52 protein-coding genes (1 of these 52 running past the window's edge) are annotated in these 57,671 nt (G+C 51.5%); 19 read left to right on the top strand and 33 right to left on the bottom strand.

Annotation, left to right across the window (positions count from 1 at the left end; all coding sequences use genetic code 11):
- The 3 genes from B157_RS0117865 to B157_RS38320 all read right to left on the bottom strand — a co-directional run.
- Window positions 1–1,362 carry the 5' portion of a DASH family cryptochrome gene (locus B157_RS0117865; protein WP_020604681.1) on the bottom strand. Its footprint begins 105 nt before the window's first position, so 1,362 of the gene's 1,467 nt are visible here — the first part of the coding sequence; it begins with the start codon at window positions 1,360–1,362; the stop codon falls past the left edge of the window.
- Complete coding sequence (locus B157_RS40105; protein ID WP_020604680.1) at window positions 1,359–1,487, bottom strand: hypothetical protein; 129 nt, start codon at window positions 1,485–1,487, stop codon at window positions 1,359–1,361. The genes B157_RS0117865 and B157_RS40105 overlap by 4 nt, the downstream gene beginning before the upstream one ends.
- A gap of 332 nt (window positions 1,488–1,819) precedes the next feature.
- A complete protein-coding gene (locus B157_RS38320) occupies window positions 1,820–1,987 on the bottom strand; it encodes a lmo0937 family membrane protein (RefSeq protein WP_020604679.1) in 168 nt (55 codons plus the stop codon).
- Between the two features lie 222 nt (window positions 1,988–2,209).
- Here B157_RS38320 and B157_RS39795 point away from each other — a divergent pair, with 222 nt between their 5' ends.
- Window positions 2,210–2,389: a hypothetical protein gene (locus B157_RS39795; protein ID WP_020604678.1), complete on the top strand. Its 180-nt coding sequence runs from the start codon at window positions 2,210–2,212 to the stop codon at window positions 2,387–2,389.
- Between the two features lie 312 nt (window positions 2,390–2,701).
- On the opposite strand, the gene dnaJ is transcribed toward B157_RS39795, so the two are convergent.
- Both dnaJ and B157_RS0117835 read right to left on the bottom strand, forming a co-directional pair.
- Window positions 2,702–3,865, bottom strand: coding sequence for a molecular chaperone DnaJ (gene dnaJ, locus B157_RS0117840; protein WP_026308781.1), 1,164 nt, complete (start codon window positions 3,863–3,865; stop codon window positions 2,702–2,704).
- Window positions 3,866–3,956: 91 nt separating this feature from the next.
- Window positions 3,957–4,556, bottom strand: a complete 600-nt coding sequence (locus B157_RS0117835) for a nucleotide exchange factor GrpE (protein ID WP_020604675.1) — start codon at window positions 4,554–4,556, stop codon at window positions 3,957–3,959.
- A 213-nt stretch (window positions 4,557–4,769) separates the two neighbouring features.
- On the opposite strand from B157_RS0117835, the gene queG reads away from it, so the two are divergent.
- From queG to B157_RS0117820, 3 genes are all read left to right on the top strand, one after another.
- A complete protein-coding gene (queG, locus tag B157_RS0117830; protein WP_020604674.1) occupies window positions 4,770–5,705 on the top strand; it encodes a tRNA epoxyqueuosine(34) reductase QueG in 936 nt (311 codons plus the stop codon).
- Window positions 5,706–5,725: 20 nt separating this feature from the next.
- Entirely contained in the window at window positions 5,726–6,400 is a 675-nt protein-coding gene (locus tag B157_RS0117825) for a response regulator (protein ID WP_020604673.1), read from the top strand.
- A gap of 105 nt (window positions 6,401–6,505) precedes the next feature.
- Entirely contained in the window at window positions 6,506–7,870 is a 1,365-nt protein-coding gene (locus tag B157_RS0117820; protein ID WP_020604672.1) for a sensor histidine kinase, read from the top strand.
- A 140-nt stretch (window positions 7,871–8,010) separates the two neighbouring features.
- On the opposite strand, the gene B157_RS35600 is transcribed toward B157_RS0117820, so the two are convergent.
- The 3 genes from B157_RS35600 to B157_RS0117805 all read right to left on the bottom strand — a co-directional run bounded on the left by B157_RS35600 (window position 8,011) and on the right by B157_RS0117805 (window position 11,953).
- Window positions 8,011–8,259 carry a hypothetical protein gene (locus B157_RS35600; RefSeq protein WP_157618485.1) on the bottom strand — a complete coding sequence of 83 codons (249 nt, stop codon included), beginning with the start codon at window positions 8,257–8,259 and terminating at the stop codon, window positions 8,011–8,013.
- 410 nt (window positions 8,260–8,669) lie between these two features.
- Window positions 8,670–9,068 carry a hypothetical protein gene (locus tag B157_RS0117810; RefSeq protein WP_020604670.1) on the bottom strand — a complete coding sequence of 133 codons (399 nt, stop codon included), beginning with the start codon at window positions 9,066–9,068 and terminating at the stop codon, window positions 8,670–8,672.
- Between the two features lie 185 nt (window positions 9,069–9,253).
- Window positions 9,254–11,953, bottom strand: coding sequence for an ATP-binding protein (locus tag B157_RS0117805; protein ID WP_157618484.1), 2,700 nt, complete (start codon window positions 11,951–11,953; stop codon window positions 9,254–9,256).
- Window positions 11,954–12,679: 726 nt separating this feature from the next.
- Here B157_RS0117805 and B157_RS0117800 point away from each other — a divergent pair.
- The 4 genes from B157_RS0117800 to B157_RS0117785 all read left to right on the top strand — a co-directional run bounded on the left by B157_RS0117800 (window position 12,680) and on the right by B157_RS0117785 (window position 18,811).
- Window positions 12,680–12,985, top strand: a complete 306-nt coding sequence (locus B157_RS0117800) for a hypothetical protein (RefSeq protein WP_020604668.1) — start codon at window positions 12,680–12,682, stop codon at window positions 12,983–12,985.
- An 82-nt stretch (window positions 12,986–13,067) separates the two neighbouring features.
- On the top strand, window positions 13,068–14,156 hold the full coding sequence (locus B157_RS0117795) for an efflux RND transporter periplasmic adaptor subunit (protein WP_026308780.1): 1,089 nt from the start codon (window positions 13,068–13,070) through the stop codon (window positions 14,154–14,156).
- Between the two features lie 25 nt (window positions 14,157–14,181).
- Entirely contained in the window at window positions 14,182–17,385 is a 3,204-nt protein-coding gene (locus B157_RS0117790; RefSeq protein WP_020604666.1) for an efflux RND transporter permease subunit, read from the top strand.
- Window positions 17,378–18,811: a TolC family protein gene (locus B157_RS0117785; protein WP_026308779.1), complete on the top strand. Its 1,434-nt coding sequence runs from the start codon at window positions 17,378–17,380 to the stop codon at window positions 18,809–18,811. Before B157_RS0117790 ends, B157_RS0117785 begins: the two co-directional genes overlap by 8 nt.
- Before the next feature lie 67 nt (window positions 18,812–18,878).
- Here the strand turns inward: B157_RS0117785 and kynU are convergent, their stop codons facing one another.
- From kynU to aroB, 14 genes are all read right to left on the bottom strand, one after another.
- Window positions 18,879–20,177 carry a kynureninase gene (gene kynU, locus B157_RS0117780; RefSeq protein WP_041952172.1) on the bottom strand — a complete coding sequence of 433 codons (1,299 nt, stop codon included), beginning with the start codon at window positions 20,175–20,177 and terminating at the stop codon, window positions 18,879–18,881.
- Between the two features lie 285 nt (window positions 20,178–20,462).
- A complete protein-coding gene (locus B157_RS0117775; RefSeq protein WP_020604663.1) occupies window positions 20,463–20,828 on the bottom strand; it encodes a heavy-metal-associated domain-containing protein in 366 nt (121 codons plus the stop codon).
- A 69-nt stretch (window positions 20,829–20,897) separates the two neighbouring features.
- On the bottom strand, window positions 20,898–22,424 hold the full coding sequence (locus tag B157_RS35595) for a hypothetical protein (protein ID WP_020604662.1): 1,527 nt from the start codon (window positions 22,422–22,424) through the stop codon (window positions 20,898–20,900).
- A gap of 19 nt (window positions 22,425–22,443) precedes the next feature.
- Window positions 22,444–23,487, bottom strand: coding sequence for a sialidase family protein (locus tag B157_RS0117765; protein WP_020604661.1), 1,044 nt, complete (start codon window positions 23,485–23,487; stop codon window positions 22,444–22,446).
- A 57-nt stretch (window positions 23,488–23,544) separates the two neighbouring features.
- On the bottom strand, window positions 23,545–23,892 hold the full coding sequence (locus tag B157_RS0117760; RefSeq protein ID WP_020604660.1) for a four-helix bundle copper-binding protein: 348 nt from the start codon (window positions 23,890–23,892) through the stop codon (window positions 23,545–23,547).
- A 93-nt stretch (window positions 23,893–23,985) separates the two neighbouring features.
- Window positions 23,986–25,131 (bottom strand): glycosyltransferase family 61 protein, encoded by a 1,146-nt coding sequence (locus B157_RS0117755; RefSeq protein WP_020604659.1) that lies wholly within the window; start codon window positions 25,129–25,131, stop codon window positions 23,986–23,988.
- An 80-nt stretch (window positions 25,132–25,211) separates the two neighbouring features.
- Window positions 25,212–25,778, bottom strand: coding sequence for an AraC family transcriptional regulator (locus tag B157_RS0117750; RefSeq protein WP_020604658.1), 567 nt, complete (start codon window positions 25,776–25,778; stop codon window positions 25,212–25,214).
- A complete protein-coding gene (locus B157_RS0117745) occupies window positions 25,778–28,045 on the bottom strand; it encodes a TonB-dependent receptor (RefSeq protein ID WP_020604657.1) in 2,268 nt (755 codons plus the stop codon). The genes B157_RS0117750 and B157_RS0117745 overlap by 1 nt, the downstream gene beginning before the upstream one ends.
- Before the next feature lie 76 nt (window positions 28,046–28,121).
- Window positions 28,122–28,571 carry a hypothetical protein gene (locus tag B157_RS0117740; protein ID WP_020604656.1) on the bottom strand — a complete coding sequence of 150 codons (450 nt, stop codon included), beginning with the start codon at window positions 28,569–28,571 and terminating at the stop codon, window positions 28,122–28,124.
- A gap of 112 nt (window positions 28,572–28,683) precedes the next feature.
- The gene (locus tag B157_RS0117735) at window positions 28,684–29,208 is read right to left on the bottom strand and encodes a DUF4494 domain-containing protein (protein WP_020604655.1); all 525 of its coding nucleotides are present in this window, start codon (window positions 29,206–29,208) and stop codon (window positions 28,684–28,686) included.
- A 148-nt stretch (window positions 29,209–29,356) separates the two neighbouring features.
- Entirely contained in the window at window positions 29,357–30,283 is a 927-nt protein-coding gene (locus B157_RS0117730) for an SDR family oxidoreductase (RefSeq protein ID WP_169521755.1), read from the bottom strand.
- Window positions 30,284–30,378: 95 nt separating this feature from the next.
- On the bottom strand, window positions 30,379–31,218 hold the full coding sequence (locus tag B157_RS0117725) for a crotonase/enoyl-CoA hydratase family protein (RefSeq protein WP_020604653.1): 840 nt from the start codon (window positions 31,216–31,218) through the stop codon (window positions 30,379–30,381).
- Between the two features lie 259 nt (window positions 31,219–31,477).
- Entirely contained in the window at window positions 31,478–32,011 is a 534-nt protein-coding gene (locus B157_RS0117720; protein WP_026308777.1) for a DUF4136 domain-containing protein, read from the bottom strand.
- A gap of 126 nt (window positions 32,012–32,137) precedes the next feature.
- Window positions 32,138–33,190 (bottom strand): 3-dehydroquinate synthase, encoded by a 1,053-nt coding sequence (gene aroB, locus B157_RS0117715; protein WP_020604651.1) that lies wholly within the window; start codon window positions 33,188–33,190, stop codon window positions 32,138–32,140.
- Window positions 33,191–33,279: 89 nt separating this feature from the next.
- On the opposite strand from aroB, the gene B157_RS0117710 reads away from it, so the two are divergent.
- A complete protein-coding gene (locus B157_RS0117710; RefSeq protein WP_020604650.1) occupies window positions 33,280–34,521 on the top strand; it encodes an MFS transporter in 1,242 nt (413 codons plus the stop codon).
- A gap of 12 nt (window positions 34,522–34,533) precedes the next feature.
- On the opposite strand, the gene truA is transcribed toward B157_RS0117710, so the two are convergent.
- The 3 genes from truA to B157_RS0117695 all read right to left on the bottom strand — a co-directional run bounded on the left by truA (window position 34,534) and on the right by B157_RS0117695 (window position 37,178).
- Window positions 34,534–35,277, bottom strand: a complete 744-nt coding sequence (gene truA / locus B157_RS0117705; RefSeq protein ID WP_020604649.1) for a tRNA pseudouridine(38-40) synthase TruA — start codon at window positions 35,275–35,277, stop codon at window positions 34,534–34,536.
- Between the two features lie 83 nt (window positions 35,278–35,360).
- The gene (locus B157_RS0117700; protein WP_020604648.1) at window positions 35,361–35,864 is read right to left on the bottom strand and encodes a DUF2165 family protein; all 504 of its coding nucleotides are present in this window, start codon (window positions 35,862–35,864) and stop codon (window positions 35,361–35,363) included.
- Between the two features lie 75 nt (window positions 35,865–35,939).
- The gene (locus tag B157_RS0117695; RefSeq protein WP_026308776.1) at window positions 35,940–37,178 is read right to left on the bottom strand and encodes a helix-turn-helix domain-containing protein; all 1,239 of its coding nucleotides are present in this window, start codon (window positions 37,176–37,178) and stop codon (window positions 35,940–35,942) included.
- Between the two features lie 133 nt (window positions 37,179–37,311).
- Here B157_RS0117695 and B157_RS0117690 point away from each other — a divergent pair, with 133 nt between their 5' ends.
- Entirely contained in the window at window positions 37,312–38,730 is a 1,419-nt protein-coding gene (locus B157_RS0117690; RefSeq protein ID WP_020604646.1) for an aldehyde dehydrogenase family protein, read from the top strand.
- Between the two features lie 63 nt (window positions 38,731–38,793).
- On the top strand, window positions 38,794–39,465 hold the full coding sequence (locus tag B157_RS0117685) for an outer membrane beta-barrel protein (protein WP_020604645.1): 672 nt from the start codon (window positions 38,794–38,796) through the stop codon (window positions 39,463–39,465).
- A gap of 7 nt (window positions 39,466–39,472) precedes the next feature.
- On the opposite strand, the gene B157_RS0117680 is transcribed toward B157_RS0117685, so the two are convergent.
- Window positions 39,473–41,293 (bottom strand): cytochrome c peroxidase, encoded by a 1,821-nt coding sequence (locus B157_RS0117680; protein WP_020604644.1) that lies wholly within the window; start codon window positions 41,291–41,293, stop codon window positions 39,473–39,475.
- A gap of 127 nt (window positions 41,294–41,420) precedes the next feature.
- Entirely contained in the window at window positions 41,421–42,899 is a 1,479-nt protein-coding gene (locus B157_RS0117675) for a PhoX family protein (protein WP_041952171.1), read from the bottom strand.
- 350 nt (window positions 42,900–43,249) lie between these two features.
- Here B157_RS0117675 and B157_RS0117670 point away from each other — a divergent pair, with 350 nt between their 5' ends.
- Both B157_RS0117670 and B157_RS0117665 read left to right on the top strand, forming a co-directional pair.
- Entirely contained in the window at window positions 43,250–46,504 is a 3,255-nt protein-coding gene (locus B157_RS0117670; protein WP_020604642.1) for a SusC/RagA family TonB-linked outer membrane protein, read from the top strand.
- A 13-nt stretch (window positions 46,505–46,517) separates the two neighbouring features.
- Entirely contained in the window at window positions 46,518–47,975 is a 1,458-nt protein-coding gene (locus tag B157_RS0117665) for a SusD/RagB family nutrient-binding outer membrane lipoprotein (protein WP_020604641.1), read from the top strand.
- A gap of 92 nt (window positions 47,976–48,067) precedes the next feature.
- On the opposite strand, the gene B157_RS0117660 is transcribed toward B157_RS0117665, so the two are convergent.
- From B157_RS0117660 to B157_RS0117635, 6 genes are all read right to left on the bottom strand, one after another.
- The gene (locus B157_RS0117660) at window positions 48,068–48,328 is read right to left on the bottom strand and encodes a hypothetical protein (RefSeq protein ID WP_020604640.1); all 261 of its coding nucleotides are present in this window, start codon (window positions 48,326–48,328) and stop codon (window positions 48,068–48,070) included.
- Window positions 48,329–48,351: 23 nt separating this feature from the next.
- Window positions 48,352–48,681: a hypothetical protein gene (locus B157_RS0117655; protein ID WP_020604639.1), complete on the bottom strand. Its 330-nt coding sequence runs from the start codon at window positions 48,679–48,681 to the stop codon at window positions 48,352–48,354.
- A 23-nt stretch (window positions 48,682–48,704) separates the two neighbouring features.
- Complete coding sequence (locus B157_RS0117650) at window positions 48,705–49,256, bottom strand: RNA polymerase sigma factor (protein WP_020604638.1); 552 nt, start codon at window positions 49,254–49,256, stop codon at window positions 48,705–48,707.
- Window positions 49,257–49,265: 9 nt separating this feature from the next.
- The gene (locus B157_RS35590; protein WP_020604637.1) at window positions 49,266–49,784 is read right to left on the bottom strand and encodes a DUF6169 family protein; all 519 of its coding nucleotides are present in this window, start codon (window positions 49,782–49,784) and stop codon (window positions 49,266–49,268) included.
- Window positions 49,768–49,953: a hypothetical protein gene (locus B157_RS0117640; RefSeq protein ID WP_020604636.1), complete on the bottom strand. Its 186-nt coding sequence runs from the start codon at window positions 49,951–49,953 to the stop codon at window positions 49,768–49,770. Before B157_RS0117640 ends, B157_RS35590 begins: the two co-directional genes overlap by 17 nt.
- 74 nt (window positions 49,954–50,027) lie before the next feature.
- Complete coding sequence (locus B157_RS0117635; protein ID WP_020604635.1) at window positions 50,028–50,291, bottom strand: hypothetical protein; 264 nt, start codon at window positions 50,289–50,291, stop codon at window positions 50,028–50,030.
- A gap of 129 nt (window positions 50,292–50,420) precedes the next feature.
- Between B157_RS0117635 and B157_RS0117630 the strand changes: the two genes are divergently transcribed.
- The 6 genes from B157_RS0117630 to B157_RS0117605 all read left to right on the top strand — a co-directional run bounded on the left by B157_RS0117630 (window position 50,421) and on the right by B157_RS0117605 (window position 57,296).
- Window positions 50,421–51,518 carry a carboxylate-amine ligase gene (locus B157_RS0117630; RefSeq protein WP_020604634.1) on the top strand — a complete coding sequence of 366 codons (1,098 nt, stop codon included), beginning with the start codon at window positions 50,421–50,423 and terminating at the stop codon, window positions 51,516–51,518.
- 51 nt (window positions 51,519–51,569) lie between these two features.
- Window positions 51,570–52,421 (top strand): type 1 glutamine amidotransferase, encoded by an 852-nt coding sequence (locus tag B157_RS0117625; protein ID WP_020604633.1) that lies wholly within the window; start codon window positions 51,570–51,572, stop codon window positions 52,419–52,421.
- Between the two features lie 4 nt (window positions 52,422–52,425).
- The gene (locus tag B157_RS0117620; protein ID WP_020604632.1) at window positions 52,426–53,640 is read left to right on the top strand and encodes a hypothetical protein; all 1,215 of its coding nucleotides are present in this window, start codon (window positions 52,426–52,428) and stop codon (window positions 53,638–53,640) included.
- An 86-nt stretch (window positions 53,641–53,726) separates the two neighbouring features.
- Window positions 53,727–54,515 (top strand): glucose 1-dehydrogenase, encoded by a 789-nt coding sequence (locus B157_RS0117615; protein WP_020604631.1) that lies wholly within the window; start codon window positions 53,727–53,729, stop codon window positions 54,513–54,515.
- 22 nt (window positions 54,516–54,537) lie between these two features.
- Entirely contained in the window at window positions 54,538–56,730 is a 2,193-nt protein-coding gene (locus B157_RS0117610; RefSeq protein WP_020604630.1) for an alpha-galactosidase, read from the top strand.
- Window positions 56,731–56,948: 218 nt separating this feature from the next.
- Entirely contained in the window at window positions 56,949–57,296 is a 348-nt protein-coding gene (locus B157_RS0117605) for a nuclear transport factor 2 family protein (RefSeq protein ID WP_020604629.1), read from the top strand.
- Window positions 57,297–57,671: the final 375 nt, after the last annotated feature.

The raw sequence follows: 57,671 nt of genomic DNA, 5'->3' as shown, positions 1-57,671 counted from the left end.
GGCACTGTTGAGTGATAGCAGATGAAGCTTATCGGCGGGTACGTGCCGGAGTTCTGGACACCAGTGTTTAACGTACTCTCCCTGTGGGTCATACCGGGTGGCCTGGGTGTAACTATTAAAATAACGGTCCCCATGCGCATCCGCCCCGACCCCGGCTACCATGTTCCAATTACCCCAGTTACTGGCTGGATCGTAATCGATCAGCTGACTTTCCATATAAGCCGCTCCCCAGGGCCACCACACGCTAAGGTCGGGCTTTTCACCCCGGTGGAGCAATAGACTGGCCACATTCTGACGGCCCCGGTTGGACATAAAGCCCGTGGCGTTTAACTCCCGCATGTTGGCATCTACGAATGGAATGCCGGTCTGACCAGCGGCCCACTTAGCGAACAGATCATCGTCTTTCTTCCAGCCAGTCGTTGGGGCATGCCGCGGGCCGCTGGCCAGAAAAATCCGGTGACCCTGCCGGGCGGCCTGAAACCGAAAATAATCCCGCCAGATCAGTTCAAAGATCAGCCAGTAAGTCGATACGTTTTTCTTACGCTCCTGTTCGTAGCGCCTGACTTCCCAATACACCCGGCGAGGGGATAGACAACCGTTGGCTAACCAGGCCGAAAATTTACTTGAGTAGTCTTCGCCCAATAGCTGATTACGGGTGTATTTATAGGTACGAAGCAGGTCACGTTGCCAGAAATACGTTTCTACCCGTTGCAGAGCTTCGGTTTCTCCACCCAAAAAGTGAATGGCGGCCCGGTCGTCAGGGATGGGTGCCTCCAGGCCCAGAGTTTCCAGGGTAGGTAGCTCCCCGGGCGCAATATCGGGCAGGACGGGTAAGGTGGGCACGGGCACTTCTTGCCGCACCTGGGCCTGTTTTTCACAGCCCTTCCGAAAGTCCCGGTACGCATCCGGCACCACCGATAGCTCGAACGGTAAATCGTCCGGGTGGTACAGGGAGAGCATCCAAAAGAGCTTCAGCTGCCCGCCAACCGGGTGCAGTGCCTGCTTAATTTCCTCTTCCAATCGGGTCTCTTCGGTGGTAGCTTCCTGCCCGGCGTAGACGGCACTGGCCTGATACTGACGAACCAGTTCAGCCAACACCTGCCGGGGGTCGCCAGCACGAATCAGCAGGTCGGATCCCTTCTGTTGCAGGCTACGGCGCAGATCGGCTAAACTTTCGAGCAGAAAGCGCATCCGGTGCCCCCCCGCTTTGGGGAAGTTACGACCGGGCACGGTTTCTATCGAAGTGGGATCAAGGATATAGACGGGCAGTACGACTTCAGCGTCCTGGCAAGATTGATACAACGCGGGATTATCGTGCAGCCGCAGGTCATTACGAAACCAGTGGATAATCGTTTTTTTCATACGGATACCAGCGCTTCAAAGCTGGTAAAGGCAATTGTTCTTAAGCTGTTATCACATTTGAGGATAGGTTCGCCGGTGCGCGTATTATCGAGCCGTAAACCGATTTTGCTGGCAGAGCGTTCCATAACCGAGCATTGAGTAATCCCCAAAAATCAAGGATAACCTTTTGAAAACCAACAGGAAGTACCTTGTTGGTCAACGCTCGCTTTTTTGACGCTGTATTAAGAATTCAGGTTGACACCTGTCAAAATAGCCGTTCACGAAATTCCCTCAATAAGCGAACAGCTATTTTTAACAACCGGCATGTACTACCCACCCTATACGAGCCTGAAAACGTTCACAAAATCGTTCTTTTCGTTAGTTGCCGTTGCAAACAGGCGCGTTGTTTAACGGCTGGCTCTGTTCAGATCTGAACAGAGCCAGCCGTTCTGCCATACGTAAGGACCGACGAAATCGCTCAAATACTTCGGCCCTGGATCAACCGAAAAATAATGGCAATGACCGCAATCACTAATAGTATGTGAATCAGTCCGCTACCCGCAATACCAGCGCCTAAAACACCTAAAAATCCCAGAAGCCAAATAATAATCAGCACAACAGCGATTATATACAGAAGATTGCCCATACGAATTGAGTTTAAAGGGTGAAAACAAGCGTATTTTCCAATAGAACTCGGATACGGGAAAAGTGTTATGAAAGTTAATCTACTGGTACCTGTTCCAAGCCCATACGTGGCAGACCCGGTACCATTCCCTCCTATTAGTTGAACATAGTTCTCTACCGCCTGTTGGTTTGTAGCCGACTAAACGCTGTTAGTCGGTTTACACAACAAAACCAATAAAAGCACATGACCAGTCAAACGAACAACACCAGCATTAACCCCACTTCATCGGTTGGATCATCCACCCTGATGACGGCGATCTTCACCAATCGTGACGCGGCCGAGACCACTTATGATGCCTTGTTGGCTCATGGATTTTCGAAAGACGATGTAACCATTGTCATGACGGATGAAACGCGTAAGTAGCATTTTGATTCCCGTACTTCCGATGATTCGGCTTTGACGGACAAAACCCTTGAGGGAGCCGGTAAAGGATCTGCTATTGGGGGTACGGTGGGCGCCGTAGCGGCTGCTATTGCCACAGGGTTTCCAGTTGAGTGGGGTCCAATCGGCGAAAGCAAATTAGAGGCATATCCCATTTACGATATCGACCACACAATTTATTCAAAAATCACCCGGTGTGTTCACTGGTAAATAACTGATCCTGACCTGCCAGATAACGATGAAGCCCCACCAGTGCTGGCGGGGCTTCTCAACTATATATTGGTGTAACAGGAATCAACCATGAAAGAAATCTTTCATCTTGTCGAAAAAGCCTTTCTCATTTTTATTGGGTTTCGGCTGAAAATTCGGCGAATGGCGTAACTGCTCCAGAATCGATTTCTCCTCCAGCGACAGTACTTTGGGTGTCCAGACGTTGACGTGTACAATCTCGTCGCCCCGGCCGTACCCATTCAACTCTTTGATACCTTTCCCTTTCAGGCGCAGCATTTTACCGCTCTGTGTGCCGGGTTCCAGCGTGATGCGGGCTTTTCCGTCAATGGTAGGCACTTCTACACTGGTACCGATAGCTGCATCGACAAAGCTGACGTATAAGTCAAAAACAACATTGTTACCATCCCGTTTCAGGTCGATATCTTCCTCTTCCTCAATCACGATGAGCAAATCGCCCGCTACACCACCGCGGGGGGGAACGTTGCCCTTGCTGCCTACCGATAGCTGAATACCTTCGGCCACGCCTGCCGGAATTTTGATGGGAATAACGTCCTCCTGTAATACACGGCCTTCGCCAAAACAGGCATCGCAACGGTCGGTCACGATCTTACCTTCGCCATTACAGGTGGGGCACGTGCTGGTCGATACCATCTGACCCAGCATGGTGTTCACCACTTTACGCGTTTGGCCGGTGCCCTGACAGGTAGAACAGGTTTGTACGGCGGTACCGTTCTTTGCCCCGTTTCCCCCGCAGGTGTTACAGGTTACGTGCCGTTTTACCTTTATTTTCTTTTCTACCCCGTTGGCAACTTCCTGCAGGTTCAGTTTTAGCTTGATGCGGAGGTCGGAGCCACGCCGAACGCGCTGCCTTCCGCCACCACCGCCCTGCGCTCCCCGGAAGAAACTGCCAAAGGGCGAATCATCCCCGAATACATCACCAAACTGGCTGAAAATATCCTCCATCGTAGGCCCACCGGCACCATAGCCGCCAGCCGCACCACCCATGCCCGCATGACCGAACTGGTCGTACCGGGCTTTTTTGTTGGGGTCGTTCAGTACATCGTAAGCCTCGGCGGCTTCCTTGAATTTTTCTTCGGCAGAGGGGTCGTCCGGATTTTTATCGGGGTGATATTTGATGGCCATCTTCCGATAAGCCTTCTTCAGGTCCTCCGCAGTGACGTTTTTATCCACGCCCAGGATTTCATAATAATCGCGCTTCGTTGCCATATTTTTGAATGAGTGAATGAGCGAATGAGCGAATGAGTGAATAAAACCTGCCGGATGGTATTCACTCATTCGCTCATTCACTCATTCGCCATTAGCTTCCTACTATTACTTTTGCGAATCGAATGACTTTATCATTCAGGTAATATCCTTTTTCAATTTCTTCGATGACTTTTCCTTTCAGGTCATCACTCGGAGCCGGGAATTGCGTAACAGACTCGTGCAGATCGGCATTGAACGGTTCGCCCTTTGATACCATCGGCTTTAAGCCTTTGCCTTCCAGCGTCTTGAACAGTTTGTTGTATATTAGTTCAACTCCCTCTTTTACGGCATCCACCTCTTCGGTTGTTTGAATAGACTGCATAGCGCGTTCAAAATCATCGACCACCGGAATGAGTGCCTTTAGTACTCCCTCATTCGCATTGCTGATAAGGTCGAGTTTTTCCTTAGCGGTGCGCCGGCGATAGTTTTCGAAATCAGCGTATAAACGGAGATATTTATCCTTCAGTTCGGCCAGTTCACCGCTCGTTTTATCGGCCGGTGCGGTTTCGGCAGTAGCGTCGTCGGTTGGTGTTGCGTCGTCGGTTTCTTCCGGTACGCCACCATTGACGTTTATCGCTTCTTCAGTTGTCAGGTTGTCAGGTTGTTCTGTATTCATAGACGTTTGTTCGTCCAGCATGTCGTTATTTTCCATCACTGAGTTTCTATTTCGCTTCCAGAAATTCATAGGCAAAGATGGGCAAAACACCGGCCAAAATCACATATACTGACAAGTTGGCACAATATCTAAATCGATCACCCGGCAGAATTCCTGTGATTTTATGGATTTTCAGGATTTATAAAGGAAGGCAAGTTGTTTTACGGTTCAAGTCCTTTCTCTTCTTAACGCTTCCGTATACAGATCATCATGTACGCACCCGCCCGCCACTATACGCAACGCATCAAAGCCAAAGCCACTGAACTGGGCTTCGACTTTTGTGGCGTGGCCAAAGCTGATTTTCTGGAAGAGGAGGCTCCTTTACTGGAAACCTGGCTTAAGCAGGGCAGGCATGGACAGATGCACTACATGGCGAACCATTTCGATAAGCGGCTCGACCCACGACTGCTGGTCGATGATGCAAAATCAGTTGTTACGGTCTTGCTCAACTATTATCCGGAGCAAACGCTACCCGAAGGGGAGGAAGACTATAAACTCTCCAAATACACATACGGCACTGATTACCACTTTGTTATCAAGGACAAACTAAAGGCGTTGCTGGATTTCATCCGCGAGGAGATAGGCGAAGTGGGCGGGCGGGCTTTTGTCGACTCGGCACCGGTAATGGATAAAGCCTGGGCCAAACGGGCCGGGTTAGGCTGGGTGGGCAAGCACACCAACCTGATTAACCGCGACATCGGCTCTTTCTTCTTTATCGGCGAACTGATCCTTGACCTGGAACTGGAACCTGACGGTCCCATCACCGACTATTGCGGCACCTGCACCCGCTGCATCGACGCCTGTCCTACAGATGCCATCACAGATCCGTATGTAGTGGATGGCAGCAAATGTATCTCCTACTTTACCATTGAACTGAAAGAAGCCATACCGGAATCCGTTCGGGGAACGTTTGAAAACTGGATTTTCGGGTGCGACATTTGTCAGGATGTTTGCCCCTGGAATCGGTTTGCCCGCCCCCATAAAACGCCCGCATTTACCCCTCACCCCGATTTAGCCGGTATGAAGAAATCCGATTGGGAGGAAATAACGGCGGATGTTTTCCAGACCCTCTTCCGGCGGTCGGCGGTAAAACGCACCAAACTGGCAGGCTTAAAACGTAACGTTGCTTTCAGTAAGCCAACGTAAGTGATGAACCATTCTCTTTTATGAAAATCCTTTTAGTTGAAGACGAAGAACGACTAGCCTCTTTTATCCGAAAAGGGATGTCGGCAGAAGGCTACGAAGTGGAAATAGCCTACGACGGGCGTACGGGCCTATCCCTGTTTCGCCGGGACATTTACGATATAATACTCCTGGATGTCAACCTGCCGCAGATGAACGGCTTTGAACTGTGTAGGATAATCCGGTCAGAAAATGAAGCGGTTCCCGTGCTGATGCTCACCGCCCTGGATAGTATGGCCGACAAGTCGGACGGGTTCAACGCCGGAGCCGACGATTACCTGGCCAAACCCTTTGAGTTTCAGGAGTTGCTGTTACGGCTTAGAGCGCTGACGCGCCGGAACAGTGGCAGCGGCCAAAAATCAATTCTCCGGCTGGCCGATCTGGAATTAAACCTCGATGCCAAAACCGTGGCCCGGGCGGGCAAACGTATTGATCTGACCACCCGCGAATACGCCCTGATGGAGTACCTGATGCTGAACAAAGGAAAAATCATTTCGCGGGTAGACATCAGCGAGCGGGTCTGGAGCCTGAATTTCGATAGCAGTACGAATGTGATCGATGTGTATATCAGTTACCTGCGCAAAAAAATTGACAAAGGGTTTTCGCCTAAATTGCTGCACACCATTGTTGGCATGGGGTACGTTCTCCGTGAGGATTAAGTGCGTGGTCATTTATTGTCATTAGATAGTCAACCAATAGCAGCCAACGGATGACAACGAATAACAATCGATGACCACTAAATGACAATCTACTGACCCGTTTTTATGCTCATCCGCAATCGCCTGACCATTATTTTTACGTTGCTGGCTACGGCCATCCAGATTACGCTATCCCTGCTGGTGTGGTACTTTTATTCGGTATACCGGCAGGAGGAATTCTACAGCAGGCTGGAAGGAAAAGCCCGGGTAACGGGCCGGGTACTGATTTCCCGGCGGCACCTGCACGACGACTTTTTCAAGAACATGGTCCGTACCGATTTACTCACCATTGTGGAGGAACAAATCAGTATTTATGACGACCGGCATAACCTGGTATTCACCAACCGAACCTTGAAAGAATCGGACTATTACAAAGAAAAAATTCCGTTGCTCGATACGGCCTCGCTGTTTGAATTTAAAAGCGGCCATCTTGAATCCATCGTAATCCCCTACCGGGACCGGGGGCAGCTGTTTTACATTTTTGCCTCTGGTTATGACCGAATCGGCCTGGCCAAATTAGCGACGCTGCAACAAATTCTGCTGCTGGCCAATCTATTGGGTTTTACGTTGATTGTGCTAGCCGGATGGTATTTTTCCGGGCGGGTGCTGAAACCCATTTCTCAAATCGTGGACGAGGTGGAGCAAATCACCGCCACGCACCTGCACAAGCGGGTGAATGAAGGAAACCGGAGAGACGAAATCGCCCAGCTCGCCATGACCTTCAATCAGATGCTTTTCCGGCTGGAAGATTCGTTTGTTTCCCAGCGCAGCTTTGTTTCGCACGCGTCGCATGAACTGCGCACCCCCCTCACCAACACCCTCGGCACGCTGGAAACGTCCCTGCGGTACGATAAAAACCCTGGCGACTGGCGAGACAGTATGGAAGTGGCCGTCGAAGAACTCAAAAAAGTGATTGGGCTGACCAACGGGTTGCTGGGGCTGGCTAAAGTTACCGATGGCACCGTTTCCCTGACCGCCGTTCAGGTTGATGATTGCCTCCTTACGGCCATTGGGCAGGTGCAAACGAAGTATCCGGGCCGTCATCTGCCGCTTCAGTTTATGACGGATGAAGACGAATCGCTGACCGTGAAAGGCAGCGCAACCCTGCTGACTACGGCTTTCCTGAACGTGCTGGATAACGCCTGCAAGTATTCCAGCGAACCAGTAGCCGTTCAACTAAAAGCCAGCGAAGGCCAAATTACCGTGGTGGTGACCGACAAGGGGCGTGGCATCGCCGAAATCGACACAACACACATACTTAGTCCGCTTTACCGGGGTAAAAATGTAGAGGGAGTCCCCGGTTACGGCATTGGTTTGGCCATAACGCAAAAAATCGTCGACCTGCACCTGGGTACCCTCCAGATCACCTCCAGTATAAACCAGGGCACCTCTGTTAGCATTAGTTTGCCGGGGAATGGGTATATCACCTAAGCTCAGTCTGGTTGATAATGGGCTATAAGGGATACGATTCAGCGATCATTTTATGACTCGTCATGACAGGGAATTCGCTTAAATGCCTGGCCTGAGTCAAATGTAAGGGGCTGGTTCGGAGTAAACATCATTTTGCCATTTTACTCCTGAACGGGGCCATATCCTTCTACAAGGCCGTTTTTTGTGGCCAGAAACACCACTTCCCGCACGGACTCCTGCCCTTCTGACTGGAACGTATAGTCGGCTATCAGCGTGTCGCCCCGCATCGTATCGGTGTTTTGGTCTTTATCCGCCAGTGGATATTGTAACGTGCCGCTTACGTTAGTGCCCTGACGGGTCAGGCTTAATTGAATCGTATTACCGGCCGTCATCAAAGCGTAGTACTGCATCTGACTGGTGCCCATTGGTTCAACCGAACTGGAACCTGAAGCAGTTTATGTTGTCGCGTTCGACTCGCCGGTTGAAGGTTTCTTCGTGTTGCAACCGCTTAGCGTTATAACTACGAGAAATGTTAGCAGGGTGGGTTTCATGCTTGGTATTGGCTGGCGCAAAGTGTTAGCCCCAACTTACGCCAACAGTTGGTTGTGTTGTCATCCCATACCCCAGGTTATCCATTTTCATGGCTCGGGGTTATAGCACCAATCCTGTCTGTTTCGGAGGAGCAAAAAATAGAGTGCTGACAGGCTGTGCCAACACTCCACCAAACACATAATGGCTGTTTGGGTTGTTTCAGCAAGAGTGAACCAGCCCAAATGCCACTTGACTCATCCTGCATTACTGTCACAGCTTACCACCTTAACTACTTAAAGACGGCCGGTGGTATAACAAGCGACCCGTCTCCACAATACCCCTTGGTACCGGGAGTATTCCAGGCTAAGGTAACAGGTTTTGTCACATCAGTCACTTTAATGGTCCAGAGTTCCCGTGGTTGGTTCTTACCAATCGCCCCGAGTGGCTTACAGGTTTGGCAGGTACCATTGGTGATGGCTAAGTTCTGTGGCGCGAAAGTGGAACCACCTGTCTTTCCTTCCCAATTTACCTGTAAGTTCAATATGCCGTTCGTGCTGCGTTGTGTAACCACATTGTTTGTAGCTTTTTTCGCCGGGTTCTTGTCGCACCACAGGATTCCGTGATTTTGTGCAGCTAGGTAATGTCCAATGAACAAGGTCATTGAAAGTGTTAGAAGTACTTTTTTCATACTAATAAATGATTTTGGTTCATTATATGCTTACTCACGTTAGGGACTTTTCAGCTTCCTCCCCTCTTAGCCAGATGTCTTGATAGACTGTCTCCTGTTAAGATGGGGGCAAAATTATTCCTCCCAGAGTGACAAAATCCGTCAATTTTCAGAACATAATCCGTCAAAACAATACTTAACCTATATTATTTTGTATTTTTTGACTGCAAGTTTGGTGTAGTGTATAAAAAATCACCGGGCGACTTCCCGAACCGGTTTTTGAAACTGCGGGAGAAGGAGCGGACATCCTTGTACCCCACCTGGGAAGCCAGCATATTGATAGACACATCAGTGCCATTTTCCAGTAGCGACCGCGCATGATTGAGCCGAATCTCCTGGAGATACTGCACCGGGCTGAGGCCCGTGAGCCGCTTCAACTGCCGAAGCAATGTGGATTCGCTCATGGCAAACGTTTCGCTCAGGGCAGGAACGGTTAATAGATCGCTGGCCAGATTAACCCGGACATACCGTTCAAAAGCTTCGAGCCATTCCTGGTCGGTTTCAGAAAGGAGCGGGCGGGCGTCACCCTCTTTATTATCTACCAGAACTTCCTGCCTCCGTACCGACTGGTTTTTTAGCAGATTGGCGATGCGTACCAGCAGTTCGTCCTCATCGAACGGCTTGGTCAGGTAATCGTCCACGCCGATGCGCAGGGCGTGGAGACGGTCGGCCGGTTCGGCACGGGCCGTGAGCATGATGACAGGTGTGTGTCGGGTCGCATCGCCGGATTTTAGGGTTTCGAGCAGTTGATACCCATCCATCACGGGCATCATCAGGTCGCTCAAAATCAAATCGAACGGTGTATGGGCAGAGGCTGTTTTTTGCAGGGCTACTGCGCCGTTTTCGGCGGTAATGACCTGGTAGTTGTCGGATAAGATTAAACAGATGTATTCCCGTAAACCAGCGTTGTCTTCCACCACCAGAATCGTCGGCCTGGGGTTAGAGGTGGCTTCGGCGGAAGCGTTTCCGGACATGGGCTGCCCAACCGGCATGGCTATATCGTACAGTTCAACTACTTCCGGGATATGCAGTGGAGTAAGGGGAGTGTTCTCTTTTTCGGTCAACGTAATCGGCCACGAAACATAAAAAACGCTGCCCTCTCCCGGCTTGCTTTCTACGCGGATGTCCCCGTTCATTAACTGCGTGTATTCATAGCAAATAGCCAGGCCAATCCCCGTTCCTCCGGCCGAGGACCGTCCATTCTGGCTGGCTTGAAAAAACCGGTCGAACACATGCGGCAGGTCATCGGGATGGATACCAGGGCCGGTATCGGCCACCTGGAAAGAGAGCCTGTTGCCGTGCCTCTTTACTGTTACCTCTATTTTTCCGATGGCGGGCGTAAATTTAAACGCGTTAGAGAGCAGGTTGTAGAGAACCTGCCGACATTTTTCCCGATCCAGATCAGCCATCAGTTCGGGAGCGAGTTGCACATCACTCGAGTAGTGAATTTGTTTCCATTGAGCCAACGACTGGAATTGATCGAGGTGCAGCCTAAAAAATGACTCCAACGCCGTCGGTTCTTTATTCAGCGGCATCTTACCTACCTCAAGCTTTCGCAGGTCGAGGATATCTTTTACCGTCAACTCCAGCTGCCGGGCACTACGGCTAACCGTTTTAAGCAACAACGTCTGTTTTTCGGAAAACTGGTTCCCTTTCAGCAACGTGTTCACAGGCCCCACAATCAGAGTAAGCGGGGTGCGCAGTTCGTGGCTTACGTTGGCGAAGAAACGGGATTTGGCCGCATCAAGATTTTCCAGTTGGGTAGCCTGATTTTGAATAAGGATGTTTTGTGCGACCAGTTTTTGTCTGGCCTTCCGCTGTCTTCGAAAGCCAGCGTATAAGCCAACCGCAAGAGCCAAAATCAGGAGTCCAATAATGACAGAAAAGCCAAGCTGATTATTTTTCAGGCGCAGGGCCAGTTCCTGCTCTTCTATCAGTTTCTGTTTGTATTTATTCTGATAGCGGGCGTCTATCTCGATAACCTTGTCGCTGACACCTTTTTCCAGTAAAGCCAGTTCCACCGAATACCCTTTCTCTACGTTCACCAGAGCCGAATCGAGCAACCCCAGTTGCTCATAAATTTTGCCGCGAAGGCGATACGTATAGCCGATGGTTTTTTCTTTTTCGTTACCGTCGGCAATGGCCTGATTGGCCGCTACAATGGTAGAATCACTATACGCCAGAGCTTGCCGGAAGTTTTTACGTTGGTAATAGATCTGGGAAATTGCGTAGAACATGCTACTACAGCCTACATAATCGCCTAACTGCCGATAGAGCCCGACGCCTGCTATGCAATGCTGCATCCGCTCATTCAGGGCAGATGCTGGCAGCAGCCTATTCAACAGCATATGGCTAATGGCCTCTTCCAGAAGAAGGTGGTATGTTGGGGCTGTACGCAGGGCTTCCCGGGCGAAAAACAGTGCGGTCTTTTTATCGCCGTATATACGCTCCCAGGAAGACCGGCGGATGGCAAAATAGGGATATTGCGCATCCAGCTTATAGCGATCGATATCGGCTTTAGCCAGTTCCAGCTGTTCCCGGCTACTTTCTTTGCGGCCTACCTTTTCGTACAACAGCGCCATTACCAGGCAGGCTCTCGCATGTATATTCCAAAGGTGTTTTCCCTGACTCCGTTGTTTCACCAGCAGCAGCTTTTGCATGGCAAGGCTACTGCGCTGATCCTGTTCAAAAGCTTCGGCTTCGGCCAGTTGCACCCGAATACCGAAAGGCGTACCGGACTGACCACGGGCTTTCAGAACACCCAGCAAGTTGCCGGTAATGACAATGGCACTGTCATTTTTAAAGGAAACCAGGCAGGACCCGGCACGCGCCAATTCCTGCTCCATAGCACCAGACACTGGCTCAGGCTGAGCTTTCAGGTTAGGTAAATGCCAAAAAAATAAAACCCCGAACACAACGAATGGTGCTATGTTCAGGTTTATGATTGCTGCTTTAATAAACACTATAGTCACTTACGAAGGGTAGAATAACTTTCTTACGCCAACACCAGCTCACACCAGTTCAGACGAAAATTACCTGCTTCCTTTCTCTTACGCACTTTCAGATTCGGGTTGGTAGTACCTGTCTGACTGTTCCAAAAATAAGCCTGGTATCGTATAAAGCTATGATTATTCTTACTTTTTCTCAATTAGCGTTAAAGTTCCGTTTAATACAGATGCCTTTGGAGTTCATCCAGGTAGTAATGATACTGACTAATTCCGCCCGAAACAATTGTTTTTCAGGATGTCTGACCATTATCAGACCTGAAGAAAGCAGGCTAAAATCATCCGTAATTAGTAGGCAGGCAGCTGGTTACGCAAAAACTACCGGTGTGCCGGCTGGCTGCCATTCTAATCCATCCTGCTTTACTTGTTGTCGGGTAACAAAGCCTATTTTCCACGGAAATTAATTTACTCTAAAGGGTATTTTATAGGATTTTTCCAGCTACAAATTCAGGGTACAGCGAAGCAGGAAGAGGGCATCTTAAACTTTTCTAATATATTCTAATTTCCTTCTCACGTCGTTTTAATGTCACGGTGCTTGCTTTGTATCGATAAACAAAGATACACGCTATGCAACGCCGGAATTTTCCCGTTCGGAAGTCCGACTCGATCCTACTCTACGGCTTCGGGCTGGCACTGGTTCTTTCCCTCCTGTTCAATGGCTTTCTGCTCTATGAGCAACGGGATAAGCCTGGTGTTTACGAATACGAATCAGGCAATTCGGTCAACCCCGTAGATATTCTGGTCTGGCAGGAGCAACTCTCCGACTGTAAGCGAGCCAACGAGCAGAAAGACAGCCTGATTAACCGCCTGGCGAAGCTTCCCAACGCACCTCCCGACAAAAAAATTGCTATTCAGGGCATCACGTCAAAATAATAGCACACATAGTCTCACCACTCAGTACCCTTTTATCAATCGATACAACCCGATGCTTACCACTAAAAAAAACAAGATAACGATGAAGAAAATCCTCACGCTCATGGTTGTGAGCTTTTGTATTTTATTGAGTTTTACCAGTTGCTCAAAAGAAGAAGAACAAAAAGAAGAAGAAAACAAGTACCTGGTTACCAGCCCACTGAGAAAAGACACGACGGTTACCCGTGATTATGTGTGCCAGATTCATGCCTATCAGCACATCGAAGTACGGGCATTGGAAAAGGGCTACCTCCAGAAGATTTTTGTGGATGAAGGTAAATACATTCACAAAGGACAGCTTATGTTCCAGATTCTGCCAATTCAATACCAGGCCGAACTCCAGAAGGCAGAAGCCGAAGCCAATTTCGTTAACGTTGAGTACCGAAACACCAAAGCACTCGCCGACAGCAACATCGTATCCAAAAATGAACTTGCCCTGGCCAAAGCCAAATTAGACAAGGCTAATGCGGAAGTATCGGTTGCCAAAATTCACCTGGGCTTTACCGAAGTTCGCGCTCCCTTCGATGGTATCATGGATCACTTCATGGTACGGCTCGGTAGTCTCATTAATGAGGGTGACCTGCTGACAACCATGTCTGACAATAGTAAGATGTGGGTGTATTTTAACGTGCCGGAAGCCGAATACCTGAATTTCAAGGATAAAACGAAGTCCGAAAACCTGACAAACGTGAAACTTATGATGGCCAACCAGGAAATGTTCAAGTATCCGGGTGTTGTGCAAACCATTGAGGCCGACTTCAACAACGAAACGGGTAATATTGCTTTCCGGGCTACCTTCCCCAACCCAAACGGTCTGTTACGGCACGGCGAAACGGGTAATATTCAAATGACTGTACCGCTTAAAAATGCGCTGCTTATTCCACAGAAATGTACGTTTGAAGTGCTGGAAAAGAAGTACGTTTTTGTGCTTGATAAAGACAATAAGGTCGTATCAAGGGAAATCACCTTAGCTTCGGAAATACCGCACATTTTTGTGGTTAAATCCGGTCTGAATGCAAATGATAAGATCCTGCTGGAGGGCTTACGTCAGGTTAAGGAAAACGAAAAGATAAAGTACACCTTCGTGAAGCCTGCCAAGGTCCTCTCCAACTTAAATCTGTACGCCGAATAATCAGATAGTCTAAACAGCAAAAGACATGTTCACAAAATTCATTCACAGACCGGTATTTGCTATTGTGATATCAATCATGATAGTTTTTGTGGGTATGCTGGCGATCAAGCAATTACCTATTTCTCAGTTCCCAGATATTGCTCCGACTACCGTCAATATATTCATCGCGTATCCTGGCTCCAGTGCCGACGTACTGGTTAAATCTACGCTGATTACGCTGGAACAGGCTATCAATGGTGTGCAGGACATGCGTTACATCGCTACCGATGCCACCAGTGCGGGGGAGGCTACCCTGCGGATTATTTTTGAGCCGGGCACCGACCCCAACGTCGCGGTAATCAGGGTGAAAACCAGGGTGGACCAGGTTATGCCGCTTTTACCCCTGCTGGTACAGCGCGAAGGGGTTATCATTACGCCCATTCAGCCCAGTATGCTGATGTACGTCAACCTCTACGCCAAGGGAAAGAACATGGACGAAAAGTTCCTGTTCAACTACGCTACCGTGAAGATGATTCCGGAAATAAACCGGACCAAAGGGGTAGCCCGGACGCAGATATTAGGTAGCCGCCGGTACGCCATGCGTGTGTGGCTCAACCCTGACCGGATGCGGGCGTATAAAATCTCGGTAGAGGACGTGATGGATGCCATTGGCGAGCAAAGCGTGGTGGGACGACCGGGACGGATTGGTCAGAGTTCCGGCATAAAAGCCCAGTCGCTGGAATACGTGCTGACCTATAAAGGCCGGTACAACACACCCGAAGAGTACGAAAATATCATTATACGAGCCAATCCAAATGGCGAAAGTATCCACCTGAAGGATATAGGCCGGGCCGAGTTAGGCAGTGAATTCTTCGATATTTACTCCAACCTCGATGGTCACCCGTCGGCGGCTATCGTGTTGAAGCAGAACTACGGCACGAATGCCAGTGACGTAATCGAAGCCGTAAAAGCGAAACTTGAGGTGATGAAAGAATCCTTTCCGCCGGGAATGGACTATAAAATTAGCTATGACGTATCTAAATTTCTGGACGCGTCTATTGAGCAGGTAGTTGACACCCTACGGGATGCGTTCATATTGGTTGCCTTAGTCGTATTTATATTTCTTGGTGACTGGCGATCCACGCTGATTCCGATTCTGGCCGTTCCGGTATCGTTGATCGGCGCGTTTTTTGTGATTCAGTTCTTTGGTATTTCCATCAACTTAGTGACGCTCTTCGCGCTTGTGCTGGCCATCGGTATCGTGGTCGATGATGCCATTGTGGTGGTGGAAGCGGTACACGCCAAGATGGAGGAGCATCCAAATATAACGCCGTTTAAGGCCGTTCAACAAGTGCTTGGCGAGATTAGCGGAGCTATTATTGCCATTACATTGGTGATGGTATCGGTGTTCCTGCCCATTTCGTTTATGTCAGGTCCGGTGGGTACCTTCTACCGGCAGTTCTCCATTACGATGGCCAGTGCCATTGTGATTTCGGCCCTCATCGCCCTGACGCTTACTCCGGTTTTGTGCGCTATGCTGCTGAAAAACCATAATGGTCACGAGAAGAAGAAAAACCTGCTGACCAAAGCACTCGATAAATTTAACAGTGGATTTGAAAAAGTCACCGGCAAATACGTCGGTCTGTTGCGCTTAATTGTCAGCCGACGGGTAGTTACGTTTGCCATCTTACTGGCCTTCTGCGTGGGCATATTCTACGAGAGCCAGATTCTGCCATCGGGTTTTATTCCGAACGAGGACCAGAGCACGATTTACGGTATTATCCAGACCCCGCCCGGTTCCACGCTGGAACAAACCAACCAGGTAGCGCAGCGGCTTCAGAAAATCTGCGAAAAAGTGGAAGGCGTAGAAGGCGTATCATCGCTGGCTGGTTACGAGATCATGACCGAAGGTCGGGGTTCCAACGCCGGTACCTGTCTGATCAACCTGAAGCCTTGGTCGGAGCGCACACAAAATGTGAAGGAGATAATGGCCGAACTGGAGGAGAAATCGAGAGGACTTGGAGCCATTGTCGAATTCTTCGAGCCGCCGGCCATTCCCGGATTCGGTACGTCGGGCGGTTTCTCGATGCGCTTATTAGACAAAACCCTCGAAACGGATTACCAGGGTTTCGATAAAATCAATAAGCAATTTATGGACGACCTGCGGAAGCGGAAAGAACTGGCAGGTATGTTCACCTTCTTTGCCGCTACCTATCCGCAGTACGAACTGGAGGTTGATAACAAACTGGCCATGCAGAAAGGGGTAACCATCGGAAAAGCGATGGAAAACCTCGATATTATGATTGGCAGTACCTACGAACAGGGCTTTATTAAGTTCAATCAGTTCTTCAAAGTGTACGTGCAGTCCGACCCTTCTTTCCGCCAGTTACCCTCCGATATTTTAAAGCTTTTTGTCAAAAATGACCAGGGTGAAATGGTACCTTACTCGGCCTTTATGACGCTTAAAAAGGGGCAGGGGCCGAATGAAATTACCCGGTTCAACCTGTATAACTCGGCCGCCATTCAGGGGCAACCGGCCAAGGGTTACACCACTGCCGATGCGATACAGGCCGTTCGGGAAGTAGCCGCCAAGACATTACCAAGAGGATACGACATTGCGTTTGAAGGGCTATCCTACGACGAGTCCATCCGCGGTAATGAGTCGCTGTATGTGTTCCTGATCGTGTTGGCCTTCGTGTACTTTGTGTTGGCTGCCCAGTACGAAAGCTTTATCATTCCGCTAGCCGTCGTGTTCTCGCTGCCGGTTGGGGTATTTGGTTCGTTCCTGTTGCTCAAACTGATGGGGCTGGAAAACAACATCTACGCCCAGATCGGACTCATCATGCTCATTGGTCTGCTGGGTAAAAACGCCGTACTGATTGTCGAGTTTGCCGTTCAGAAACGCCAGCAGGGCGCAACCATTCTAAACGCAGCCATCGAAGGGGCGCAGGTTCGTTTCCGACCTATCCTGATGACTTCATTCGCCTTTGTGGCGGGTCTGATTCCGCTGATTCGTGCTACGGGTGCTGGTGCTATTGGCAACCGGACCATTGGTGCCTCGGCCATGGGGGGTATGTTGTTCGGAACCATTTTTGGGGTCATTATAATACCCGGCCTGTACTATATATTTGCCAGTTTGGCCGATGGTCGAAAGATGATTAAAGACGAAGAGGATGGTTCATTAACCGAAAATCTGGTTCATTCACTTGACACTTTCCCACAACCTGAAGAAGTTGAAGACAATGCGTAAGAATAGAAAAATAAATTGGGTAGGGATAATACTTATTACCCTATTCTTTAGCGGCTGTACTGTGCCACGCATAGCGTTACGATCAGTAAACAAATCGGTGCCGGCGAGTTATTATGGCTCGCAGGACTCGACTAACACGGGCCGACTATCCCTGCGGGATTATTTTACCGACCCATACCTGTATGCCCTGGTTGATACGGCCCTGAACAATAACCAGGAGTTAAACATCACGACGCAGGAAATCCAGATTGCCAGCAACGAGGTGTTCGCCCGGGCCGGGGCCTACCGGCCTTCGGTCAGTCTGGGTGGCGGGGCCGGCGTTGAAAAAGTATCCCGGTACACCAGCAAGGGAGCGGCCGATGCCGTTACGGACATAAAACCCGGCATAGAAACGCCCGAAGTCCTGCCCAATGTCTACTTCGGTGCGTTTGCCAACTGGGAAGTCGACATTTGGCACAAGCTGCGCAACGCCCGAAAATCGGCGATAGCCAGTTATCTTGGCTCCGTGGAGGGACGGAATTTCATGGTAACGAACATCGTTGCCGAAATCGCCAACAACTATTACGAACTGCTATCACTCGATACGCAACTGAGCATTATCCAGCAGAACCTGGTTATTCTTAACAATGCGTTGTCTATAACCCGGCAGGAGAAAGAAGCCGCCAAAGTAACCGAACTGGCCGTGCGCCGGTTTGAAGCCGAGGTGCTCAAAACAAAAAGCCTGCAGTACGATATTCAGCAGAGTATTGTGGAGCGGGAAAACCGGATTAATTTCCTGATAGGTCGGTTTCCGCAGCACGTTGACCGAAATCCCCAGGATTTCAACGACCTGGTGCCCAATGCAATGTCGGCGGGAGTACCAATGCAACTGCTTGAAAACCGGCCCGATATCCGGCAGGCCGAGCGGAATCTGGAAGCGGCTAACTTAGACGTTGGCGTGGCGCGGGCCAATTTCTTACCATCGCTGAATATCTCCGCTTCACTGGGGGTAATGGCTTTCAACCCACTGTATATACTCAACCTACCCCAGTCCTTAATGGCCTCGCTGCTAGGCGATTTGACAGGTCCGTTGATCAACAAAAATGCGATTACGGCCCTATACCGTTCTGCCAGTGCCCGACAGATACAGGCCGTTTATAACTACCAGCGAACGGTACTGAATGCGTACATCGAGGTGGCTAACCAGTTGTCGAACATTAACAACTTACAGCAAAAGTACACCACCAAAAGCAGTCAGGTGGATGCCCTCGTACGGTCGACCAATATCTCGCTCAAACTGTTCACCTCCGCCCGTGCCGATTATATGGAGGTGTTGCTAACCCAGCGCGACGTGCTGGAAGCGCGGATGGAACTGGTAGAGACAAGAATGCGGCAGTTGAATGCCACGGTCAATACCTACCGGGCACTCGGTGGCGGATGGCGATAACGTCACCAGCGCACACCACAAACCAGCCTCGTCGGGCCGTGTCAACAACTGACACGGCCCGACTGCTTTAAGCCCCTTCTTTACCCATCCGATAAAACTGCGTCAGAGCCTCTCCTACCCGCCAAACGTCTTCAAACGTATTGTACAGGGGCGTGGGGGCCAGCCTGATACAGTCGGGTTCGCGCCAGTCGCCAATAATACCCTGTTCGGTCAGGTGCTGAAACAGAGCTTTCCCATTTTTACGAACCAGCAGGGAAAGCTGGCAACCCCGTTGATTCGGGTCATCGGGCGTTAGTAGCTGAATGTCGGTAAAGGGAGCCAGTATATAGACCAGAAAACCCGTTAGCTGCTGACTTTTCTGCCGGAGGGCCGTCATATCGGCTTCAGCGGTGATGCGGAGCGAGATCCGGTGCAGGGCCATGGCCAGGATGTTGGGCGTACTCACCTGCCAGCCATCGGCACCGGGTGCGGGCACAAAACCGGGTGTCATGGCAAACCGCTCGTCTTCCCGGTACCCCCACCAGCCTGCCAGTCGGGGCAGCAGCTGATCGTGGTGCTTTTCATGGACAAACACGCCCGATACGGCACCAGGACCACCGTTGAGGTATTTATACGAGCACCACGTAGCAAAATCGACACCCCAGTCGTGTAATCGCAGGGGTACGTTACCGATGGCGTGCGCCAGGTCGAAACCAATCGGTATGTCCTCCCGAAAGCGGCAGTGTTGCCGGACCGTGTCGGTAATAGCCGCCATGTTGTACAACTGCCCCGTGTAATAGTTCAGGCCACTCATCCAGACCAGGGCCAGTTCATCGGCGTGTTCAGCCAGCGCGTGCTGGATATCGGTAACGTGGATGAGCCCGTCGATGGAACGGGGGCCTATTTCAATGATCGTATCGGCGGGGTTCAGGCCACGGTGTCTGACGTGCGTTTCCAGCGCGTACTGATCCGATGGAAAGTCCCCTTTGATCGTCAGTATTTTTGTGCGCTTCTCGGTCGGATGATAAAAGGAGGCCAGCAGCAGATGCAGGTTAACGGTCAGGGCATTCATGGGGCACACCTCCGATGGCTCCGCACCCACTATCTGAGCCAGGTCTGCCTTGCAGCTTTCGTGGTAGCTAAGCCAGGGTTGCCCCGTTGATTCCGACGGATGGAACCACCCCTCAACGCCCAGGTTTTGCCAGGTATCCAGTTCCTGCTCCAGGGCTTCCCGGGCAGTTTTAGGTTGTAATCCCAACGAATTTCCGCACAGGTAAACGAGCGGTTTACCACCCTGTTCGGGAATATGAAACCGGTCGCGAAAGGGCCGCAAAGGGTCATCGGCATCAAGTTGCCGGGCAAAGTCCAGCGAGTTTTCGTACATCATCTGCGTTGTTTCATTAACTATTCGTAGTGGGCAGGGTCTTCGTATACATGCTGAATTCCATGTCCTTTGTTTTCCAGCCGGATAAATTGTGCCGGGCTCCCACAAGCCTCCAGCCGCTTTACCAGTCGCTCAGTTTCGGTGATGGGGATTATCTGACAACGGGCAAATATTGGAAAATTCTACCTGATATAACAGAAAGAGGCTATTGATGGCACCCCAAAACATAGCCCGGCCCGAAACAACGTTGTTTCGGGCCGGGCTATAATGCATATGTACCAGGTTAACCTATTGATGGTCCATGCTGCTGGTTTTCTTGCAGCAACTGGGTAGTTTATTATACCCCACTTCATCGGCAGGGACTTCTTCGGCGTCATAACCAGTTTTGCTGATATTTGCCTTCAGTTTGGCAACGTCCGTTTTGTCGGGATTATATTTGATGGTTACAATCTTCGTTTTCACGTCCAGACTGGACTCTTTTACACCCTTCTCGAAGGCTAGATTCCGCTCGATGCGGGCTTTGCACATACCGCAGATGGCGGATGTTTTTATTTTCACCTCCTTGTCTTTATCGTCGCGCAGGGAGGCCGTGGCAAACACATTCCCCAGGAGAATAAGTGAGGTCAGGGTGGTCAAAAACAGGTTGCGTATCATAGTGGTCAATGGTTTACGATGATTAACTAACGAAAATAAGATTGGATTGGTGCCCCTTCAGCGGGACTTTTAGTGACGCATGCCTTTCATATTACCCATACCACCATGCCCTGAATGATTCATACTGCGCATGGTCATCAGGCTCGGCGACAGGCGCAGATAAATTTCACCGGACAAGGGCATGTTCCCATAAATAGGCTGCAGGGCTTTGGTGGGTGCGGCCCCCGTTAACTGAGCACCCAGCACAAAGTCAGTATTGTGAACCTGTGCCAACCGGTGATTGATACCCAGGGTAAGACTATTGATGGTAAGTTCGGATGGCCCATTGTACGGAAAGCCACTGTCAGACGGAATCAGGGCCAGTTCCTCCGCCGATTTCGTTACGTTCTCGAACCGACCGTAGACAGCCGTCCGGTTTATCTGCCAGCTACTCTCGGCCAGGAACGAGTTTTCGCCTTCGCCCGCTTGGTGGCTGTTGCGCCCCCACACAAAGGCCGATGTAACGTAGCTGTTTGGCCCCAGCCCTTTGCTGTGCAAAATAGAGGCCGTGGTGCGCGTTACATCCTCTTCGGGATGCAGGTCTTCGGGGCTATGAATGAATCCCTGCGAAAATTGCAACGCCAGCGACGGCGATGGATTCACCGACAGGCGGTACGAATAGCTGTCGAACGTGGGTTTATCGAAGTTATATCGGTTCTCGTTGGGTTCCCGACCCGTAAAACTGGATGCTTCCACCTTTGCCCATTTGTAGCGGAATCCTGCCGTGGCGACCCCAAACAAAATATGCGTCGCATCCTGCCAGTGGTGACCCAGGGGAGCATCGGGGTTGTTGAACGACGAAATCCGGTGCATAAACGCCGGTGGCCCCATGGCCGGTTCGCCGGGGTAGCCAACGTACCCGAACAGATCGATGTCTTTGCTGAAGGCGTGGCTGTAACTAACTGACAATTCCGAAAACAGATCGTGCGGGTGTTGTTTATCAATCAGCGGCTGCCCTCTATAACTTTCGCCCGTCTGGAACAGGAGCGGATAGCCGCCCGGACCAACGGTGAGCGCATCGAGCGAAATCATGGCCCGTACCTGAAAAAGGCCACGTTTCCCTACTTTGCGCTGGGCCATACCCATAAACCAGTTAGGCACGCCAAACTGCTGCCCCCTCCCCCGTTTATCGGTGTTAGTAAAATTCTGACTGGTGTAGCGCAGGTAGATGGCATAGTGCAGCATATAGCTCCACTTGTTGTTCGATGGCTGACTCATGTAGGCATACATGGGGGTGTTGTCCGGGTGCCAGGACGTACCCGAACCGTTGCGGTTCATAGGCAGGTTACGCGACAGCGAGTGGGTCATGCCCGGCATAGAAGGGTCCATGGTAAGGCCATAGTTCGGCATGGCCATTGAGTCGTTGGATGAGCTATCCATAGCCATACCCTGATGCGTTTCACCCATATTGCCATGCATGGAATGATTCATCGGTCGGGCCGAATCAGCCATGGCTTTTCCCTTCATTGGCATGCTCATGCCTTCATGGTGTTCGTGCTGGCCAACTGCCACTAAAGGCAGTAGACTCAGTGACACTAATAAAATGATGTTTTTCATAACGTTGTTGATCAGGCAATCAGCCAATAATCCGGGCGCGGATGGCACCTTCCTGCTCCCACAGACACAGCACCCGATTGTTGGGTAGCCATGTTAGTTTGGGATAACCTCCGGGAGACATAGCGGCTGGAGTTGGCTGGTCGGGGGTGATGGTCCAGATTTGGCCCTCCCGTTGAAACACGATGTAATTGCCTTTGGGTGTTGTAACGATTTTTGCATTTTTCCCGGTTGTCAATGCGGTTTCCGGCTGGCCGGGCCGGGCAGTGAACAGCGTATCGGCCCGTCGCCATACGGTCGAAATAGCCCCGTTCGGGGTCATGAATACCCCCCCACCATCCATGGGGCAGGCATTGAGTTTCCAGGTCCCTTCGCCTAGCTTGCGGGTTTTTCCAAACGTTTTACCGCCATCGGTCGATTCCATCAGATACATATCCCGCGATCCGTCCAGAAAGTTGCGGAACATAATCGCTACGTGTTCCCCCTGGCTTACCTCCGAAAGCTGGCAACACTCGCAAACGGTACCGGCCGGCGACTCATACAGAATCCGATTAGCCGACCAGGTTCGCCCGCCATCACCCGAATGAGCACTGACAATTTTGTTGCGCTTATCCCCCCGAAGGTCGAGCCAGGCTGCGTTGTACGTGTTACCCGGTCCGGCCGTCAGGGATACGAATCCTTCTTTGGCGATGTCGGGAACGTCGGTAACGCGCACCCGTGGCAGCCATTTCCCCGTAGCGCGGTTCAGCGAATAGGCCCACACATTCCCCGTTTTGTCGATGGCCGTAATCACCACCGATGTGGCTGTGGCCGCAATTTGCGGACCGCGTGAAGCACCCAGGTGCAGTCCCGGCACACTATCTACCCGAACCGGCTCGCTGTACGTTTCGCCATCACGCGAAGTGGCATAATAAATTACCCCACTCCGGCCATAAACAACATGTACAACCCCGGCAGGATCGGTCGCCACGGACGGATGGATGCCTGCGCCAATCAATTTTTCCTCCTTGGCCGGGGAATGAATCAGCGATAGTAGAAAAACAAGCAGGGTGAGTAAATACGACATCTTTATACACTATGAATTAGTTTCTTTAAGGCAGGAATGGTGGTTTCCTGGTACTGATTAGTCCGCCATCTGGCGGCACTCTGCCGCGCAGGCGCGGCAGGCTTCGGCGCAGGCTTTGCAGTGGGCATTATGGTCAGCATGTTTTTCGCACTCGGCGGCACAGGCTTCACAGGCTTCCGCGCACACCTTCATAAAAGAGGCCATAGATTGTGATCCACGCACCATTAGTCGGGCACATAGGGTACATATGTCGGCGCAATCGCGGCACAGTTTAATGCAGGCCGTCATATCGTGGCCCTTTCCGTCTTTGTCGCCCATTTCCAGGCAGGCCGTTGCACAGGCTTCGCAGGCTTTGGCGCAGTCGAAACAGGTATCGACATGCTTAGTCGTAGTCATGGTTTCCATAGTAGTCGTTAAGTTGAGTGCTATTCCCCGTTTTGGGTGTACCAAAATAACGCCTGAAAGGGCATAGAGTTTTTATATAATTCCGGTTAATGTTTACAAATCCGTTCCTTCTGCTTCAGGCTTGCCCAGCAGTTCATCCAGGCATCGTTCCAAATCCGGAATAGATATGAAGATATCTTCCTCCAGCGCCTTCTTTTTATTACTTACCGTCAGTACATGGTGGTAGGCCGAATAATTCATGTTCATGATCCGGGATAAGTACCGAAAATGGTCGACGATCATGGTAGGTGCGAAGAGTTCGAAGAGGTGTGCACCCGGCTCACACCAGATAATATTGGTAAAGGAGGCACCGTGTGGTCCCAAAATGAAGGACGCGTTTTTGTAAATAGCTACCTGTTCCGTAACGGATCGGGGCTTATCCTCAACAACAGTGAAGTCGTACTTCCTGAGCAGGTCAATCAGCGACGCTTCATTGATGACCCGCCTACGTCCGGCACGGCTTACATAGATACGGTTCTTTGCGGATGGCTGAACCCGTATTTGTTTTTCTACCTGTTTTTTTAGTGCCCTGATATCAGCCGGGTTCGGGTAGAACCAATGCCCGCTATTACCCAGAACGCATTCCTTAAACCGAACATCGTGGGTGCGGCTATCAAAAACCTGGTCGGGTGCAATCCCAATCAGGGACAGAAATTCCTGCTCATAGGCCGTCTGGAAGAGTGGATAGGAAATGACTGCTTTGGCAACTATTTCGGGCAGCAATGCCTCCTTCATCCGGCATAATTTTGCCGCTACCAGCATCACAAAATCGTAATACCCGCCAAATATTATTCCATCAGAAAAATGACTCCAGGGAGCGAGTAACAGGTCATATGTAACGACGGTTCGCTTTTGGCTACCGAGGAAATTTTTAACCAAATGGAAGGTCTGGAAGTCAGTACACAGCATTTTACCATTCGCCCGTATACCCCCGTACGGTAGTTGAGTGGTTTGGGTGGTATCATCAACATGCCAGACGTAGGCAGGGTGGGTAACAGCATTCGTACGGGTAAAAATGAGCCTGTTACCGTCTGACTGATTGGGAACATCGGGCAATTCGATACACGTCTGCGAGTTATTATCTATCTGAAAGTTGTTCAGATAAACAACGGTTTCTTCCTTCGATAATAACTCAAGGCGAAACGACTTCAGAAGCAGTCTGGTCAATTTCCCCAGCAGACGTTTAACAGGGTTGGCCATACAATTCTACTACTAATCAAATAGGGCGTAAACATACTACAAAAGAGCGAATGCCGTTACCAGCCAGTTCTCGCTACAGATTAAATAGTATCCAGGTTACGCCGTTCTACCCGATTGGCTTTTCTGAACTGGCTGGGCGTTTGCCCCATCACCTGCCGAAACTGGGCAGACAGGTGCTGAACACTACTATAGCTTAACCGCCAGGCAATTTCACTCAGGGTCAGTTCATTATAGCGAAGCCATTCTTTCACTTTCTCTATTTTTAATGCAATGATATACTTTTCCAGTGTCTGCCCTTCGCTGGTTGAAAACAAATGGCTAAGGTGCGAGTATTCGTACCCTACTTTCCGTTCCAGAAAAGCAGAGTAATTCTCTGTAGGCAGCCGCTCTCCTTTCAGGTGTTGAATTTCATTGATAAGAATCACTTTCATCTGCTCCACCACCACCTGCTTTCTATCGTCGATTAAATCAAAGCCATCTTTTTGCAGCGTTAGTCGCACCTCGTCCAGGGTTAGTCCGGCAGGCAGCGAATCAATGATCACCTCACCCAGCTCAATATCAAGAACAACAATAGACAGCTTTTCCAGTTCCTCGCGCACCACCCGCTTGCACCGGTCGCACACCATATTTCGAATTATGAGTATCATTAGCGCTGGGGTTTAAAACGAACGCCTACGTACACCATCCGACCCGTAATCGGGCCCCAGACCTGCGAACCAGCATCAAATCGGCTGCCAAAGGGGTCTTCTGCCGAAACGATTGGGTTTAGCTGCCGGAAACCCGTCAGATTTTCACCCCCCAGATAAATCTCCATGCCACTGCGGAAAGCCCGGCTAACCTGAGCATTGAGGTTATAAAATCCGGGCGCTATCGTTACGGGCATGTTCTGGTAACCGGTATGCACGTAACCTTCGCTAAGGTAGGGAATCCGGCGGGGACCGTTCCATTGCAGTGTGGCATCGAACTTCCATTTGTCGTAGGGCAGCGCGTAGCCCGCATTGAGCAGTACACGATCCCGACTCACCATCATTTTCGGCAAAAGCCGTTCCTCGCCGAAGGGGGCCCCCATCGTTTGCTGCACATCGAAAAGTCGGTAAGCAGCTTTCACTTCCAGGCGTTTAGCGGGCTGCACGTTCAATTCGGCCTGGAAACTATTGGCAAACGAACGGCCTTTTCCGCCCGACTCAGCCAGGTTGTAAAAATACAGTTCGCCGGGGTGTTCAAGATCCACAATGAGCTGGTTCTGAAAATCGGTTCGGTAGTAGTCCAGCACCAGCGACGCTTTCTTACCCAGCAGTGAAAAATCGTTCGTCAGGCTTAACCCGTAGTTCCACGACGATTCAAACTGCAATGGCTGTCTTAGGGAAACGGTCCGCGAACTGACGAGATAGCCGAAGTTTTCGGCGAATGGGTTGGCCGTCCGGAAACCCCGCCCGGCCGAAGCCCGCAGCGTAACGTTGTTGTTCACGGTATATTTGAGGTGTGCCCGTGGTGTCCACTGCGCCCCAAACAGGTTATGATAATCAAACCGGCCACCCAGCACCAGCGTCAGCTTTTCGGGATAAGTATAGGTGTACTCCACAAACGCCCCCGGTACGGATTCGGTACGGGCCGTATTGATAGCCCGAAACTGTTCCCGATAATCGTCCAGCAAATAACTCAGTCCGGCCTTGAACGCGTTGTTTGTGGTACCGATTATGCTCTGATAGATCAGGTTGGCGTAGAACGTCTGCTGCAGGCCGTTATACGGCGAAAAACCGAAGCGGGCCGTTTGCTCGTGGTGTACGCCGTTCAGGATTAGCCCTAATCCTTTATACGGTTTATCAGGATACAGTTTGGCCGTTTTGGAGAACACCTCCAGCCGTTTGGTGGTATTCAGAAAACTATACCGGGAAGCGCCGAACCGCGATAGCTGCCCCCCATCCCGGTCTTCGTACAGGGCCTTCACGCCAAACTGCGCCATAAATCGTTCCCCGCTGTACTTGTACCGGTTTACCGCGTTTAGCTGCGTATAAAGCGGCAAATCGCGAAACCCATCGTTGTTCTGGTCAAGTTCGGTGCGCATCGTACTGGCATGACCCAGCACGCCCATGCTCCATTTTTTGCTCAGTGGCTTCGACCAGTTGGCATTACCCTCTACCCTACCGAAACTATTCACGTAGCCATTGAGGAAGAGCTTGTTCTCGTCGTCCGACTTCTGCAACTCAACATTCATCTGACCGCTCATCGACTCATAGCCGTTTACCACCGACCCGGCTCCTTTCCCCACGTCGATACCCGTTATCCAGGTACCGGGGATGTAGTTCAGGCCGAAGGTAGTAGCCAGTCCACGCACGGTTGGGATATTCTCGACGTTGGTCTGTACGTACTGCCCCCCCAATCCCAGAAACTGAATCTGTTTTGACCCCGTAACGGCATCACTATACGACACACTTACGGAGGCATTGGTCTCAAAACTTTCCGACAGATTGCAGCAGGCCGCTTTGGCCAGGGTACGCTGATTGATAAATTCCGTCTGGATAGTGTTCATTCTGTCCATCTGACCCGGTGCCCCCGAAACAGTCACTTCCTGTAGTGTCTGCTCGCTACGGAGCGTTAGCATCAGTACAGTTGCCGGGTCAGCAATGGTTATCGTATCGGGCTTATACCCTACATAGCTGGCAATCAGTTCCGTATAACCAGGCAGTATGGCTAACTGAAACTGCCCGTCAGCGTCGGTTATGGTACCGGTTGTGGAGCCTGACCACAGGACCGTTGCCCCAATGAGGGGTACGCGTTTGCCATCGATCAGTTCGCCTACGGTTCCCCGAAGCACGGCTTGTGGACTGGTTTTTATGGTTGAATCGGCCTGCGCCAGAACAGACGAATAGCCCCCGCTGAGTAGCAGGATGATAGGTATTGAAAGAAAACGCATGATTTTATTGATTATAGATTAAATGCCAAAAAACAGTGTCGTACAGGACACTGAGCAGTCATATCAATCAACAAAATCAAATCAGCAGGCTCTGAATGAGCGTCAGAATAGTACGCCCGGAAGGCGAAGGCGGAGGAGAGAAAACGGAAACCGATGCCGAATCTTCAGCAAAAACCCAGTCTACAAGCCAGGTAAATACCGTCACGATACCCGTCAGAACGGATTCGGTAAGGATCTTGACCAGTTTGGCAACAAACTGACTCAGTGACGAAGAGATGTCGATGTTCTCGTAGTGCTGTTCATCCAAGCAACACTCTACCTTTTTAACGGTAGTCCGATCGTCTGCAACAGGCTGGGTATCCGACGCGCAACCAGGCTGTGTACTGTTTTCGGTAAAGGCGACAACCATCATCTTTTTCTTGCCGCGCATGTGGCACGAATGTTCCAGCAACCCGAAGCCAGTACTGCTCAGCAGTACGACGCAGGCCATCATCAGGTTAAGAAATTGGAACAGGGTGCGCTTCATAATGGGGCAAATATCTGCATTGAATACATTCAGCGCAACTTTTAAGGCTTGAAAATGAGGAATTTCGTCAAATACAGCCGTTCTTTTAGGGAACGGCTGTATACTAAGGGGGTCAGGCAGCTTCCGCTTCCGGCTCAGCCGATACCAATTCACTAAGAGGCCGCAGGTTGCGCTTCTCTTCCTCATTGTACGGAAATATATCCAGGATTTTAGTAATGTTCACATCCGTGATTTCAAAAGGGTCGAGGGCAGTTTTCAAACTCACCTCAATCTGTTCGTACGCCTGTTTGGGGGTGTGAGCATTGACCAGCATCAGGCTGGGCGTTTTTTTCTGCTTGCCGGTTTTTTCATCTTCCGTAATGAACATGGCCTTTACCTTGAACCAGATATCGCCCCCATCTTCGGTGTGAAAAACATCGGCCAGTTTCATGCGCGAAATGTCCGTAATCTCAAAATCCGGGGTGTTGGCTGCAATCTCCTGATATAGCCGGGTTTCGGCATCGGTATAGCTAACGGCATCAACCAGATACGCTTCGGTAACCGTTTTCTGCTTGATAAATTCTTCGTTTCGAGTCCCGACGGTTGCGTCGTCAATGGGTTGTTGATAGCGGATTTTTCCAAGAAACCAGTTTGGCATTTTAACGTGTTTTAGTCCGTAAATAGAACAGTTTTTACCGGGTAAAAGTGCGTAAATCAATGAATAATGGGTAATGTAAAATGAATAATGGCGAGACGGGGCAGACTTACATCACCCCTTATTCATTGTTCATTTTCCATTAAAAAAATCACTCCTTCTTACTCTCTTTATTCGCCTGTTTGATGGTTTTCCCAATCATGTCCCACTGCTCTTCCGTTACGTTTTCGAGGTGGCTGAACTCCCCTGCCATCAGTACCTCGCCCCCGTCGATGGTGATGCTTTCCCCGGTGATGTAACCGGAGTAGTCGGAGAGCAGGAAAGCGGCCAGGTTGGCCAGTTCGCCGTGTTCACCCACCCGGTGCAGGGGAATACGGCTGGTAGGGTCCATCATACTCGCCAGAGGTTCGGGAAAGAGCCGGTCCCACGCTCCTTTAGTCGGGAACGGGCCGGGCGCAATCGCGTTGAGCCGGATGCCATATTTGCCCCACTCGGCCGCCAGCGACTTCGTCATGATGAGTGCCCCGCCTTTGGCTACCGCCGAAGGAACCACATAGCCGGACCCGGTGGTGGCGTAGGTGGTCGAGATGTTCAGTACGGTGCCGGGAATTTTGTTTTCAATCCAGTATTTCCCGACGGCCAGCGTAAAATAGTACGTCCCCCGCAGTACAATGTCCACGATGGTATCGAAGGCTTTGTACGACAGTCGCTCGGTGGGGCTGATGAAGTTACCGGCTGAGTTATTGAGCAGTCCGTCGATACGGCCAAATTTCTCAATCGTCTTTGCCATCACGTTTTCAATCTCCAGCGGGTTACGCACATCGCAGGGCACGGCCAGAACTTCCCCCAAACCGCCGGACCCCGCCCCATCGCCCCCCAAAACGCTGGACCGTCCCATTTCGGCCATCAGTTCTTTGGCCGTTTCGTCGATCACGTGCTGCCGACGGCTACAGATGGTTACGTTGGCACCCAGTTGGAGCAGATACCGGCTAATGGATTTGCCGAGGCCCGTTCCACCCCCGGTTACAATAATGGTTTTCCCCTTGAGCGCGTCGTCGCGCAGCATTCCAGTCGTCATCATATTTAATGAGTGAATGATAGAATGAGTGAATGATAAAATGAGTACGCGTCAGCTATTCACTCATTCTGTCATTCACTCATTCTATCATTAAATTAATAGCCTCGGCTTGATTTTTTATTAAATTCTGCTTTTCGCTTTTCCAGTGTAGCCTGCATCACCTCGGAGAAATCGTCGGATTGCAGCTGGCTTGAGTTCCAGACCGCTACGTATTGCAGGCCATCGTCAATGGATTTGTTCAGCCCGTAATTGAGTACCCGCTTGGCACCCTGCACCGCCGAAGCCGAATTGCCGGCAATCTGATGGGCCAGCGTATCAGCCGCTTCGAACAGTAATTTGGGGGTATCGTACACGTGATTGACCAGCCCGATGCGTTCAGCGAAAGCGGCATCGTAGTCCGCACCAGTGAAGGCCATTTCGCGGGTGAATCCCTGCCCGATAATGTGGGGCAAAAACTGGAGCCCGCCAATATCGGGCGTGATGGCCAGTTTGGCTTCGCGCAGGCTGAATCGGGCATCGCGGGAGCAAAGCCGGATGTCGGCTGCGGCTATCATGTTCACCCCACCACCAATGCACCAGCCATGTACGGCCGCAATGACTGGTTTGGGCGACTCATGCATTTTCTGAAAACCAGACTGCATCTGCCGGATTTGCTCCATCAGTGCCACCCGCTGCTCAGCCAGAACAGTGCCGGTGGTCATTTTCCCCAGGCGGGGCATCATTTGAGGCAGGTTGAGCCCGTAACTGAAATGGTCGCCACTACCCCGAAAAACCAGGCACCGGATGTGCGACAGCCTGTTGAGCTCGTCCATTGCTCCGGGTAGTTCCTCCCAGAACTCCGGTCCCATGGCGTTGCCTTTACCGGGCCCCAGCAACGAAGCCGTCATGACGCCATCCTTCTCCGATAGTGATAAAGATCGATACGTTTGTTCCATGTCCCTTTCCTATGGTATGCGTGCATACAGTTTTGTAAAGATAATGGAATAACCAACTCTGAAGCCATTGGAACGGGAGAAGTAACAGGATAGCAGTTTTCCCTTAACGTATTGCACCCTCAATAGCGGTCTCCCCCGAGATGGCCGGGTAAACATAAGGACGGGCAGATTCACAGGCCCTTTTCAGGCAGCGATAAAACAAAGACAGGCGAGACTGTATGCCTCGCCTGTTGAAATTACGTATAAGCCAGTGGCCGCGTTACCGCGCCGTTGCCATGAGAGGATACTGGTCAAAGATGGACCGGACAATCCCTTTGAAGTAGTTGTTTTTGAAATTCTGGTTGCGCATCATCTTGGACGCGTATCCCTTCCAGATTACCTGATAGGACTCGGCATCGATGAGTGAAATCATCAGGGTCCCTTCATCCAGGTTATAATCAATACGCTTGTAGGTGGCTTCATCATCTTCGCGCAGCACCCAGTCTTTAATAACGGGCTGCTGATAGCCCCGGAACCGAAGATCGGACCGGAAGATGTTGTATGAAATCAGCAGGTTCGGGCTCCGATTGCTTACCCGGTAACCCCGTGCTTCCATCTGATGCCGGATTGCATCCTGGATATCGGAGCATAGCAGCGTGGAATCAACAAATTCACACTCTAGAAAATTAAAGGACTCATAGTTTTTAAAATGGCCTTCGTAGCTATAATCGTGCTCTACAAACAATTTGCTCGATGAGCAACCCGCCATAGCAACAACGGCCAGCATACACAATACTCCGATGCACTTTTTCATACTCACGATTGTAAAGAGTTTTTCAATAGAAAATTGTGGTTGATAAATAAGTACTAATCCACTTGGATTCAACTCAAATATAATTGTAATTGTTTGGCAAGCAATACCATATCGCCAAATAATCTGTTATTTATTGAGGCCCCGGTAAAACTCCAGGCCCTTACGCATTTCGGCGGCAGTAACCGGTATATCGAACGCGCAACTCCCGGTCCCGTCGGGCAGCGACATGCGGATTTCCCGACCCCGATTCTTCTTATCCTGTAAGGTCAAGGCCAGAATCGGCTCCGTATCCGCTTCCGTTAGTCGTACATTTCCATATACGGAAAACAGATACTCTTCGATTTCCGTCAACAGTATTTCGTCAATCATCTTCTTATGACACGCGATGTATGATTCGGCCAGCATCCCCACCGCAATGGCTTCGCCGTGCAGGAGCCGCTTTCGGAGTTGACCCGAGCGCGGAACCGTCAGAAAATAGGTTTCAACGGCGTGCCCGATGGTATGGCCGAAGTTCAGAATCTTGCGGATTCCCTGTTCGGTCGGGTCCTGTTCCACCACCCACTGTTTTATCGCTACGGAATGGGCTACCAGCGCAGGCCAGTTCTGTTCATCGAGGTCGCGCCGTCGGATTTCGTCCCACATGGCGCCGTCCGCAATAAGACAGTGTTTGATCACTTCGGCAAAGCCCGACCGTAGTTCACGCTCCGGTAAGGTTTCCAGCAAGGTCGGGTCGATTAAAACGGCGTTTGGCTGTTTGAACACCCCAATGTGGTTTTTGAAGCCGTTGAAATCGATACCCAGCTTACCACCCACACTGGCATCCACCTGCGCGAGCAAGGTGGTGGGTAGCTGTACAAAACTGATACCCCGCTTGTAGGTAGCGGCACAAAATCCGCCCATATCCCCGATAACGCCCCCGCCCAGGTTCAGCACCAGCGCGTGCCGGTCGAAGTTGGCCCGCGTAAAGGCATCCCAGATCAGTTCGCAGGTAGCGATGTGCTTTTGTTCCTCTCCGGCCTTGATTCTGATCAGCGTGTGCTTCGGGAGCATTTCTTTCAGACTGGGGTAACAGAAACGGAACGTATGGTTGTCGGCGATGACGGCGATGGCCGAAAAATCGTGCGCATCCAGAAAAGCGGGCAGGCTTTCAGCCAGGGGGGCGATGGTTACAATTGACATGCTGTAAAAGTACAGCAGTCCGTTCGGTGTAGAAAGTCGAATTCGTACCTATTTTTGAATTTTCCTTCTTTGTCCATTCAGTACCCCCTATGAACGTTCGCTACCGTGTGCTGTCCGGTTTATTCCTGCTCTCCACCATCACCTACCTCGACCGCGTTTGTATGAACGTCGTCAGTAAATACGTTAAAGCGGATTTACACCTCGACAATCAAGAATTTGGCTGGATTCTGGGTGCGTTCTCCCTGTCGTACGCGTTGTTTGAAATTCCTACCGGTTCGCTGGGCGATACCCTTGGCCCCCGGCGCGTACTGACGCGGGTCGTGTTCTGGTGGTCGGGGTTTACGGCCCTGACTGGTCTGGCGTTCAATTTTGTCTCCCTCCTCGTTGTGCGGTTTCTGTTCGGCGCGGGCGAAGCGGGTGCCTACCCCAATGCGTCTATCGTGATTGCCCGCTGGTTTCCGGCGGTAGAAACGGGCCGGGCGCAGTCGGTGATCTGGGCTGCCGGCCGACTGGGCGGTGCCCTAACGCCCCTGCTGGTCATTCCGCTGGTACACTGGGCGGGGTGGCGGTGGGCTTTCGGCTTACTGGGGATACTAGGTGTGCTGTGGGCCATTGGCTGGTACACCTGGTTTCGGGACGAACCAGCCGACATGCCAGGCATCACCAGTGCCGAAGTAGCAAAAATTGAAACCGGTCGAAACCTTAAGCCAAGCGACCACCGCATTCCCTGGACAACCATTATCCGCAACCCCGATTTGTGGGCGTTGATGCTCATGTGCCATCTGTTCTTTTACGGGTCGTATTTCTTCACCAACTGGTCGTCGGTGTATTTTCAGGAAGGGCGCGGGCTGAGTGAAGACGAGACGAAGAATTTCATTTCCCTCTCCTATTTTCTGGGTGCTATCGGCTGTCTGGTTGGCGGTGGCCTGAGCGATGTGCTGACCAGACGCTACGGACTGAAAATTGGTCGCCGGGCGGTGGGCGTAACGGGTTTGGGACTGTCGAGCTTATTTTTCCTGCTGGCGGGCCTGACTGAGGATAACCAAATGGCGGGTTACCTGCTGGCAACCTGCGTGCTGATGAAAGACCTGGCTCTGCCCGTTGCCTTTGCCGTGTGCGTCGACATTGGCCAGCGGAATGCCGGTACGGTGGCGGGTTCGATGAATTTTGCCGGGCAACTGGGTGGTTTCTTCATCACCATCCTGTTTGGTATCATTGTGGAGCAAACCAAAAACTTCAATTACCCCCTGTTCATGATTGCGGGCTGCCTGCTGGTGAGTGCGCTGCTGTGGTTCCACATCGACCCCACAAAACCCGTGTCAGTGAAGTAACCGGAAGCTTGCTCATGCAGGTGTCAGAAAATCATAGCCCACTTCCGTCAGGAACAACCCCGCAGCGGGTGCGGCCCGGCCCGCCTGTTTCCGGTCGCGGGCCAGGATGGTGCGCGCTACATCGGCGACGCTTCGTTTTCCCTGCCCTACGTCCAGCAACGTGCCCACTATGGCCCGGACCATGCCGTGCAGAAAGCGGTTGGCCTGAATATGAAAGACTAAATCGCCGTTCGGCTTCTGTTCCCAGACAGCCCTATCGATGCGGCAGTTGAATGTCTTGACATCGGTTTTGATCTTGCTAAAACTTTCAAAATCTGTATGTTTCAGGAAAATGGCAGCCCCTTCGTTCATAGCCTCTACGTTCAGAGGTAATGTAAAAACATACGTCATGCCCTGCTGAAACGGGTTTTTCCGGCGACTGATGTGATACTGGTAGTAGCGGTACGTAGCCGAAAAGCGGGCATGGTCGTCAGGACGGACGGGAAAGCAATCGTACACCGCTATATCGTACGGTATCAGGCTATTGAGCGACCGGAGCAGGTGTTCGGGCGGGGGGGCATCCAGGTCGAGGTGGGCAAATTGCTGCGCGGCATGAACGCCCGCATCGGTCCGGCCACTCCCCACTAGGGCAATGGGTTGGCGGAGTACCGTAGTCAGGGCGGTTTCGAGTACTTCCTGTACGCTCAGGCCGTTGGGCTGCCGCTGCCAGCCGTGGTAGTGTGTTCCTTTGTAAGCCAGTTCAAGAAAATAACGCATCGCACCGGCAAAAGTACGGGTTGTGGCTTACTTGCCGACAAATAGGGATATGAGAAAGTCATCGGCACCGGTTAGCTCTCCCATTACAGGTCATCCTTCAGATGCAGCAGAATCAGGGTAAAAGCCAGAAAGTTGACAATACGCTCAGCACTACCCAAGCCGTTCCAAGTGGTACTTTGCCACATAGCGAACCATTCTCCACCAATGACCTCGAAACCAAAAAACCAGATAATAATACCCACAAGTAACCCGGCAACGGCCCAGTTCTTGGCCGCGTGGAACGATTGGGCATCCTTTTTCAAGTGGGTAACCAGTTTCCAGCTCCCTGTCAAACAGCAAAAGGCCATCCCCATTTCCAGCCCGATAATCAGAAGGTAACCCGCGTGAAAAAGAACCGGGTTATCGATGGTACGATTATGGATAGCACTGTCGGGGAAGACGGTATCCATTTTCATGACGTGTTCTACAAAGTGGTAATTGGTGTAATAATCGGTCGTGTTGCCGATTACCACCAGCAACGCCATAACACCAACCGCAAAGACTGAAATTATTTTGGCCAGTCGGAACAGGAAACCAGTCGGGTACATGCTGACTAAATTATGTAGCGTATAGGTGCTTGTATAGCGTTCAACGAACGGGGAGTAAGCACTACGTAACTCCAGCTACATCCGCTCCACCTCGAACTTCAGTTCGTCCACCAGTTGCCGGAGCCGGTCGGTATTGGGGGGAGATAGGGGGAGTTGCTGGCTGACGAAGGCGCAGACTTCCCACACCTCCAGTACATCTTTCAGGGATACGTCCAGATTGGGTAAATCGACGCGGTCAGTGGTCAGGAGGAGTGACCCTTTCACCTTTACCTGATTGTATACCCGTCGGCAGCGAATCCCGGCTCCGGTGGGTTGTTGCTGAATGAGCAACACGTAGAGTTTACCATCGGCAACATCAAACCAGTTCCGCACGAATTTACCCACGAGCAGAGCCCCCGGAAACGCGAAATCATCGCCCGCTTCGAAGGCCCGGTAATGGTCTTCGGGCAGGGTGGGCAGGTGCATGGCGGGTAGCCGACGCAGGAAATCGGTCTGCCGGTACCGCTGACCATACTCGGCAAACTGCCGCTGCATCACGACCGGAAAACTCGGCGTTACCGGCTGACTGGTTGATGCCGGATGCGCCGATGCCGACGCTCCTTCGTATACGTTGTTAAACGTCAGTGTTTCGGTCGGGCGGCTGGCCGGAGTGGGCCGGGGTTCAGGCTGGGACGAAAACAACCGCTCGACGGGGGGGGCGGCATTTCGTTCCGGCGGTCTGGAATCGGCCGGGCGTGACTGGTAGGCCGCTGGTTGCGGGCGGTCGCCGGGTGGATTGGATTGACTCCCCGGCCGCACGGGGGCGGTAATAACGGGGGGCACAACGGGTTCCCGACGGGGTTCCCCGCCTGGATTGGCCCGGCCTGGATTGGCCTCCGCCGGTTTGTAGTATTTGTTCAGCACCGAAGCCAAAGGCTGTGGTTCGGGCGTGGGGGCTGCGGGTTGCGCAAAAATATCGGGAAAGTCGGGGTGTTGAAACGGGTCATCATCGGTGGTCAGTTTCCCGTCAGACCGAATGGCCGCTGCATGCTCATTCGTACTCCGACCGGCGTAGGGATCATCTCCTTTCTGGCCAAGTGGGATACTCAGACTGGGTGTTTCGCGGATTTTCCGGAGGTCCTGCCGGGTCAATAGCTCCACGGTGGTGTTGAAGGCCTTGGCAATAGCCTGAATATTCTGCTGGTTTGGATTGGCACGCCCCTCTTCATAAGCCCCTAACAGGGAACGCTTTATGTTGATTTTTCGGGAAAACTGCTCCTGGGTCAAACCATTCAGTTTGCGTAGGTAGCGGATATTGTCACTAACGAGCGTCATCCAGTTCGGGTTGGCTAAAGTTTTAGCTAAGATAAAGGATTCACGTTTTAAATCCACATATCGCACTTTTTTGTACTTTTAACGTACTTTATTACACTGTTTTGCGTGTCTGCTCCCCCCAACTAGGAACCCCATGATAGCCATCCAACCCAAAACCGACATCCAAACCACGTTTGACCTTCAGCGTCGGCACGCGCCCCACATGGCACTTACTACCGCCAACCAGCGTATCGAACGCATCCGGCGCATTCAGACCTGGGTGAGTAGCCACGAAGCCGATATTCAGCGGGTGATGTTCGACGATTTCCGGAAGCCATCGGCCGAGGTGATGCTGGGCGAACTGATGGCCCTATACGCAGAAATCAAGTACACCGTCGGGCAACTGAAACGCTGGATGAAGCCCCAGTCCTTACCCACTCCCCTTGCGCTGACTGGCACAAAGAGTCATCTGGTGCATGAGCCTAAAGGTAACGTACTCATTATTTCGCCCTGGAATTATCCATTCGTGCTGGCCATCCGTCCGCTGGTATCAGCTATTGCGGCTGGCAATGTAGCCATCCTGAAACCATCGGAACTGACGCCCCACACGTCCGGGCTGATTAGCCGGATGATCACGGAACTCTTTCCGCCGGAAGAAGTGGCCGTTTTTGAAGGGGATGCCGATGTGTCGAAATCACTGCTGGAACTACCGTTCAATCATATCTTCTTTACCGGTAGCCCGGCGGTGGGGCGCGTGGTCATGACCGCTGCGGCCAAACACCTGGCGTCGGTCACGCTCGAACTGGGCGGCAAATCCCCCGCTATTGTCGATGAGTCGGCGGGTATCAAACAGGCCGCGCAGCAACTGGCCTGGGGTAAATGCCTGAATAACGGCCAGACCTGCATTGCCCCCGATTACCTGCTGGTTCACGCATCCGTAAAGGCGCCCTTCATGCAGGCCTTCCGCGAAACGCTGACCGCCATGTATAGCCCCGATGGCCAGCCCGTTGCTGCATCGGACAGTTACGCCCGCATTGTGAACAGCCGCCATTTTGACCGTATCCACGCCCTGCTCGATGATGCGCTGGCGAAGGGCGCGACGATTGCGGTAGGTGGCCAAACGGATGCCGACCAGAACTTCATCGAGCCAACCGTGCTGGAAGGCGTAACCGACGATATGCAGGTGATGCAGGACGAGATTTTTGGGCCGATACTACCGGTATTGACCTATACCAACCTCGACGATGCCCTGCGGATTATTAACCGGCGCGAGAAACCGCTGGCCTTGTACATACACAGCCGCAACCAGAAAACCACCCAGTATATCCTGGACCGTACCTCGGCGGGTGATACCGTCGTGAATGATACGCTCTTACAGTTCGGGAATGTCGAGCTGCCATTCGGTGGGGTCAACAACAGCGGTATTGGCAAATCGAACGGGTATTTCAGTTTCCAGGAGTTCTCCAATCAGCGGGGCGTGATGCAGCGCGACTTCGGTACCATGAAATTCATCTACCCGCCCTACACCGATAAAGTAAAGAAGTTGATAAACTTCATTGTGAAGTACGTATAGTTTTTGGCGCGCGTTCCAACCGTTTCTGCCTGTCGGGAGTCCTTGACAAAACAGACCATACCAATGAAAAAAATCTGCGGTATCCTATTCGCTATCGTCCTGACCGTTGGTAGTGTTCAGGCGCAAACGGATACGCCCTCAAAGGAAAAACGCTGGAATGTTGGCGTAGCAGGGGGTGTGAACTATTCGTTTCCACGAATAAAAAATCCTTTTCCAGCTCATTACCTACCCCGCGTTGGATACCAGGCCGGAGTAGACATTGCGTATCGGCTCAACAGCCGGATGACGTTGCACGGACAATCGCTGTTGGAGCGGGTCTCAAATGACAGAATCGACAACCAATGGGAAAGCCCCATTTTTAACATTGCTGCCTTGAAAACTCCAGTTACCTACCGCTATTATGTTCTTCCGTCCGGCAAATCGCTCTTTGTTGAGGCAGGGGTTAGTTACAACAGAATTGTGAGCAGCCAATACAGGGAGAATCTTTTTGTTGTGTGCATCACAGGTCCATGTCCAACGTGGTACAGTCCGAAAATTGCCCCGTTAACCAGATCGGCGGTGAGTGGCCTGGCGGGTTTAGGCGTCGATATAGCCCTTCAAAAAGTCACTATTCCGGTTACACTTCGGTACGAACGATACCTGAGTAACTACCTGTTTCCTGCCGCTTATGAAACTCAGCCAAATAAATCCGTTGGTTTCGAAACGATTACTTTAATGACCGGAATCAATTTTTAAGTCCCTGTCACAACGCCTTCATAAAGGCAACCAGCGCGCTTTTTTCCGGCTGCGTCAGGTCCAGTTTGTCGAAGGGCAGGGTTTGGTTGGGGAGGTTAAAGCCCAGCCCATTGCCCCCGCCTTTGTTATAAAAATCAACTACCTCTTCCAGGGTTTTGTACACCCCGTTGTGCATGTACGGGGCCGTTTTAGCCACGTTCCGCAGCGTGGGTGTTTTGAAGGCGTGGCGGTGGGGTTCCCGTTTCGTCAGGACAAACTTGCCCACATCACTGTCCACCTGCTTTCCGTCGGCGGTGGCCGGAACGCCCAGCACTTCGCTCTCCGTTTCCTGATAAGCCGGAGGCACCGTCCCGTTGAACAGGGGGAAAAAGTGGCAGGTGGCGCATTTACCTTTGCCCATAAACAGGTTGAACCCCCGCTTTTCTTCAGCCGTCAGGGCACTGAGTTGACCCCGAAAATACTGGTCTACCCGCGAATCGAGGGTGGTGAGTGACCGGATGTAGCTGGCAATGGCATTCTTGAGTGTCCGTTCCGTTACGCCTTCTTTATACGAACGGACAAACAACGTCTTGTACTGGGCATTTTGTTGCAACGCCTTTACGGCATCGGGCAATGAACCATGCATTTCCTGCCGGTTTCGGATCACATCACTGGCCTGGTCTTCCAGAAAAACCACCCGAGAATCGGCAAACTGAACCGCCTGAAAGGCCGCGTTCAGCAATGTTGGCGCATTGCGGTCAATCCGGCTCCCATTCGTGCCGATGGCTAAACTTGTTGGTTCCCCATCCGTAAACGCACGTTCCGGCTGGTGACAGGACGCACAGGTACGGTTGGCATCGCCCGATAGAACAGGATTGAAAAACAGCTTTTTACCCAGGGCTACGCGGTCGGGTGTGCTGCGCTGTTCGGCAAAATCAACGAAGTAGCGGGCATCGAATATACCCGTATCGGTCAGGGTTCGGGCGGAGGGCGACAGGAGTCGATTTTCGGTAAAAACCGGAATCTGTAAGGCATTTTGGGCATCGAGCAACAAACCGCTCAACACATTGGCCTGCTGATCGATAAACGTCAGCCGGTCGAACGAATCGAAATTCCGGGCCGACTGGAGTGCGCTGATGGCCTGTCCAAACGCTTTCGTCAATTTCTCCGCCAGGGCTGCGTCGGTTTCTGTTAATGGATAATGCCCAAGCTGCTCCTGCATACTTTCCAGCGCAGCAACCGATTCGGGTAATGAAGAGAAGTCGATGGGCGAATCGAACCCCGTTATCCCCAGTGAGATAATCCGAAACACCTCTAACCGCATGGCATCGAACACGTGACTATCAGTCAGTTCGTTGGTTTCAGATATGGTGCGCAACCGATGCACATTGGAACGAAGAATGGTAACCTGATGCACCATTTCGGCCCGGTTTGCCGAATCCGGCGCCGGAAAAATCAGTTCTTCGAGCACCTGAAACCCTTCGGGCGCGTTAACCCGCAGGTCATCGTCTACGTCGGGAATGTTTGGCCCGTTGAGGGCGCGGGTCGTTTCGGGGCTGTAATAGGCCGCTATAAACTCGACCCGCTTGTAGGCCAGCCGCGCCCGCAGAAAAGCCGCCTGTACTGCCCCGGCCGACTGCCGCGTACGGATAGCCCCCTGCAACTGACTCACGGCACTGTCCAGCCCGTTAATGTCCTGCATGAACGCCTGCTTTACCAACTGAGCGGGCCTGGGTCTTGGGCCATTGAGCAGGCCGTAAACGCAGACGAAAGACAGGATAACGGCTCCCAGCACCAGCAGCCACCAGATACCGGGCCGGGCCGGTTTTGATTCACAGGAAACAGCCATTCGGCCAACAGACGTTTGTTCGACAGGCATTGATATGTACCGTTTCATGACTGGAGCGGGAAGAAAACCACCCAACCAGAAAACATCCGGTCGGGCGGTTTCTGGATGACACGCTTAGTTTGACTAGTTACCGGGGCAGTCCTTCAATCAGGATAAGCTGACTGGCCTGATTTTCGCTGAGTCGCTTCGATCCGCCATCGACGCCCTTGTACTTATCGCCCCGCCAGGTGTGCGCCTGAATGCCGAGCATAAACGTATTGGGCCGACCCGTTACATCCGACACGTCGATCATACCGCTGCTTTCCCAGTCACCCAGGGCTGATGTACCACCCACGTTGTATTTAGCGGCATCGGCTTCAGTCCGGCGGTGGTACAGTTCAATGATAGGAGTCAACTGCTTCGTATTCAGGTTATACTGATACACGTAGCCATCATGCTTCTCGTCGCCGTAGCCGTTTGGGTCTTCCATGATGTAGATATAGTTGGTCGTAACGCAAACGTTATCCGGGTCCTGAAACGTTTTGGCGATACCAGACCGGTCGTCGCCGTTCAGGATTACTTCCAGCTTACCTTTCGTTGGATCGTTGGCATCCAGCGTCAGTTTATAGATACGGCCATATTTAGAACGGGAATAGTCGGCATTCGCGCCCGAATTATCCTGACCCGTCACGGCAAAAAATACGTCCCGACCGTTGGCACCACCCCCTTTCCGGTAATCGACATCCTCTACCCGACCAAACTTTATGCCTTTCAGCGTATTTACCCTAGCGTTGATCTGGGCGCCCGTGAGGGTTTTGTGGTTGTCGATTTTAACGAATTCCACGTCATACATCGTCCCCGGATTCATGTCCATTTCGCGTTGGTTGCCATCGGTCCGGCGCAGCATATACAGGGAACCGTTATCCAGATCGCCCACCGTATTAGAAAGGTACATGGCCACCTGACCACCATCGGTACCTGAATCATCATCGCCAATGACGATAACAGTTTTGTTGGGATAGGCCGTTTTAGGCAGGGGCACCGCATTTTCGGCACTCCACCGGCCCAGTCCAGCTACTTCCCGCGAGATGGCGGCCTGCTGCGGATCCGCATCTACCCGCAACGCGTGGGTCCGCGACTCGGCACCGCTTTCACCGCAGGTCAGGAATACCGGACCAAAACCATGCTCAACAGGCGTGGCCAGCGTGGCCGAACATAACCGCCAGGTTCCTCCGTCGGAATTCAGAATATACTCGCCTTTGATGGGCTTGAAGGCTTTGTCGAGGGTGATGCGTGATACGGCGAAGTTATCCTCGTTGTTCACGATGAGCGAGTAATTACCATCGGGGTTCTGAAAGATACCCGCTCCATCGGCCGAGCCGCCAAACACGTAACTGGGCGATTGCGCCAACTGGTCATCGCTGCTGAGCAGGGAATACATCGAAACGCCACCTGCCGCCAGACGGCCACCAGCGGCACCGGGCAGCAATTTAGCCAGCACGGGCGTAACGGAACGATTCTGAATGACGATAGCCGGGCTATCGGGAGCCCGATGATCGGTACAACCAGCCAGAGCGAACAACGTCAGGAGAGCTGTAGATGATAGTAAACGTTTGTTTGTAGCCATAAGTAATAAGGGGTCAGCTAAATTTTCACAAAGCTATTCCTGGGTTATTACCTCAGTATTAATCCAGTATTATGGCAATGATAAGATTAAAAAAACAGTAAAAACTCCCATCTTTTTCAGGCCCTCAGCCCATTTACTACCCATGACTATACGCTTACAAGCCCTCCTACAACCAAAATAACTATACGAATAAAAAATTGACTTTATCAAATAAAACCCCTTTTAATTCCAAACTATCAACTATTAATAAAATTATCTACCGAAATAATACATAACTACAGTATTATATTCCGACTCAATTGTCGTTAATTTGGAGTTAAAATTTCATCTTAACTTAAATACACTATTCTATGAAACAAGTACTACTACTTGGCGTAGGAAGTATACTTATCCTGTTGTCCAACCTGGCCTGGGCGCAAAGCCGAACGGTTTCAGGAAAAGTTACTTCCGCCGATGATGGCAGCTTCCTGCCCGGCGTGAACGTGGTTATCAAAGGAACATCAACAGGTACCGTTACCGATGCCAACGGCCTTTATTCGCTCTCGGTCCCAACAACGGGTAGTTCACTGGTATTTTCCTTCATCGGCCACAAGACGTTAGAGCAGCCGATCAATGGCAAAACAACGCTCGACGTGGCACTGGCTGGCGATACCAAACAGCTCTCCGAAATCGTCGTTACAGCACAGGGTATTCTGAAAACGCGGAATGAGCTTTCCTACGCGGCTCAAACGGTATCGGGCGATGCCATCAGCAACACCCGCGATGCCAATTTCGTCAACGCTTTGTCGGGTAAAGTGGCGGGGGTACAGATTCAGAAAAACAATGGTCTGGGCGGTTCGACGGGTATCGTTATCCGGGGTTGGAAATCACTGAACGGATCGAACCAGGCGTTATTTGTGGTGGATGGTGTCCCTATCGACAACTCGACCAACAATGCCTCCCGCACCAGCCGGGGCACGGCCGGGTATGATTATGGCAACGCGGCTGCCGATATTAACCCGGACGATATTGAGTCGACCACCATTCTGAAAGGACCGGCGGCTACGGCGCTCTACGGCTCACGGGCCTCGAACGGTGTCGTCTATATAACGACTAAAAAAGGGCGTAAGAAAGGACTGGGGGTAACGATCAACACCGGCCTTACCTTCAGCAACGCCGACAGAAGCACGTTTCCCAAATATCAGAAGCAGTATGGTGGTGGGTACGGCAAATACTACGGCCCTACCGGTGACGGTTATTTTGACCAGGCCGACGTAGACGGCGACGGTAAGCCCGACAATATTGTACCCACTTACGAAGATGCTTCGGTTGGTGCACCGTTCGATCCCAGCCTGCTGGTGTATCAATGGAATGCCTTCGGTGATCCGACATCCCCTACCTACAAGAAAGCAACGCCCTGGGTAGCTGCGCAGAACGATCCGTTTTCGTTCTTCGAGCAGGGTATCACGACGAATAACAGCGTTACCATCGACGGCGGTAATGACAAAGGATTCTTCAAACTGGGCTATACCTTCAATAAAGACAAGGGTATCCAGCCGAACAGCCACCTGCAAAAAGACTTCCTCAACTTCAGCGGTTCGTACCTGGTGACCCCCCGCCTGACAGCCACGGCCTCCATCAACCTGACCAACGTGAAAGGAAAAGGCCGCTACGCGCAGGGCTACGGCGGCAACAACAACATTTCCAGTTTCCGGGAGTGGTGGGAAGTGAACGTTGATGTTAAAGAGCAGGAAGCAGCTTACCAGCGGACCGGCCAGAACATTACCTGGAACTGGGCCAGCGGTCTACCCAACAAAACGGGTATCATCTACTGGGACAACCCGTATTTTGCAGCCTACGAAAACGCCCCGAACGACAGCCGGTTACGCTACCTGGGCTACACCAAGCTGGATTATAAAATCACCGACTGGCTGAATGCCATGGGCCGGATTTCGCTGGATTCGTACACGCAGGCGCAGGAAGAACCAACTGCCGTGGGTAGTATCGTATTTCCCGCCGGTCGGTACGTGCGTCGTGATTTGTCGTTCAAAGAATACAACTACGACTTTTTGCTGACGGCGAATAAGAATTTCAGCCCCAGTCTTTCCTTCAAAGCAGCCGCCGGTGTCAACATCCGGAAAACCTCCCAAACCGGCCTGAGCGCGCAAACCAACGGTGGTCTGGTGGTCCCTAAAATCTACGCACTGTCGAACTCGGTCAACCCTATCGAAGCACCCAACGAGCAGGGCTACTACCTGAATAAGCAGGTGAACGGCTATTTTGCCGATGCGGAAGTGGGCTATAAGGATTTTATTTTCCTGAACGGATCGTACCGGCGCGATGTGGCCTCTACCCTGCCTAAAGGCAATAATGCGTACAACTACGGCCAGATTTCGACCAGCTTCGTGTTTTCCAAATTTATCCAGGATAACCCGTTTTTCACCTTCGGCAAACTGCGGGCCAACTACGCCGAGGTGGGGGCCGATGCGCCTTTCAACGCCCTGGCCGACCTGTATGACAAACCAACGGCCTTTGGCTCGATTCCGCTGTTTTCGGTACCTGGCACCAAAAACAACAACAACCTCCGCCCGGAACGGACCAAGAGTTACGAGATCGGGGTTGAGACGTCGTACCTCGACGGCCGTATAGGCCTGGACGTAACGTACTTCAACTCACAGTCGGTGGATCAGATCATTCCGGTAACGGTATCGACGGCTACGGGCTATAACTCGAAGTACGTCAACGCGGGTATTCTGGAAAACAAAGGGCTGGAAGTATCGCTGACGGGTACCCCCGTCAAGATCGGTGCCTTCCGGTGGGATGTCAACCTGAACTGGACCCGCATCCGCAACAAGGTGGTGAAACTGTACGACAACGTTACCAACTTTGCCCTGCCCAATGGCGATTTCCAGGCCAGTGGCTCCTCCAACGCCCCACTCGGCAAAAGCTACGGTACGCTCTACGGAACGGATTATATCTATACCAACGGTCAGCCTACGGTTAACGCCACTACGGGCCGTTACCTGCGCACGACCACGACGACCAATGAGATTGGCAACATCAACCCCAAATGGACGGGTGGTCTGCAAAACTCATTCAGCTACAAAATCCTGACGTTCAGCTTCCTGCTGGATGCCAAGCAGGGGGGAGACATCCTGTCTATCGACCAGTATTACGGGCTGGCTACCGGTCTGTACGAAGAAAGTGCCGGTTTAAATGAACTGGGCAAGCCGGTACGCAGCCCGGTAGCCGATGGCGGTGGTATCCTGCTGCCCGGCGTCAACCCGGATGGTTCGGTCAACACAACCCGGCTCAACATGCTCGATTATCCGCAGGCGGGTACACAAACCATTGGACCAACGCACCGCTATGTGTATGACGCGAGTTACCTAAAATTGCGCGAAGTGCTCTTTACCGTTGCTATGCCACCGGCCCTGCTGGCTAAACTGAACCCTTTGCGGAGTCTGTCGCTTTCGGTGGTTGGCCGGAACCTGTGGATCATCCACAAAAACATTCCGTACGCCGACCCCGAAGACAACCTCGGCGCGGGTAACATTCAGGGGGTGCAGGTAGGAAGCCTGCCCAACGTTCGTAACATCGGTTTCAATATTAAAGCAACATTCTAATTCTGTGCTTACTATGAAAAAAATACTAACGGCCGTTCTTAGTCTACTGGTTCTGCTGACCGTGACTACGTCCTGCAACGACGATATAACGTCGATCAACACGAACCCCAAAGCGTATCAGTCGGGTAGTGTACCGGCTTCCCCTTTCTTTAGTAATGCCACCCGAAATTTATCGGATGCTATCGTATACGGGTTTACGTTCAAAATAATGGCCCAGCAATTTGCCGAAACCACCTACTTCAGCACCAGTGCCTATAACCTGGTGGATGTGGGTGCCGGTTTCTGGACCTCGCTCTACCGCGATGTGCTGCTCGATTACAAGGAAGCAAAATCCATTATCAAGGCTAACCCAAGCCTGTATCCGGCCGTTGACCAGAACAAACTGGCCATTATCGAGATTATGGAAGTGTACACCTATTCGATTCTGGTCAATACCTTTGGCAATATTCCGTATTCGAGTGCGATCAGTACCAGCCTGAAATCGGAAGCCCTGAACCCGGATAACCTGGTACCCGCCTACGACGATGCCGCTGCTATCTACGACGATCTGTTTGCCCGGCTCGACAAGGCCACCAGCCAGTTAGCCCCCGGTTCGGACAGCTTCGGCACCGCCGACCTGGTGTATAAAGGCAACGTGGCCAGTTGGGTTAAGTTTGCCAACACGCTCAAACTGCGCATGGCCATGACTCTGGCCGATGTGAATGCGGCCAAGTCGAAAACAATGGCCGAAGCCGCTGTAAAAGCGGGTGTGTTCACGGCCAACACGGACAACGCCACGATAACCTATCTGTCGACCACGCCGAACACAAACCCTATCTGGGTAAACCTGATTCAGTCTTCGCGCGAAGATTATGTAGCCTCCAATACCATGATCGACATGATGAAAACCTCATCCGATCCGCGTATTCCGCTGTATTACACCAAAGACAACGCGGGGGCTTACTCGGGCGGTGTTTACGGCCGCAGTAATGCGTTCATTACGTATTCGAAGGCGGGGCCCAACATGACTGCCCAAACAACACCGGGGATACTACTTGATTTTGTGGAGACGGAGTTTTACCTGGCCGAAGCTGCCGCACGGGGGTATACCGTGGGCGGCACGGCGGAGAGTTTCTACAATGCCGGCATCACGGCTTCTGTCCTGTACTGGGGTGGTACGGCATCAGCCGCTACTACCTATCTGGCTGGCCCGACGGTTGCGTTTGCTACGGCCATCGGCGCTACTCCGCTCCAGAAGATTGCCCGGCAAAAGTACCTGGCCCTGTTTAACCGGGGACTGGAAGCCTGGACGGAATACCGCCGGTTCGACTTCCCGACGTTCAACGTACCGGCCGTACCGCAGGGCGATTTCCCGGTTCGGTACACCTATCCCAACTCGGAGCAGAACGCCAACATCACCAATTACACCGCGGCCGCAACGGCCATCGGCGGGGATAAACTAACCACCAAAGTATTCTGGGATACCAAATAACGCGTCCTGGTTCACAATGACAAAAACGGGCTGCTGGTAAGTAGCCCGTTTTTTTATCGTTTTCAAATACGGCAGGTGCCGCCAAACGGGTGTCAACTTCGGTCTATGAGCAGGTTCACCACTTGTCGGTCGGCGGTTGGCTTTCTTATCAATGACTCAAAAAGTGCTTTTTTCGAAACCTGATCGGTGGAGTTGAAAACCTGAAAATTGGCCCAGTTCACGAAGGCCGTGTTCGTGTCTACGTCCAGGTAGCCCACTACAGGCACAGGCACGTCGTCCAGTTTAGGGATGTATACCACCGTCAGCGAGATGCTGGGTTGGCCGCGGGGGTAGAATGTCCAGGTTAATTTCATAGTATTTGCCGTAATTCGTCAGGTTATTCAGGGGTACCCTTCCCCCAGCGTCGCCACTTATTTTTGATCGCGGCCCGTTCTTCGTCGCTCATGCTGCGCCATTTTTCGCGCCAGTGGTCACCCCTTCCTCCCATGGGCGGGCGACTGGGCGGACCACCGACTTTGAAACCACCCAGCAGCAAGCGGGACAGTATGAGCAGCCCCATAGCCTGCCAGTAGGTAACGGGTTTTACCGCCACCACCGCCACCAGAACGTTGTTCCAGAGCCAGTACACGGTAAACGTAACGGCAAACAGGGCCAGCAGTATGAATACCGGGATGAAAAAGCGTTTTTTACCAGCGTGATTTCTCATTATATCAAAGGCGATTTAGGAGCTTACAGGTTATCGAGTTCATCATACAGGGATTTCAGTCGTTTTCGGAGATGCTGAACGGCGTAGCGTTTTCGGGAAATGATGGTTTTCAGGTTTTCGCCCGTCTGGTCAGCTATTTCCTGTAGCGTCACCTCTTCCAGTTCATTCTGCACAAACACCGTGCGCTGATTATCGGGCAGTTCGTCCAGCGCCCGCATCAGTTCTTCCCAAAACAGGTCTTTAAAAAACTGATCGTCGGGCGTTTCGGCATCGGCCAGCAGCAGGTCACGGATACTGAAGCCGTCGGCCTCATCATCGGGCGTCAGGTCAGTAAACGACTCTTCTTTTTTCTTTCGATACGTATCCGTTATCCGGTTGCGGGCCACCTGAAACAGCCAGCCGCTGATACTCTCGATACCCTCCAGATCCACCACATTACTGAGCTGATACCAGACATCCTGCAAAATATCTTCGGCATCCTCATCCGTTTTTACCCGCCCCCGAATAAACCGCGACAGCCGATTCCCGTATTCCCTGACGGTTTCGATAATGGTGCGTTTGGGTGGATCGGGCATAAAAATTCATTATGGTTTATCTTCAGCCTGACCGGACGTCAGTCGATCGAAAGCCTCAAATATCCTGACTTTGAGAGGATTATCGTGCCGCATGATTAGTGCTGTCAAATACACTTCGCCTGACGGATCAATGATGTTGCGATTGATTTTGATGAAGTCAATGCCCCGATAGTATTCATACCAGGTATCAAATTTCCGGGCGCGTGTTACCTGACGCAAATCTGACGAATCGCAGATGTAAATAATCACTCGCTCGGTACGGGCTAAAAATGACCTGACGATACCAGCAATGGTAGCTGCGATTTGGGTATCAAGTGGCGTTCTGTTCCCTGTGCTATTCGACACCAATCGGATTATCAATTCAAAGGCGTGAAGTTCGAGTTCCGGGTAGCTTACAAAAATGTAGCCGGTATGTTTAAACCGAACTTCGTACACTAACTGGTGATTAGTCTCAAAAGCAAAGGTCGTGCTGTCATCTTCATCAATCACAAAGGGATAGGGTATTGGGGAATCATTCCGTTTTTGCATTCTTGCTGCGAAGTTTGGCCAGAGCAGCCTGTAGCTTATAATTGGTTTTATACTCCTCTGCCATTCGCTTTTGTTCGGCACGTTTGTTGGCCATCGCCTGCCGCGCCCAGGCAACAGCACGCTCATTACTACCCTCAGCGGGTTGGTCGTATTTAGGTTCCTGCGTCATGGCATGTGTCAGTTGATTTATCAAATCTATCGGTAATCCACAAACAAAAAAAACAGGCTGGACGTGCCTGCCAATTAGTCTTTTGCCTTTTCCCGTCGGTCCAGCTCTTTCAGTACATCGGCCATGGTACGAAACCGGTTGGCGTCGCCAATGAAACTCAGGCCCGACATGATGAGGGCAAAGCCACCCGTGCTGACCCAAAACCAGGGGTCGGTGTTGGTTTCCCGGAGTTTGGACCCGTGTAACAATACAGCCAGACCACTACCGAGCAACATGGCACCGCCCCCGCCAAACAGCCAGTATTTTGTTATCAGTTTTTTTTCACGTTTCGTTTTCATGATACATTTGGAATAAAAGTCAATTCGCAGGAAAAACAACTGGTACGCCAGCAGGTTTTCAAAAAAACAGTATCTTACAAAATCGTTTCCCGATACACATAAACCGGCATCTTTTTAACGTATACACCCATGCCAGCATTTACGCTCGGAATTGAAGAAGAGTTTCAAACCATTGACCCGGACACCTACGAGTTACGATCACACATGTCGAAGATTGTCGACGGCGGGCAAATTGTGTTGCACGAGCGCGTTAAGGCAGAGATGCACCAGGCCGTTGTGGAAGTTGGCACCAATATCTGCAATACCATTCAGGATGCCCGCGAAGAGGTGACGTACTTACGGAAAATGATTATCGAGCTGGCTGATAATCAAAATCTTAAGGTAGCAGCCGCCGGTACGCACCCCTTCTCCGACTGGCAGGACCAGTTGATTACACCCAACGAACGGTACGACCAACTCATCGACGAACTGCGGGATGTGGCCCGGTCGAATCTTATTTTCGGACTGCACGTACACGTGGGCATCGAGAACCGCAACGAGGGTGTTCAGATTATGAATGCCGTGCGGTATTTCCTGCCCCACGTCTACGCCATCTCGACCAATTCTCCGTTCTGGCGGGGTCGGAATACTGGCTTCAAGTCTTACCGATCCAAAGTTTTCGACAAGTTTCCGCGGACGGGTATCCCCGATTTTTTTGCTACGGCGGCTGAATACGACGATTACATCAACCTGCTGGTGAAAACCAACTGCATCGACAATGGCAAAAAAATATGGTGGGACATTCGGCTTCACCCGTTTTTCAACACCATCGAGTTCCGGATTTGTGATGTGCCCATGCGCGTGGACGAAACCATCTGTCTAGCGGCCATCATGCAGGCATTAGTGGTCAAGATTTACAAACTGCACAAGCAGAATCTGAATTTCCGTCCCTACCGCCGTATTCTGATCAACGAAAATAAATGGCGGGCGGCCCGGTACGGCATTGAAGGTAAACTGATCGACTTCGGCAAGCAGGAAGAAGTGCCCACACATCAACTGCTGCACGAATTACTCAATTTTATCGACGATGTAGTTGACGAACTGGGCAGTCGCGCGGAGTGCGAATACCTGCTCAAAATTATGGAAATGGGTACCGGTGCCGACCGCCAGTTAGCCGTTTTTCAGGAAACGAATGATCTGAAACAGGTTGTGGATTACATTGTCAAAGAAACTTCTTACGGAATCTGACCGTTCTTTTTGGAACCAATTTCATCAATAGATCAACCGTAACTCATCGCTATGAACTCAGTTAAAATTGCCGTTCTGGACATGAATAACAAGCATGCCAACGAAAGCATGCGCTGCATTATGCACCTGATCCGGAACGCCCAGGGAGAGAATCAACAGACAGAGCAACCCAGTGAACTGTCGGTCGATGTGTTCGACATTCGGGGTAGCAACGATGTTCCCGACCTATCGTACGACATTTATATTTCATCGGGTGGGCCGGGCAGTCCCCTGCCCTCAAATGACGAATGGGAAACGGCGTATTTCAAGTTAATTGACCAGCTTTTTGCCTGGAACAGGCATAACGACCGTAAAAAGTTTGTATTCCTGATCTGCCACTCCTTCCAGTTGGTTGTCCGGCACCTCGAGTTAGGGTTACTCAGTCAGCGCAAATCAACCTCCTTTGGTATCTTTCCGGTGCACAAAACCGAAGAGGGCGATACCGAACACATGCTCACGGGGCTGGCCGATCCGTTCTTTGCCGTCGATTCGCGTGATTACCAGATCACGGAGCCAAATAGTGAGCGAATGGAAAATATGGGAGCCCAGGTCTTGTGCCTGGAGAAATACCGCCCACACGTCCCCCTCGACCGGGCGGTGATGGCCATCCGCTTTTCGCCCGAAATTATTGGTACCCAGTTTCACCCCGAAGCCGACAATGAAGGGATGCTGCGCTACTTCCAGACGGCCGAAAAACGCAATCATATCGTACTGAACTTTGGTCAGGAAAAGTACGACGATATGGTAGCCTACCTGCTGGACCCCGATAAGATTGCCCTGACCGAGTCGGTCATTATACCCGGATTTTTGCGGGATGCCATCCAGGCCATGGCGGTTACTGCCGAAGAACCACAAAGCGTATAGTGTTATGATACAGTCTGTCCGTCAGCGTTATAACGAAATTTTTAGCCCGGAACTGTACCGGGCTTTTTTGGATAGAATTGAAGCCGACCTACCTGGTCAGCTCGACTTTCGCGTAGCCGAAAGCCCTGTCTTCGTCCCTAAAGTACTGACCGACAAAATTTTGCAGGCCTGCGATGATATTGTCGACGTGATTACGCGCGACGATTTCAAAGCCCTGACTGAAAAGGCAATACCAGCCAGCCAGCGGGTTCCGCACGAAGGTGGCAACGGACCCGGTGCCCACACCCAGTTTCTGGCCATCGATTTCGCCGTTTGCAAAAATCCGTCGAGTGGCGAACTCGAACCCCAACTTATTGAATTACAGGGATTCCCGTCGCTTTTTGGTTATCAGCCGTATCTGGCTAACCTTTTTCGTACGTTTTATCCCATTCCAGACAGTCTCTCCCATTTGTTCAACGCGACCAACAACCTGGAGTACCTGAACAAGCTGAAGCAGATGATTGTGGGAGAATGCCAGCCCGAAGAAGTTATTCTGCTGGAAATCTATCCCGAAAAGCAAAAGACCCGCATCGACTTTGTGCTGACCGAGAAAGCCACCGGGGTAGCGGCTGTTTGCCTCACCAAAATCAAAAAAGACGGTCGGGCACTGTTCTACGAAAAAGATGGTCGGCAAATCCGCATCAAACGAATTTACAACCGGCTCATCTTCGACGACCTGAAGCACTTCCCCGACCTGAAAACCGATTTTCAACTCACGGATGATGTGGATGTGGAGTGGGTTGGGCACCCAAACTGGTTTTTCCGCATCAGCAAATACACCCTGCCCCTGCTGAAAAGTCCTTTCGTACCAGACAGCTATTACCTGTCTGATTTACCCGAATACCCGGCCGACCTGGAAAACTACGTCCTGAAACCGCTGTTTTCGTTTGCCGGTAGTGGCGTCAAACTCAACATTACGCCCGCCGACCTCGACGTGATTCCGGCCGACCAGCGGGATGGTTACCTGCTCCAGAAAAAAGTGGTCTATGAACCGGTAATCCAGTCGCCGGATGGGTTGGTCAAGTGCGAAATCAGGATGCTGTTTATCTGGCCAAAAGACGATGAAAAGCCTACGCTGCTGACGAACCTTGGCCGGCTGAGCCGGGGCGAAATGATTGGGGTAGATTTTAATAAGAATAAAGACTGGGTGGGCGGTACGGTCTGCTTTTTCGAGAAATAATTTTATAAACCACGAAGGATACCAAGTAGGCGGAGGGCTATTTTGCGTTCTCTGCGAAACCTTCGTGACCTTTGCGGTTAACCCTTATGAATACACAAGCAAGTGCAACGGCTGAAAAAGCCATGTTCGACCTCACCGGCAAAGTAGCCGTCATTACCGGAGCCAGCAAAGGAATCGGGGAAGATATGGCCCGCGTTTTTGCCCGCTTCGGGGCTAAAGTCATTGTCAGCAGCCGCAAGCAGGACGCCTGCGATGCGCTGGCAGACGACATCAAAGCGCAGGGCGGTGAAGCCACCGGCATTGCCGCCCACGTGGGCGATATGGAGCAACTCCAGCAACTGGTCGACAAAAGTATCGCGACCTACGGCGGCATTGATATTCTGGTCAACAACGCAGCCTCGAACCCCGTATTCGGCCCTTCCCTCGACTGCGACGGGGCGGCTTTCGACAAGATCATGCAGGCCAATGTGAAGGCCCCCTTTGAGTTGAGCAAGCTGTGCTACCCCAGCATGAAAGCACGGGGGGGCGGCAGCATTATCATGATCAGCAGCATTGCCGGTCACACCCCCGACCCCGGCCTGGGGATGTACAGCGTGAGCAAGGCATCGCTGAATATGCTGACCAAAGTGCTGGCCAAGGAATGGGGGCCCGACGGTATCCGGGTAAACGCCATTTGCCCCGGCCTGATAAAGACCAAGTTCAGTCAGGCACTGTGGCAGGATGAGAAAATACTGAGTCATTTCACCAAACGCATTCCCATCGCCCGCATGGGCACCACCGACGAAATCAGTCCGCTGGCCCTGTTCCTGGCCTCCGATGCATCTTCGTACAGTACCGGCAGTTTATTTTACGCCGATGGTGGTACTGTAATCTAAATCCCCTTTCTTCTCCTGATTCATGAAGCATATTTGCCTTGTTTTTTCGCTATTTCTCCTACTCACGTCAGGTATAACAGCCGCACCCGGCGATACCCACATTGTCATTCAAACCCGCCAGACGGCGCTGGTTATCCGGGTCGATACCGAGCAGATTCCCACGATTGTTCATCTGGGCACTCGCCTGCAAAGCGCGGCTGAATACACAGCAATTCCGAATAATGGCAAGCGGGGCGAAGATTATACCGGCATTTACAATTCGGTCTACACACCCGCCGGAAGCCGCAACCTGCTGGAACCCGCCATTCAGGTAACCCACGCCGACGGCAACGCATCCCTCGATTTAAAGTACGTTCGGCATGAGACCGATCCGGAATCGAACGGGGCTATCCTGACCAAAGTCTATCTGAAAGACCCGCAGTACCCGTTTGAAGTAACGCTATATTACAAAGCGTACCAGAACGACGATGTGATTGAACAGTGGTCCACCATCCGACACACCGAGAAGAAAGCGGTTACCCTGCAGAAATACGCGTCGGCCAACCTGTACATCCCGGCGCAGAACTACTACCTCACCCATTTTCACGGCGACTGGGCCAGCGAGATGAACCCCTCCGAAACGATGCTGACCGAGGGCATCAAAGTGCTGGATTCCAAACTCGGTACGCGGGCTGATCTGTTCCAGCCTCCCTCCTTCCTGGTGGCCCTGAACCAACCCGCTGAGGAAGAGCAGGGCGAGGTGATTGCCGGTACACTGGCCTGGTCGGGGAATTACCAGCTGGCCTTTGAAGTCGACCCACTGCATAACCTGCGCATCATCCCCGGCATCAACCCCTACGCGTCGGCGTATACACTGGCTCCCAATACCGAGTTTACTACCCCGGCGTTCATCTATACCTACTCGAACAAGGGCAAGGGCGGGGCCAGCCGGAGCCTGCACCGCTGGGCGCGTAAATACCGGATTCCGCAGGGCGAAGGCAATCGCCTGACGCTGCTGAACAACTGGGAAGCCACGTATTTCGATTTCAATGAGGAGAAACTATCCGCCCTCTTCAAAGATGCGGATAAACTCGGTGTCGATCTGTTTCTGCTGGACGATGGCTGGTTTGGTAAAAAGTACCCGCGCAACAACGACCACACCAGCCTGGGCGACTGGCAGGAGAACCCGAAGAAACTACCCCACGGGCTGGGTTACCTGGTGAAAGATGCCGAAAGTGCAGGGGTAAAATTTGGTATCTGGCTGGAGCCCGAAATGGTGAGCCCGAAAAGTGAACTCTACGAAAAACACCCCGACTGGGTTATCAAACAACCGAATCGACAGGAGTATTACTTCCGCAATCAACTCGTCCTTGACTTAACGAACCCCAAAGTACAGGAATTCGTGTACGGTGTAGTCGACGACCTAATGACGAAGAGTCCGACGGTGAGTTACATTAAATGGGACTGCAACGCCGTGATTTATAACGCCTACTCGGCTACCCTTGCTGACCAGTCGCACCTCTACGTCGATTATGTGCAGGGCTTATACAAGGTGCTGGAGCGATTGCGGACCAAATACCCTACCCTGCCCATGATGCTGTGCTCCGGCGGTGGTGGCCGCGTGGACTACGGTGCCCTGCGCTACTTCACCGAGTTCTGGCCCAGCGACAATACCGACGGGCTGGAGCGCGTGTTTATCCAGTGGAATTACTCGTATTTCTTCCCGTCCATTGCTACGTGCAACCACGTAACGGACTGGGGGAAGCAATCCATCAAGTTCCGGACGGATGTGGCCATGATGGGTAAAATCGGATATGATATTGTGGTTAGCAAACTCTCCAAACCCGAATTGCAGTTCAGTCAGGAAGCCCTGAAAACCTACGACCGCGTCAAAACCACCATCTGGCAGGGTGACCTGTTCCGGCTATCTTCGCCTTATACGAGTGACGTGGCTTCCCTGGCGTACGTGAATGAAGCAAAGGATAAAGCGGTCTGGTTCTCGTATCTGGTCAAAAACCGCTACAAAGCGGGTAGCGTGGCACCCATCAAACTGAAAGGGCTGGACCCCGCCAAACGCTATAAAATTCAGGAACTCAACGTGTATCCGGGTACCCGCTCCGCCATCAACGCCGACACGACCACCTATTCCGGCAACTATTTGATGACCATCGGCTTCAACCCACAGGTGAGTACGCGCCGGGAAAGCGTGGTGCTGGACGTGACGGAGGTGAAGTAGATTTTTTGCTTATCACCCGAAATAATGATTAGATACTTTCCGACTTTGTGTTTTGTTTAGGTCTATGTAGCTTTACATAATGCACACTTATACAACAGCCTGATTGTAGAATTCTCAAGTAAATCTGTTAAAATCTCAATCGCTACTGACGCTCAACCTCATCAGATCTGGCATAGCTTTGATTCATCCCTTAAAGCATCAAAACTTTTTGTTAATCTATGGACTACCAACCAATCCTTCGTCAACTTTACCAAGATTTTAACGCTCGGCATGTTGATGCCGTCTTAGCACATATGCACACCGATGTGCAATGGCCGAAAGCATTTGAGGGTGGTTACGTAAGTGGACATGATGAAATACGAAAGTATTGGACAAGACAATGGACGGAGATAAATCCCATTGTTGAACCAACCGGATTTAACCAAAGACAGGACGGAATATTAGAAGTGACGGTTCACCAAATAGTAAAGGACTTGCAAGGTAAACTGATGTTCGATGGAACAGTAAAGCACATTTACACTGTACAAGACGACTTGTTACGAAAAATGGATATTGAACTTGTATAATTGTAAATTTTGAAGGTGAGTCAAAAAATAGATTTACACCTGTTTCTGACTTTATTCCCATAAGATTAGTTATAAAATCTCTTCCCAAAAAGTACCAAAAAGCCGGGTAATAACATTCTACGTTACTACCCGGCTTTTTGGTACTTTTTAGTTGATGATTCCCGAAAAAGGGTGGTCAATTAACTAAAAGTAGCGGCATACACCCTGTTCAGAAGGGTTGAACAGCAGGAAAAATATTATTTCTCCGTCGGTTTAGAAGCTGTTTGAATTAATCGCTTTGGCCCGAAAGTGCATCTTTTGGCGATAGGCCGCGTTACTTTTTTCGCCCGTAGCTACGGCTACGAACTCAAAAAGTGCCTCGCCTACCACCAAAAT

Source organism: Spirosoma spitsbergense DSM 19989 (assembly GCF_000374085.1).
GTDB lineage: Bacteria > Bacteroidota > Bacteroidia > Cytophagales > Spirosomataceae > Spirosoma > Spirosoma spitsbergense.
The sequence above is the reverse complement of the archived record's forward strand: the minus strand, read 5'-3'. Positions and strand labels throughout refer to the sequence as shown.

Coding starts and splice junctions, on each gene's coding strand:
- B157_RS0117660 (WP_020604640.1), bottom strand. CDS start 48,328: ATGAAATTAACCTGGACATTCTACCCCCGCGGCCAACCCAGCATCTCG.
- B157_RS0117750 (WP_020604658.1), bottom strand. CDS start 25,778: ATGATACTCATAATTCGAAATATGGTGTGCGACCGGTGCAAGCGGGTG.
- B157_RS0117795 (WP_026308780.1), top strand. CDS start 13,068: ATGAAGAAAATCCTCACGCTCATGGTTGTGAGCTTTTGTATTTTATTG.
- B157_RS0117735 (WP_020604655.1), bottom strand. CDS start 29,208: ATGCCAAACTGGTTTCTTGGAAAAATCCGCTATCAACAACCCATTGAC.
- B157_RS0117665 (WP_020604641.1), top strand. CDS start 46,518: ATGAAAAAAATACTAACGGCCGTTCTTAGTCTACTGGTTCTGCTGACC.
- B157_RS0117620 (WP_020604632.1), top strand. CDS start 52,426: ATGATACAGTCTGTCCGTCAGCGTTATAACGAAATTTTTAGCCCGGAA.
- truA (WP_020604649.1), bottom strand. CDS start 35,277: ATGCGTTATTTTCTTGAACTGGCTTACAAAGGAACACACTACCACGGC.
- B157_RS0117685 (WP_020604645.1), top strand. CDS start 38,794: ATGAAAAAAATCTGCGGTATCCTATTCGCTATCGTCCTGACCGTTGGT.
- B157_RS0117690 (WP_020604646.1), top strand. CDS start 37,312: ATGATAGCCATCCAACCCAAAACCGACATCCAAACCACGTTTGACCTT.
- B157_RS0117630 (WP_020604634.1), top strand. CDS start 50,421: ATGCCAGCATTTACGCTCGGAATTGAAGAAGAGTTTCAAACCATTGAC.
- B157_RS0117695 (WP_026308776.1), bottom strand. CDS start 37,178: ATGACGCTCGTTAGTGACAATATCCGCTACCTACGCAAACTGAATGGT.
- B157_RS40105 (WP_020604680.1), bottom strand. CDS start 1,487: ATGGAACGCTCTGCCAGCAAAATCGGTTTACGGCTCGATAATACGCGC.
- dnaJ (WP_026308781.1), bottom strand. CDS start 3,865: ATGGCAACGAAGCGCGATTATTATGAAATCCTGGGCGTGGATAAAAAC.
- B157_RS0117610 (WP_020604630.1), top strand. CDS start 54,538: ATGAAGCATATTTGCCTTGTTTTTTCGCTATTTCTCCTACTCACGTCA.
- B157_RS35590 (WP_020604637.1), bottom strand. CDS start 49,784: ATGCAAAAACGGAATGATTCCCCAATACCCTATCCCTTTGTGATTGAT.
- B157_RS0117605 (WP_020604629.1), top strand. CDS start 56,949: ATGGACTACCAACCAATCCTTCGTCAACTTTACCAAGATTTTAACGCT.
- B157_RS0117805 (WP_157618484.1), bottom strand. CDS start 11,953: ATGGAGCAGGAATTGGCGCGTGCCGGGTCCTGCCTGGTTTCCTTTAAA.
- B157_RS0117785 (WP_026308779.1), top strand. CDS start 17,378: ATGCGTAAGAATAGAAAAATAAATTGGGTAGGGATAATACTTATTACC.
- B157_RS0117675 (WP_041952171.1), bottom strand. CDS start 42,899: ATGGCTACAAACAAACGTTTACTATCATCTACAGCTCTCCTGACGTTG.
- B157_RS0117680 (WP_020604644.1), bottom strand. CDS start 41,293: ATGGCTGTTTCCTGTGAATCAAAACCGGCCCGGCCCGGTATCTGGTGG.
- B157_RS0117775 (WP_020604663.1), bottom strand. CDS start 20,828: ATGATACGCAACCTGTTTTTGACCACCCTGACCTCACTTATTCTCCTG.
- B157_RS0117635 (WP_020604635.1), bottom strand. CDS start 50,291: ATGAAAACGAAACGTGAAAAAAAACTGATAACAAAATACTGGCTGTTT.
- B157_RS35595 (WP_020604662.1), bottom strand. CDS start 22,424: ATGAAAAACATCATTTTATTAGTGTCACTGAGTCTACTGCCTTTAGTG.
- B157_RS0117670 (WP_020604642.1), top strand. CDS start 43,250: ATGAAACAAGTACTACTACTTGGCGTAGGAAGTATACTTATCCTGTTG.
- B157_RS0117725 (WP_020604653.1), bottom strand. CDS start 31,218: ATGGAACAAACGTATCGATCTTTATCACTATCGGAGAAGGATGGCGTC.
- B157_RS0117790 (WP_020604666.1), top strand. CDS start 14,182: ATGTTCACAAAATTCATTCACAGACCGGTATTTGCTATTGTGATATCA.
- queG (WP_020604674.1), top strand. CDS start 4,770: ATGTACGCACCCGCCCGCCACTATACGCAACGCATCAAAGCCAAAGCC.
- B157_RS0117810 (WP_020604670.1), bottom strand. CDS start 9,068: ATGAAAAAAGTACTTCTAACACTTTCAATGACCTTGTTCATTGGACAT.
- B157_RS0117760 (WP_020604660.1), bottom strand. CDS start 23,892: ATGGAAACCATGACTACGACTAAGCATGTCGATACCTGTTTCGACTGC.
- B157_RS0117700 (WP_020604648.1), bottom strand. CDS start 35,864: ATGTACCCGACTGGTTTCCTGTTCCGACTGGCCAAAATAATTTCAGTC.
- B157_RS0117710 (WP_020604650.1), top strand. CDS start 33,280: ATGAACGTTCGCTACCGTGTGCTGTCCGGTTTATTCCTGCTCTCCACC.
- B157_RS0117730 (WP_169521755.1), bottom strand. CDS start 30,283: ATGACGACTGGAATGCTGCGCGACGACGCGCTCAAGGGGAAAACCATT.
- B157_RS0117755 (WP_020604659.1), bottom strand. CDS start 25,131: ATGGCCAACCCTGTTAAACGTCTGCTGGGGAAATTGACCAGACTGCTT.
- B157_RS0117720 (WP_026308777.1), bottom strand. CDS start 32,011: ATGAAAAAGTGCATCGGAGTATTGTGTATGCTGGCCGTTGTTGCTATG.
- B157_RS39795 (WP_020604678.1), top strand. CDS start 2,210: ATGACCAGTCAAACGAACAACACCAGCATTAACCCCACTTCATCGGTT.
- B157_RS0117650 (WP_020604638.1), bottom strand. CDS start 49,256: ATGCCCGATCCACCCAAACGCACCATTATCGAAACCGTCAGGGAATAC.
- aroB (WP_020604651.1), bottom strand. CDS start 33,190: ATGTCAATTGTAACCATCGCCCCCCTGGCTGAAAGCCTGCCCGCTTTT.
- B157_RS0117625 (WP_020604633.1), top strand. CDS start 51,570: ATGAACTCAGTTAAAATTGCCGTTCTGGACATGAATAACAAGCATGCC.
- B157_RS0117820 (WP_020604672.1), top strand. CDS start 6,506: ATGCTCATCCGCAATCGCCTGACCATTATTTTTACGTTGCTGGCTACG.
- B157_RS35600 (WP_157618485.1), bottom strand. CDS start 8,259: ATGCAGTACTACGCTTTGATGACGGCCGGTAATACGATTCAATTAAGC.
- B157_RS0117800 (WP_020604668.1), top strand. CDS start 12,680: ATGCAACGCCGGAATTTTCCCGTTCGGAAGTCCGACTCGATCCTACTC.
- B157_RS0117655 (WP_020604639.1), bottom strand. CDS start 48,681: ATGAGAAATCACGCTGGTAAAAAACGCTTTTTCATCCCGGTATTCATA.
- B157_RS0117835 (WP_020604675.1), bottom strand. CDS start 4,556: ATGGAAAATAACGACATGCTGGACGAACAAACGTCTATGAATACAGAA.
- B157_RS0117745 (WP_020604657.1), bottom strand. CDS start 28,045: ATGCGTTTTCTTTCAATACCTATCATCCTGCTACTCAGCGGGGGCTAT.
- B157_RS38320 (WP_020604679.1), bottom strand. CDS start 1,987: ATGGGCAATCTTCTGTATATAATCGCTGTTGTGCTGATTATTATTTGG.
- kynU (WP_041952172.1), bottom strand. CDS start 20,177: ATGATGTACGAAAACTCGCTGGACTTTGCCCGGCAACTTGATGCCGAT.
- B157_RS0117640 (WP_020604636.1), bottom strand. CDS start 49,953: ATGACGCAGGAACCTAAATACGACCAACCCGCTGAGGGTAGTAATGAG.
- B157_RS0117825 (WP_020604673.1), top strand. CDS start 5,726: ATGAAAATCCTTTTAGTTGAAGACGAAGAACGACTAGCCTCTTTTATC.
- B157_RS0117615 (WP_020604631.1), top strand. CDS start 53,727: ATGAATACACAAGCAAGTGCAACGGCTGAAAAAGCCATGTTCGACCTC.
- B157_RS0117765 (WP_020604661.1), bottom strand. CDS start 23,487: ATGTCGTATTTACTCACCCTGCTTGTTTTTCTACTATCGCTGATTCAT.
- B157_RS0117740 (WP_020604656.1), bottom strand. CDS start 28,571: ATGAAGCGCACCCTGTTCCAATTTCTTAACCTGATGATGGCCTGCGTC.